At 45.6% G+C, this 54,352-nt stretch carries 51 protein-coding genes, 4 pseudogenes and 1 riboswitch; of the genes and pseudogenes, 5 read left to right on the top strand and 50 right to left on the bottom strand.

From position 1 onward, the window contains the following. Window positions 1-142: 142 nt before the first annotated feature. The 4 genes and pseudogenes from G5B11_RS11160 to G5B11_RS11145 form a co-directional block, all read right to left on the bottom strand. A pseudogene (locus G5B11_RS11160) lies at window positions 143-829 on the bottom strand (VirB6/TrbL-like conjugal transfer protein, CD1112 family); the annotation flags it as partial. A 20-nt stretch (window positions 830-849) separates the two neighbouring features. After that, window positions 850-933, bottom strand: a pseudogene (locus G5B11_RS11155) (Maff2 family mobile element protein); the annotation flags it as partial. Window positions 934-1,024: 91 nt separating this feature from the next. Beyond that, window positions 1,025-2,695, bottom strand: coding sequence for a recombinase family protein (locus tag G5B11_RS11150; protein WP_173728205.1), 1,671 nt, complete (start codon window positions 2,693-2,695; stop codon window positions 1,025-1,027). Continuing rightward, window positions 2,696-2,893: a hypothetical protein gene (locus G5B11_RS11145; protein WP_173728203.1), complete on the bottom strand. Its 198-nt coding sequence runs from the start codon at window positions 2,891-2,893 to the stop codon at window positions 2,696-2,698. On the opposite strand from G5B11_RS11145, the gene G5B11_RS19460 reads away from it, so the two are divergent. Continuing rightward, on the top strand, window positions 2,867-3,106 hold the full coding sequence (locus G5B11_RS19460; RefSeq protein WP_021682886.1) for a hypothetical protein: 240 nt from the start codon (window positions 2,867-2,869) through the stop codon (window positions 3,104-3,106). The genes G5B11_RS11145 and G5B11_RS19460 overlap by 27 nt on opposite strands. A gap of 28 nt (window positions 3,107-3,134) precedes the next feature. On the opposite strand, the gene G5B11_RS11140 is transcribed toward G5B11_RS19460, so the two are convergent. The 8 genes from G5B11_RS11140 to G5B11_RS11105 all read right to left on the bottom strand — a co-directional run bounded on the left by G5B11_RS11140 (window position 3,135) and on the right by G5B11_RS11105 (window position 8,579). Next, window positions 3,135-4,472: a virulence-associated E family protein gene (locus G5B11_RS11140; protein WP_173728220.1), complete on the bottom strand. Its 1,338-nt coding sequence runs from the start codon at window positions 4,470-4,472 to the stop codon at window positions 3,135-3,137. Further along, entirely contained in the window at window positions 4,441-5,085 is a 645-nt protein-coding gene (locus tag G5B11_RS11135; RefSeq protein WP_002595104.1) for a CHC2 zinc finger domain-containing protein, read from the bottom strand. The genes G5B11_RS11140 and G5B11_RS11135 overlap by 32 nt, the downstream gene beginning before the upstream one ends. 66 nt (window positions 5,086-5,151) lie before the next feature. Then, window positions 5,152-6,726, bottom strand: coding sequence for a MobQ family relaxase (gene mobQ / locus G5B11_RS11130; protein WP_002595105.1), 1,575 nt, complete (start codon window positions 6,724-6,726; stop codon window positions 5,152-5,154). A gap of 103 nt (window positions 6,727-6,829) precedes the next feature. After that, window positions 6,830-7,246: a hypothetical protein gene (locus G5B11_RS11125; protein ID WP_002595106.1), complete on the bottom strand. Its 417-nt coding sequence runs from the start codon at window positions 7,244-7,246 to the stop codon at window positions 6,830-6,832. A gap of 2 nt (window positions 7,247-7,248) precedes the next feature. Continuing rightward, window positions 7,249-7,446 (bottom strand): helix-turn-helix transcriptional regulator, encoded by a 198-nt coding sequence (locus G5B11_RS11120; RefSeq protein ID WP_002595107.1) that lies wholly within the window; start codon window positions 7,444-7,446, stop codon window positions 7,249-7,251. Between the two features lie 317 nt (window positions 7,447-7,763). Then, complete coding sequence (locus tag G5B11_RS11115) at window positions 7,764-8,060, bottom strand: DUF3847 domain-containing protein (protein WP_002592121.1); 297 nt, start codon at window positions 8,058-8,060, stop codon at window positions 7,764-7,766. Next, complete coding sequence (locus G5B11_RS11110) at window positions 8,053-8,394, bottom strand: hypothetical protein (protein WP_002595108.1); 342 nt, start codon at window positions 8,392-8,394, stop codon at window positions 8,053-8,055. The genes G5B11_RS11115 and G5B11_RS11110 overlap by 8 nt, the downstream gene beginning before the upstream one ends. Then, window positions 8,391-8,579 (bottom strand): hypothetical protein, encoded by a 189-nt coding sequence (locus tag G5B11_RS11105; RefSeq protein WP_002592123.1) that lies wholly within the window; start codon window positions 8,577-8,579, stop codon window positions 8,391-8,393. Before G5B11_RS11105 ends, G5B11_RS11110 begins: the two co-directional genes overlap by 4 nt. A gap of 482 nt (window positions 8,580-9,061) precedes the next feature. Here G5B11_RS11105 and G5B11_RS11100 point away from each other — a divergent pair, with 482 nt between their 5' ends. After that, complete coding sequence (locus tag G5B11_RS11100) at window positions 9,062-9,868, top strand: helix-turn-helix domain-containing protein (RefSeq protein ID WP_008372835.1); 807 nt, start codon at window positions 9,062-9,064, stop codon at window positions 9,866-9,868. A gap of 61 nt (window positions 9,869-9,929) precedes the next feature. Here G5B11_RS11100 and G5B11_RS11095 read toward each other — a convergent pair whose 3' ends face one another. From G5B11_RS11095 to G5B11_RS19595, 10 genes and pseudogenes are all read right to left on the bottom strand, one after another. After that, a complete protein-coding gene (locus tag G5B11_RS11095; protein ID WP_005601707.1) occupies window positions 9,930-10,892 on the bottom strand; it encodes a DUF3658 domain-containing protein in 963 nt (320 codons plus the stop codon). 29 nt (window positions 10,893-10,921) lie between these two features. Then, entirely contained in the window at window positions 10,922-11,299 is a 378-nt protein-coding gene (locus G5B11_RS11090; RefSeq protein WP_005335912.1) for a TnpV protein, read from the bottom strand. Further along, a complete protein-coding gene (locus G5B11_RS11085) occupies window positions 11,259-11,531 on the bottom strand; it encodes a helix-turn-helix domain-containing protein (protein WP_002593556.1) in 273 nt (90 codons plus the stop codon). Before G5B11_RS11085 ends, G5B11_RS11090 begins: the two co-directional genes overlap by 41 nt. A 155-nt stretch (window positions 11,532-11,686) precedes the next feature. Then, window positions 11,687-11,845, bottom strand: a complete 159-nt coding sequence (locus G5B11_RS11080; protein ID WP_118144607.1) for a Maff2 family mobile element protein — start codon at window positions 11,843-11,845, stop codon at window positions 11,687-11,689. Window positions 11,846-11,881: 36 nt separating this feature from the next. Beyond that, a pseudogene (locus tag G5B11_RS11075) lies at window positions 11,882-13,012 on the bottom strand (VirD4-like conjugal transfer protein, CD1115 family); the annotation flags it as partial. Window positions 13,013-13,125: 113 nt separating this feature from the next. Beyond that, complete coding sequence (ltrA, locus tag G5B11_RS11070) at window positions 13,126-14,790, bottom strand: group II intron reverse transcriptase/maturase (RefSeq protein WP_173728201.1); 1,665 nt, start codon at window positions 14,788-14,790, stop codon at window positions 13,126-13,128. Window positions 14,791-15,381: 591 nt separating this feature from the next. Continuing rightward, window positions 15,382-16,020 (bottom strand): annotated as a pseudogene (locus tag G5B11_RS11065) (type IV secretory system conjugative DNA transfer family protein); the annotation flags it as partial. Next, window positions 16,017-16,508 carry a PcfB family protein gene (locus G5B11_RS11060; protein WP_154238319.1) on the bottom strand — a complete coding sequence of 164 codons (492 nt, stop codon included), beginning with the start codon at window positions 16,506-16,508 and terminating at the stop codon, window positions 16,017-16,019. The gene G5B11_RS11060 and the pseudogene G5B11_RS11065, both read right to left, overlap by 4 nt. Then, window positions 16,509-17,396 (bottom strand): DUF6017 domain-containing protein, encoded by an 888-nt coding sequence (locus tag G5B11_RS11055; RefSeq protein ID WP_173728218.1) that lies wholly within the window; start codon window positions 17,394-17,396, stop codon window positions 16,509-16,511. It lies immediately after the preceding gene. A 171-nt stretch (window positions 17,397-17,567) separates the two neighbouring features. Further along, entirely contained in the window at window positions 17,568-18,089 is a 522-nt protein-coding gene (locus G5B11_RS19595) for a DUF5720 family protein (RefSeq protein WP_173728199.1), read from the bottom strand. 269 nt (window positions 18,090-18,358) lie between these two features. On the opposite strand from G5B11_RS19595, the gene G5B11_RS11045 reads away from it, so the two are divergent. Together G5B11_RS11045 and G5B11_RS11040 are read left to right on the top strand one after the other, a co-directional pair. Next, window positions 18,359-19,192 carry a DUF6786 family protein gene (locus G5B11_RS11045; RefSeq protein WP_173728197.1) on the top strand — a complete coding sequence of 278 codons (834 nt, stop codon included), beginning with the start codon at window positions 18,359-18,361 and terminating at the stop codon, window positions 19,190-19,192. A gap of 78 nt (window positions 19,193-19,270) precedes the next feature. Next, complete coding sequence (locus tag G5B11_RS11040; protein WP_244092987.1) at window positions 19,271-21,127, top strand: outer membrane protein assembly factor BamB family protein; 1,857 nt, start codon at window positions 19,271-19,273, stop codon at window positions 21,125-21,127. Between the two features lie 106 nt (window positions 21,128-21,233). Here the strand turns inward: G5B11_RS11040 and G5B11_RS11035 are convergent, their stop codons facing one another. The 27 genes from G5B11_RS11035 to G5B11_RS10905 form a co-directional block, all read right to left on the bottom strand. Further along, a complete protein-coding gene (locus G5B11_RS11035) occupies window positions 21,234-22,145 on the bottom strand; it encodes a cation diffusion facilitator family transporter (RefSeq protein WP_158420143.1) in 912 nt (303 codons plus the stop codon). 118 nt (window positions 22,146-22,263) lie between these two features. After that, window positions 22,264-22,361: riboswitch (NiCo riboswitch) on the bottom strand. 109 nt (window positions 22,362-22,470) lie between these two features. Next, on the bottom strand, window positions 22,471-23,877 hold the full coding sequence (locus tag G5B11_RS11030) for an MATE family efflux transporter (protein WP_244092986.1): 1,407 nt from the start codon (window positions 23,875-23,877) through the stop codon (window positions 22,471-22,473). Window positions 23,878-24,040: 163 nt separating this feature from the next. Beyond that, window positions 24,041-25,732, bottom strand: a complete 1,692-nt coding sequence (locus G5B11_RS11025) for a hypothetical protein (RefSeq protein WP_330603125.1) — start codon at window positions 25,730-25,732, stop codon at window positions 24,041-24,043. After that, a complete protein-coding gene (locus tag G5B11_RS19590) occupies window positions 25,722-27,395 on the bottom strand; it encodes a sensor histidine kinase (RefSeq protein WP_244092990.1) in 1,674 nt (557 codons plus the stop codon). The genes G5B11_RS11025 and G5B11_RS19590 overlap by 11 nt, the downstream gene beginning before the upstream one ends. A gap of 4 nt (window positions 27,396-27,399) precedes the next feature. Next, window positions 27,400-28,950 (bottom strand): response regulator transcription factor, encoded by a 1,551-nt coding sequence (locus G5B11_RS11015; RefSeq protein WP_173728195.1) that lies wholly within the window; start codon window positions 28,948-28,950, stop codon window positions 27,400-27,402. A gap of 206 nt (window positions 28,951-29,156) precedes the next feature. Beyond that, the gene (locus G5B11_RS11010; RefSeq protein ID WP_158420138.1) at window positions 29,157-30,017 is read right to left on the bottom strand and encodes a carbohydrate ABC transporter permease; all 861 of its coding nucleotides are present in this window, start codon (window positions 30,015-30,017) and stop codon (window positions 29,157-29,159) included. Further along, window positions 30,017-30,871: a carbohydrate ABC transporter permease gene (locus tag G5B11_RS11005; RefSeq protein ID WP_173728193.1), complete on the bottom strand. Its 855-nt coding sequence runs from the start codon at window positions 30,869-30,871 to the stop codon at window positions 30,017-30,019. Before G5B11_RS11005 ends, G5B11_RS11010 begins: the two co-directional genes overlap by 1 nt. Window positions 30,872-31,046: 175 nt before the next feature. Then, a complete protein-coding gene (locus tag G5B11_RS11000) occupies window positions 31,047-32,321 on the bottom strand; it encodes an ABC transporter substrate-binding protein (RefSeq protein ID WP_158420134.1) in 1,275 nt (424 codons plus the stop codon). 245 nt (window positions 32,322-32,566) lie between these two features. Beyond that, complete coding sequence (locus G5B11_RS10995; protein ID WP_173728191.1) at window positions 32,567-33,775, bottom strand: GNAT family N-acetyltransferase; 1,209 nt, start codon at window positions 33,773-33,775, stop codon at window positions 32,567-32,569. 77 nt (window positions 33,776-33,852) lie between these two features. After that, on the bottom strand, window positions 33,853-34,716 hold the full coding sequence (gene fba / locus G5B11_RS10990) for a class II fructose-1,6-bisphosphate aldolase (protein WP_173728189.1): 864 nt from the start codon (window positions 34,714-34,716) through the stop codon (window positions 33,853-33,855). A gap of 129 nt (window positions 34,717-34,845) precedes the next feature. After that, window positions 34,846-36,972 (bottom strand): glycoside hydrolase family 13 protein, encoded by a 2,127-nt coding sequence (locus G5B11_RS10985; protein ID WP_173728187.1) that lies wholly within the window; start codon window positions 36,970-36,972, stop codon window positions 34,846-34,848. A 238-nt stretch (window positions 36,973-37,210) separates the two neighbouring features. Next, a complete protein-coding gene (gene ftsH / locus G5B11_RS10980) occupies window positions 37,211-39,067 on the bottom strand; it encodes an ATP-dependent zinc metalloprotease FtsH (protein ID WP_158420128.1) in 1,857 nt (618 codons plus the stop codon). A gap of 33 nt (window positions 39,068-39,100) precedes the next feature. After that, window positions 39,101-39,628: a hypoxanthine phosphoribosyltransferase gene (hpt, locus tag G5B11_RS10975; RefSeq protein ID WP_173728185.1), complete on the bottom strand. Its 528-nt coding sequence runs from the start codon at window positions 39,626-39,628 to the stop codon at window positions 39,101-39,103. After that, window positions 39,621-41,036 (bottom strand): tRNA lysidine(34) synthetase TilS, encoded by a 1,416-nt coding sequence (gene tilS, locus G5B11_RS10970; protein WP_173728183.1) that lies wholly within the window; start codon window positions 41,034-41,036, stop codon window positions 39,621-39,623. Before tilS ends, hpt begins: the two co-directional genes overlap by 8 nt. A gap of 3 nt (window positions 41,037-41,039) precedes the next feature. Continuing rightward, complete coding sequence (locus G5B11_RS10965) at window positions 41,040-42,533, bottom strand: SpoIIE family protein phosphatase (RefSeq protein WP_158420122.1); 1,494 nt, start codon at window positions 42,531-42,533, stop codon at window positions 41,040-41,042. Between the two features lie 256 nt (window positions 42,534-42,789). Next, complete coding sequence (locus tag G5B11_RS10960; RefSeq protein WP_244092985.1) at window positions 42,790-43,104, bottom strand: FtsB family cell division protein; 315 nt, start codon at window positions 43,102-43,104, stop codon at window positions 42,790-42,792. Next, a complete protein-coding gene (gene yabQ / locus G5B11_RS10955) occupies window positions 43,058-43,570 on the bottom strand; it encodes a spore cortex biosynthesis protein YabQ (RefSeq protein ID WP_173728181.1) in 513 nt (170 codons plus the stop codon). The genes G5B11_RS10960 and yabQ overlap by 47 nt, the downstream gene beginning before the upstream one ends. A gap of 3 nt (window positions 43,571-43,573) precedes the next feature. After that, window positions 43,574-43,855: a sporulation protein YabP gene (gene yabP / locus G5B11_RS10950; protein WP_244092984.1), complete on the bottom strand. Its 282-nt coding sequence runs from the start codon at window positions 43,853-43,855 to the stop codon at window positions 43,574-43,576. A gap of 99 nt (window positions 43,856-43,954) precedes the next feature. Then, the gene (locus tag G5B11_RS10945; RefSeq protein ID WP_158420118.1) at window positions 43,955-44,194 is read right to left on the bottom strand and encodes an RNA-binding S4 domain-containing protein; all 240 of its coding nucleotides are present in this window, start codon (window positions 44,192-44,194) and stop codon (window positions 43,955-43,957) included. Window positions 44,195-44,199: 5 nt separating this feature from the next. Beyond that, window positions 44,200-44,475, bottom strand: a complete 276-nt coding sequence (locus G5B11_RS10940) for an HU family DNA-binding protein (protein ID WP_158420116.1) — start codon at window positions 44,473-44,475, stop codon at window positions 44,200-44,202. A 138-nt stretch (window positions 44,476-44,613) separates the two neighbouring features. Continuing rightward, window positions 44,614-45,582, bottom strand: coding sequence for a hypothetical protein (locus G5B11_RS10935; protein ID WP_173728179.1), 969 nt, complete (start codon window positions 45,580-45,582; stop codon window positions 44,614-44,616). 89 nt (window positions 45,583-45,671) lie between these two features. After that, the gene (locus G5B11_RS10930) at window positions 45,672-47,018 is read right to left on the bottom strand and encodes a CCA tRNA nucleotidyltransferase (protein WP_173728207.1); all 1,347 of its coding nucleotides are present in this window, start codon (window positions 47,016-47,018) and stop codon (window positions 45,672-45,674) included. Window positions 47,019-47,104: 86 nt separating this feature from the next. Beyond that, window positions 47,105-47,884: a bifunctional hydroxymethylpyrimidine kinase/phosphomethylpyrimidine kinase gene (gene thiD / locus G5B11_RS10925; protein ID WP_173728176.1), complete on the bottom strand. Its 780-nt coding sequence runs from the start codon at window positions 47,882-47,884 to the stop codon at window positions 47,105-47,107. Then, on the bottom strand, window positions 47,881-48,501 hold the full coding sequence (locus G5B11_RS10920; RefSeq protein ID WP_173728174.1) for an HAD family hydrolase: 621 nt from the start codon (window positions 48,499-48,501) through the stop codon (window positions 47,881-47,883). The genes thiD and G5B11_RS10920 overlap by 4 nt, the downstream gene beginning before the upstream one ends. A gap of 20 nt (window positions 48,502-48,521) precedes the next feature. Further along, window positions 48,522-49,163, bottom strand: a complete 642-nt coding sequence (gene thiE, locus G5B11_RS10915) for a thiamine phosphate synthase (protein WP_158420110.1) — start codon at window positions 49,161-49,163, stop codon at window positions 48,522-48,524. A gap of 25 nt (window positions 49,164-49,188) precedes the next feature. Continuing rightward, window positions 49,189-49,737 carry a DUF4430 domain-containing protein gene (locus G5B11_RS10910; protein ID WP_244092983.1) on the bottom strand — a complete coding sequence of 183 codons (549 nt, stop codon included), beginning with the start codon at window positions 49,735-49,737 and terminating at the stop codon, window positions 49,189-49,191. A gap of 16 nt (window positions 49,738-49,753) precedes the next feature. Then, window positions 49,754-50,719 carry a PD-(D/E)XK nuclease family transposase gene (locus G5B11_RS10905; RefSeq protein ID WP_158420108.1) on the bottom strand — a complete coding sequence of 322 codons (966 nt, stop codon included), beginning with the start codon at window positions 50,717-50,719 and terminating at the stop codon, window positions 49,754-49,756. Between the two features lie 316 nt (window positions 50,720-51,035). Between G5B11_RS10905 and G5B11_RS10900 the strand changes: the two genes are divergently transcribed. Then, entirely contained in the window at window positions 51,036-52,466 is a 1,431-nt protein-coding gene (locus G5B11_RS10900) for a hypothetical protein (RefSeq protein WP_158420107.1), read from the top strand. A gap of 8 nt (window positions 52,467-52,474) precedes the next feature. Here G5B11_RS10900 and proS read toward each other — a convergent pair whose 3' ends face one another. Beyond that, complete coding sequence (gene proS / locus G5B11_RS10895; RefSeq protein ID WP_158420106.1) at window positions 52,475-53,914, bottom strand: proline--tRNA ligase; 1,440 nt, start codon at window positions 53,912-53,914, stop codon at window positions 52,475-52,477. Between the last annotated feature and the right edge of the window lie 438 nt (window positions 53,915-54,352).

Here is a 54,352-nt window from a genome sequence, read left to right as displayed (position 1 = left end):
AAATGTAAAACGAATAGTAAGATTAGAAGAGCTGGCTATGGAGTAAGCCATAGCTTTTTTGTGCTTTTTCTAAAAAAAAATTGAAAAAATATAAAAGAAAAACTTCCACTTAAGAAAAAATGGAAGTTTTTCAGTGCCCTTATGCAAACAGGGATTTCAAGTAGTTCTGTCCTGTATGGCTCCAATCCCGGTTTGTCATAGTGGCAAGCGGAATCGGTCCAACGGAAGTTGTCAAATACACCTCGATCATGCGGCCGTAGATGACAAGCATGATACAGATGGAAAGGGCGTTCATGGTAAGTCCCACAAAAAGGGCCTGGAACCACAGCCCGAACAGTTCTCCCGTGCCCAGGGCTTCAAGCTGCGCCTCCATATCCGTGATGACGCTGCTGATATCAATGGAGGTATTTCCGATGATGACGCCTGCGCTGCTGTTCACAACGCTTTGCCCCACATCGAAGATACCCATGACGATATTCCATGTGTTCGTCACAATGAGAACGGCACAGAATGTCTTGAAAATCCACTTGAAGAACATCCAGGTATCTACATCGTGCAGATTGTTTTTCTCTGTCACAAGCTGGATCAGCTCATAACACATTACGAATGTCAGGATAACCCCGGCGATTGGAACGATCACCGTTTCAGAGAGGTTTCGGATCATAGAAAAGACGCCGCTGTTCCATGCCAGCGGCGTCTGTCCCACTTCACCGGCGATCTCGCCTACTTTGGTATTGACCGTATCGAACATGCCCGACAGGTTTCCCGTGATCCCCTCGATGAGCAGCCCTCGGAGCCATTCATCGAGTTTGTCGAGTATGCCGCCCATAAGCGATCACCGCCGGACGATCAACCGAACAGGCCGGAGAGCAGAGGTACAAGGGTGATGCCGATGAGGGCGACACCGCCGCCGGCCATCAACTGTTTTATCCCCAATTAGGTGTAAAACTCTGCTCGATGGCGGGCGGCGGCGTACAAAAAATCTATATGGTATTTTTTAAGAGAACCGTCCCGGCGGGACAGGTCAGGCAGTGACCTGTTCCACCTCCGGGATGGGTTTGAGATTAAAATGAATTTCGATAGAAATGTGTCTTGTTTTATCTTCGTCAATGCGCTCATGCACGACGATTTCTTTGATTAAGCGGTTGAGGGTGGCTGCGTCCAGCTCTGTGATGTTGGCGTATTCCTGAATGGCTTCCACCCATTGTTTTGCGTCATTGGCAAGCTGGACTTCATCGGACAGCCGCTTTCTGCCCTCGGACACTTTTGTTTTAAGCTCCGTCTGCTCGGTCTGTGTCTTTTCCAGCATGGTGTTGAAATTCTGCTCACTGATACGCCCTGCAATCATATCCTCATAAAGCCGCATGACCATTTTGTCCAGAACCTCAATCCGTTCCTCGTCCCTTGTAAGGGAGCGTTCCATTGCTTCCCGCTGTTCCCGCTGCTCGGCTTCACAGGTATTGGTCAGGCGGTCAGCAACCGCTTCCCCGTCCATCAGGGCAGCTCTGGCACATTCCCGGATTTTCCGCAGCACATGGCTGTAAAGGGTGTCATAGTCAATCCGGTGCTGGGTGCAGTGGTTCTTTCCAAAGGCATTGTAGGTCTTGCAGGAGTAAATCCGCTGGGGATGTTTTGCGTTTGTGTAGCGTATCGTCAGCGACTTCCCACACTCGCCGCATTTTATCAGTCCGGCAAACAGGCTGATTTCATTGGTCTGCCCCGGACGCTGGCGGGATTTCAGCTTGTTCTGCACAATATCAAAGCTCATGCGGTCAATCAGCGGTTCGTGCTGTCCCTCAACCACAACCCAGTCCTCCGGTTTCTTTTCCCCAATCGTGCCGATTTTGAAGCGGTAGTCTTTTTTCTGGGAAGCAATCGCCCCGGTGTAGACGGGATTCATCAAAAGGTCTTTGATAACGGAGAAGTCCCACATATACCGCCCGTTTTCCGGGTCTTTCTTTTCCCATTTGGTGCGGGTATTGCGAAGCCCCCGTTCCCGGTTCCACCATGTGGGGCAGGGGATTTTTTCTTCCTCCAGCCGTCTGCGGATATAGTTCGGACCATGACCGTTTAGGGCATATCCGAAAATCAGCCGCACAATCGGGGCGGTTTCCTCGTCAATGAGCAGATGGTTTTTGTCCTCCGGGTCTTTCCGATACCCAAACGGGGCAAGACACCCGGTAAACTGTCCTTTCTGCGCTTTCAGAAGATAAGAGGAATGGACTTTCTTGGAAATATCCTTGCTGTACATCTCGTTCAGGATATTCTTGAACGGGGCAATATCGTTGTTATCCCGCAGGGTGTCGATACCGTCATTCATGGCGATATAGCGGACACCGTTTCTTGGGAAAAAGTCCTCAATCAAATGCCCGGTTTGCAGATAGTTACGCCCCAGTCGGCTGAGGTCTTTCGTGATGACAAGGTTGATCTGCCTGCGCTCAATGGCTCTCAACATTCTCTGTAAATCAGGACGCTCCATGTTAAGACCTGTGAAGCCATCATCCTGATAGACTGCCACAACCTCCCATCCCTGCTTTTCGCAGTATTTTTCCAGCATATCACGCTGGTTTGCGATACTGGCACTTTCGCCTTGCAGGTCATCGTCCTTTGACAGCCTGCAATAGACCGCCGCACGATAGCCCCCGGCAAGTGCCTTTCCGATTGTTCTGTATTCCATTTCGTTCATCATAGCCATTTACCCACACAATCCAGACGGTATCTGGCTCTTTTGAACCTCATCTTCATTATACTTCATATCTTTCTTTTTAGCAAGATATTCTTTTGAATTTGTCCTTCCATATTTCTGGGAAATCAGGCTGACGAACACATCGGTTGCGTCAAGCTCCCCGTCAAACACAGTAGTCACATGAATCTCTGTTTTGTTTTTTGCCATAGGCAGTTATCCTCCATACATGAAAATAGCCAGACAGAGGGTGTCGGCAACGAAGTCCGGCAACGGGCTTCAAAAGACCTTGCAAACAATCTCAATCTGGCGATGGTTACTATTTATACTTTTCTTTTATTTTTCTGTTGTTTTGGTTGTTATAAGGGAGAAAAGCCCGGAAATAAGGGGTTTTCCCCGGCAACCGGCTCGGCAACGGGATAGCAACAGGGGGTGCAACGGGCGGTCATTTTCAGAATGGAAGCTCCATCTGTTCTGTGACCTCCACAAAACCATCCATCGTTTTTTCAGACGGGTTGCCGGAGTCCGTTGCCGGGTTTTCACGCTCCCAGCCCTTTTGTCTGCCATATTCCGCAAACATTCTTGGATTGGAAAAGTAGTTCCACCCGGTAATGCACTGGTTCATTATCTCGTTGATTTCCCGGATTTCCCATTGCTTCGGCTCGTCAAAGGTGTGATTTAAGGCTTCCTTGTAGAGCTGCTTGGAACAGACCGTTTCCCCGGTGTACTTATCAAGGTAAGCCTGTATCATCCCGGCTTTGGTGTCCTCCGGCATAAAATCCCGCTGGTGTTCTTTGAGATACCGCTGCATGGCTGGGCTGAATGACAGCTTGTACCTGCCGCTTCGGTAAATCTCCATTGCTTCCGCCCACATCTGGCTGATATAGGCTCTGGAAGCGGCTTCGTCCTCCAAAATGTGAACCTCGGCTTGCTCCGGGTACACCATGACCGGGATAAATCGGCGGTTGCCGGAACGGTCAAGGGGGAGAAAGTCAAGGGCGTTGGAAGTACCGCCGAACACGCACTGACGGGGACGGTCTGCCGGGTGGGTTTCATAGGGTATCTTATAAACCTCTTTCTGTCGGCTTAGAAAAGACTTGATTTCCTCAATGCTCTTGGCATTGGCGGTTGCCATCATTTCCGACATTTCAATTATCCAGTGACCTTGCAGCTTGCGGTACACGTTATCATCGTCCAGCTTCCGCAAATCATCGGAAAACCACTCGTCCCGGACTGCCAGCAGACGGAAGAAGGTGGACTTGCCAGCCCCCTGACCGCCTACCAGACACAGCATGATTTCAAACTTGCTTCCGGGCTTAAATGCCCTTGTAATCGCCCCCAAAAGAAACAGCTTTAGGGCTTCATAGGTGTAATCGTCCACATCCGCCCCCAGAAAGTGCCGCAGACAGAAGCGGATGCGCTCCGTCCCGTCCCATGCAAGGCTGTTCAGAAAATCCCGGATGGGGTGGTACTTATTCTCATTCGCCACAATCCCGATGGCGGTTTCAATCTTTTTCTCACTGGTCAGCCCGTAGGTTTCCTCCAGATAGAGAAGCAGATACTTCATGTCTGTATCGGTCAGGGCTGTGCTTTCTCTGTGAAAACCGATGGGCTTTATGATGTCCTTTCGGTCGGTCAGGATGTTATAGGCGATTGCCCCGGCAAGCACCGGGTCACGCTGGAATACGGTCAGGCAGTTCCGTATGCTCTGGCGGACACCGCCTTTCTCGGTGGTTTCCAGAGTTGCCTTTACTTCCTCAACGCTCTGGGGCGGCTGCATGGCGTTCATGGTGTTTTTTAGTTCTTGCTGCGTCTGCGGCGGCAAGCTCTGCCATTCGCTGTTCAAGCTGTATCACATCCTTTCCATGTTCCGTAATCAGTGAAGCGATTTCCTCCGTATCCCCAAACAGCAGCACATCCAGCAGATATTCCACATGGGCTTGCTTCTGCAAGGCTTCCACGAACCGGGGATGAAACGCTTCCTCCGGGGAGTGCGGGGCATAGTCGGTTTTCCATACCCGTAAGAGGTGTAGATAATCGGCAAGGACACGGAAGCAATGTGCCTTTGCTTCCCGGAACTGTTCTTCCGGGGATTTCTGCCGGGGCTTGGGCTTCCTTGCCCTGCCCGGTGGCTTCCAGTCCTCATAGGCAAGCCCGAAGTCACTCGCCAACTGTGCGGCGGCTTCCTTTTTCCCCAGCCCGTACAGGGCAGCTACAAAATCAATCACATCCCCATCTGCACCACATCCGAAGCAGTGGAAACGCTTGTCCAGCTTCATGCTGGGGGTCTTATCGTTGTGGAACGGGCAGCAAGCCATCCCGTTTCTGTTTACCCGGATTCCGTAATGCTCCGCAGCCTGTCTTGTCGTAACGGACTGCTTCACAGCTTCAAATACATTCAAATCAATTCCTCCTTGTAAAAAAGAAAAGGCACTTATCATTCTCAATCTGAAAATGGCAAGTGCCTGTTAAAGTTCCATATCCTGTTGTTTGTGTTTCGTCTGCGCCGGGGCGTTTTTCTGTGCTCTCTTCTCGTCAGCCTTATCCTGCAAGACTTCTTTGAGGGGCTGCTTCTTGGGCGGCTCTTTGCTTTCCTCTGTGCCGGGTGTGGCTTTCCGTACCCAGTAGCGGATGTCCCACAGCTTCTTCAAATCTTCCTGCACCTCGGTCAACGGTACTTTCAAGTCTGCGATTTCGTCCACAAGCTTCGCCTGTTCCTGCAAAAGCTCCTTTTTCGTGCTGTCCTTATCGTCCGGGTGCTTGGCAAGGTAGGCACTGGCTTTCTCAAACCGGGCAACCTCCGGGTGTTCCAGCTTGAATTTTTCCTTAGTTTTCTTGAAAAATATCTTCTGGTATTTCTCATAAACGGGCTTACATTCCTTACAGTCCGTCCGGGCGGCAAGGATAGCGTCAATCACGTTGCTGCGGGTTTCCTTTGGCTTCATCTGCTTTCGGTAGTCGGCGGCAGATTTCCCGGACGTTTCTATAAAGTTTTCCAAATCCTCCACGGTGGAAAGTCCCTTTCTCTGGAGATAGGACAGGGCTTCGCTGACTGCCTTTAAGTCTTTGGAAGTCCCCCGGCTTTGTCCCGCCCGTGTCCAGCTGCTCCGTTCTGCCTTTCGTATCTCCATATACTTCATCAGCAGATTGGGAAGAAAGACCGCTTCCTCCGCAGCTTTTTGGGCAAGCAGTTCATTCCGCTTTTCGCTAAGCTCCGCAATCCAGCCTTTGAGATTTTTAATAAGCTGCCGGATGGACTTCATCAAACTATTGGCGGCTTTGATTTCTCGGTTCAGGTTGCCGATGTTCGTCTGAATCCCACGCTTTTCCATCTGCCGGACAGCAGCCCCTTCATGGACGGTAGGGATAATATCAAGCCCCTGTCTTTCGTAAGAACGGAGATCTACTCGTTCCGGGCGGTTGTTGGCTTCCAGATAGCGGTTTTGGATGACCTCCCATTCATGCCGCCAGATTTCGCCATATTTGCGGTCGTTCCAGTCAACCGTATCTTCCTTGTGGCTTTTCCACCTGCCGGACGGGAGCTTGATTCGTTCCCCGTTCTTATCAAGTTCATAGACCTTGCGGCTCTTGGGAAGCCATTTCCCACGCTCATCCATTGCCCGCATGGTCAGCATGACATGGGCGTGTGGGTTTCCGTCCCCTTTGTCATGGATGGCAAAATCCACGCACATTCCTTTGGAAACAAACTGCTGGCGGCAGAAATCCCGTACAAGGGCGGCGTACTGGTCGGGCGGTATCTCTCTGGGAATGGAAAGCACCCACCGCCTTGCAAGCTGGGAGTTCCATTGCTTCTCAACAGCTTCGGCAGCGTTCCAGAGGGTGTTGCGGTCTGTGTACTCCAGGGGAGCGTTTGCCGGGAGCAGGATTTCATTGTGGACGATACCACGCTTTTCCGGGTAGTGTTTTACTTCCTGGTCATATTCACAGAACAGCTTTTCGCCGCTCTGGTAAGCAGCGGCGGCAACCGCAGACTGGCGGTGGCTGCGCTGCACAATAGAGATTTCGTTGTGTGGACAGGGCATTTTGTGTTCCTCCTTTCCGTTTTTGGACATAGAAAAAGCAGGATACCTTTTCAGATTTCCTGCTTGTTGTGCCGCTGGGGGCGGCGGGTATTTAGTAATACATTTACATAGTTTTGTGCAAGTACCAAAGTCGCACAATAAATACAATTTGTCCAATAGCATAAGCCCCAATAATAGTGAAACATGGGACTACTGTCATATATCCGGTGAAAATCAAAGCAAAAATAGAAACAGCAATCGTAACATTCATTACCTTGAAGCCACTTGCCATAGCAGCATTACTAAGCGAAATATTTCTCTCGTCATTTTCCTCTATTTCCATTTCTTTGGTTTTCTTAACGAACAAGTCGCACACACCAGATACAATCAGCAAAATTCCAATGAGAGATGTACCTACTACTATTAAGTCGGGACGTGGCACAGGTATTATTTCATGTACTCCCAAACCGTATGTTAGCAATCCTCCCAGTAGAATAATCATTCCTGTAACTGTCATTAAAATCAACAACCTTTTTTTCATAATCAATCCTCCTCGTAAATAAAAATTTCTTCAATACTCATGTTGAAATATCTGGCAATCTTAAATGCCAACTGAATAGATGGGTTATAGCGTCCGTTTTCCAAAGAGCCGATGGTCTGTCGTGATACTTCCAATGCATTTGCTAAATCTTCTTGCTTTATGCCTCGTTGCTTTCGTAATTCTTCCAGGCGATTTTTCATGTCATCCTCCTCTCTTATGGAAAGTTAACTTTCCATGCTTCCATTATATCACATAGTTCTTTTATGTCAAGTTAGCTTTCCATTTGCATTATATTTTATGAAACTTATCGGCTGGGAACAGCTTGCAACGCAAGGTGTCCCCAGATGGCAAGTCCACAAAAGGGTAGCTGGCGGCAGCCAGCGCAGGGGAAGCGTAGCGTCCCCTGTATGATTTGGAGCAGACCTTGACTGCGGAAAATCACAGCCCTCCGGCAAGGAGCCTTCGGAGAACGCAATGCACCAACCTCTGGGTGGTGTATAATTGCGCCCTTAGTAAACTAAGGGGTTTCCGGCTTCTCCCGTTCCAGCAGTTTTTTCAATAGTTCCTGCGTGTCCTGCCTGTGAAAAATGAGTTTCAACAACAGCATGACATCATCATCTGTCAGGCGTTCCGGCTCTTGCAGAAAACTTTCCAGCATACCGCCACGGGTACAGAGCCGGTGCGTTCGTTCCTTTCGGGTAAGCTGCTTTAACTGGTACTGCAATGCCTTTTCATCATTGATGGCTTTCCGCAGTTTCTTTTCGCTTTTCTCCAGCTCCCAGTTGAGTTTTTCCAGCTTTGAGGTCTCAGGCAAGGGCAGCGTCCTCCTTTCCCGGTATCAGCACATAAATCCGGTTTGGTTCTCCCACGCCCTGACGCACCCGCATGATAAGCCCAGCGGTTTCCAGTTCATTCAGAGAACGCTTGACCGTCATGGAGTTGCGGGACAGGACTGTAGCAATGGCTGTGACAGGGAAGCAGACAAACAGGATTCCGTTTTCGTCCTCCTGCCCTTTGGATAGCATAGCGTCCAGCATCCGGCAGTACATGACCTTTGCGGTGCTGCTGACTGGAAATCCTGTCAACGCTATGGGAAATGGCATACACGGCGGCAATGGTGTGTCTATCGTCATAAATTCAAAATTCATTCGGTGTGTTCCTCCTTTTTCTTTGCTCGTTTGGATAAATAACGGGGGCAGTCAACCACAACCGCCCGGAAGCTCTGCCTGCACCCATGCTGGCATTTCCGGCATAATTCGTTGTAAGTGACACGCCCCCGGTCATTGAGGTAAAAGGAAAGCTCATGCTTCCTCTTTTTGCTCATTCTCGGCATATTGCGCTTCCTCCCATTTTTGTGTATGGTTTCGGGGCGATTTTCGGCAAAATTACGGTCATAGAGCCGCTTAAAATCTCCCGAAGTATCAGCGATAGGGTAGACTATCCCCCTATCAGATTGTCGTGTTTCGGTATCATTTCGGTGTCAGTTCGCCAGTTCTCCCCGGTGTCGTTCCTCCCCTGAATCTCACAGCGGCGTATCGCTCCCTTTGGTACGCTCGTTTCGGTCAGGGTTCCTCCATATCCCTGCCAAAAGTCATGGCGCTACATCGCCGGGGAAGCATATCCCACACAGGCTGGTCATTCGATTGGAATAATCCATCGATGAACTACCTGTATCATAGAACATTTTTGTGCCCTGTGCCGTATATCCACAAAGTAGGAATCAGGGGGAAAATCAGAAATTTCCACGATTGCGGAAAGTGTGATATAATCCAGTTAAACGGCAGAAATAAAACCACCGGAAAGGAGCGTGCGCCCATGAAAGTTGCAACAAGCATACAGGAACGCCTTTGGGAACTCCGCAAAGACAAAGGCTTAAATCTGGAAGAACTATCAAAGCTGACGGGCATTTCTAAATCAGCCCTTGGCAGTTATGAAAAAGAGGATTATAAGGAAATCAATCATGGCAACCTTATCACGCTGGCAGACTTCTATGGGGTTTCCGTCGATTATCTGCTGTGCCGGACAGAGAACAGGGAGCAGATCAACACGCCACTGACGGAGCTGCATTTGAACGATGAGATGGTGGCACTGCTGAAAAGCGGTCGGATTAACAACCGTCTGCTCTGCGAACTTGCCACCCATAAGGACTTTATCAAGTTTCTTGCGGACATTGAGATTTATGTGGACGGGATTGCCACCATGCAAATCCAAAATCTCAACTCCCTTGTTGATACCGTCCGGCATGAAATTATTGAACGGTATCGCCCCGGCGAAGATGACCCGCATTTGAAGGTGCTGCAAGCCGCACATATCAGTGATGATGAGTATTTCAGTCACATGGTTCTGGATGACCTCAACCTGATTATCCGGGATATTCGGGAATTCCACAAAAAGGACAGCGAGAGTGCGCCCCAAACTACCGTTGCCGATGAACTGAAAGAAAATCTGGAAGCGGTCGAAAATTTCAAGGGCAGTCGAGATGAAAAACTGGTTATCCTTTACTGCAAGCAGCTTGGTATCAACTATAAAAACCTGTCAGAAGAAGAATTTCGCTGGTTCATTCGTATTCTCAAAAAATCAAAGAAAATGGGAACGCCTATCAGCCAGAGGAAAAAACGGTAAAGGAAAACCGCTGTTGCATGGTTTGTTGGATTCCATGTAGCAGCGGTTTGTGCTGTGGTTATTATTTCATTCGTTTTCTTAATATTCGGCGATAATTTGTTTCTCCCTTTGGTGCGTCCTGTATAATTTCCAACACACCATCTTCAAGCATTTTATCAATGCGATTGGAAATCCATACATCACTAATTCCAAGTTGATATTTTCCTAAAACATTACCTATGACAATAGCCATTTTGAATTGCTCTGGCTGTTCCGCAATTTCACGAAGAATGAAACTATCATATATATCTTCTGAAACGCTTTGCAATTTACCATTTAACATTGCACGCAAAGGTGCATTTTCATTTTGAAGTTGATTCCATTTCATAGTACAAGCTGAAAGAAATACAGGATTAGCTTTCTCTTGTAGAGTTATATAGTTTCCCCATTCGCCAGGAGACACCTCGCCCCATGCTATTTTGGATGTCATAGTATTTTCTTTTCCATATTCCCATGTAGGTAACTTAACCAAATAAATTGTTGTCTGGCAGTTTAATGGTTGAAGTTGTTTCATAAGCCAATACATACCACAAAGCTCATCTGGATTATAGCTATACCAAATGCGAATTTCTTCCCCAGCTACATATCGTTCAATCACTGAGGTCAATGTAGTTTTAATTTTCTGTATTTTTTCTTCAACCTGATAATCTAAATCCTCTACAAAGCAGACAGACAGCATTTTCTTGAAAATATTTTTCCGCTGTTCGCCAATTCCATTATCAGAAATATCTCCCACACTAAGAACCATATCAAAACAATAAACATCACTGCTCTTGCCTCCCAATGGAATAGCATTCTCCCAAGCAATGCGTTCTTGTTCCTGTGCTTGAAGCTGTGCCTTTTTCATTTCATCTGAAGATGGAACACTCCCGTCTTCGTGCCTCATAAATATTGAAACAGCACTTCCTCTATACTTTCCCTTGCCGTAAGTTTGGGCAATTTTCAAACTTCCACAGGCACTTTCACCAAATACAATTTCAATCATCTTATATACCTCCGATTTAATTGCTCCCGTTATGAATAAATCATCTCATACAAAACAATTTCTTCTGCCCTGTTGTGAATGTTATTGCAACGCTGCACCCATTCCATTTGTCGGGTACACTTCAATTCCTCTGTCACGCCCTCGGTAGCTTTCATCTGCTCCATGATAGTGTCTAACCGTTTTTGTGCCTGTTCATTCAGGTCTGCAAGATATGTCAACAATTCTCCGGTCAGTATCAATGTATTCAATCTGGCTGGGTGGACTTCTCTTAAATATTCCCGGTGCATTCGTCCGTACTTTCCGATAGGGCGGTGTTCCTCCGGCAGTTTCAAGCCTGGAATGTAGTAATCTCCGACAAGGATATAATCAATTCCGTTTTCCGTTATTCTTGGTTTCAATTCGCTCATGTTCCTTACCTCCTGTGGAAGCAGGCTCGTCTGGTACTAACTCAATCACATCAGTAATCTCACAATTCAGAGTTTCACAGATACGGGCTAATGTATCCATGCTGATGTGCTTTCCCTCTTTGCTCATGTTGGCAATCATATTTGTTGTCATACCAGCAGCAAGCCTTAAATCCTCTTTTCTCATATCACGCTCTAACAGTGTGTGCCAGAGTGGTTTATAGCTGATGTGCATATTGTTTTCCTGCCTTTCTATCCATACCACCGGGGCGGTTGCCCCGGCAGGAACTTTTCTCTTATTATAACACCAATCTTGTGAAATCACAATTTATTCTTGTAGCCTGCCGCTGATACCGTCTGGATTGTGCATTCCCTTTCTTTTTGTTCCCTTTAATTAGCCATGAACTGTTTCATACCCTGGCTTTTGGAAGCAGGGTTGTCCTGGCCGTAACCTTCCAGAAGGTTGATAACGCCCCAGATACCAAGACCTGCGCCCAGGGCCACTACGAGAGTCTGCAAAACACCAACTGCACTGTTGAAAAATTCCATAAAATAATCCTCCTAAAAAATGTTTTTGATTTTGGGTTAAATTGTTGCGTCAATCTCGTACACATCGAAGGTGTCCGTGGGTTTTACCACGGCACGCTGCTTCTTCATGTACCGTTCCATGTCAAAGACATTTTTAGGGTCGGCGTCGGCCGTGTATCTGTAATTCGGATGCCGGGTGAGGTCGTACTTGTCCGAAAGAAACGGGCGCACGCCCCGCAGCATGAAGATACACTTGCCGCCGTCCATCACTGCCAATTCGTCCTGGGTCATCAACTCCTTTCCTAATTTCTGATAACTGAGGCCATGGGAAACCTGGCTGCCCCGGTTTTCAGACTGGTTATAGAGATCAATGGTCTCTTTCCCCAGCAGCTCCGAAATTTCCTTGAGGGTGGATTTCTCCTTGCCTCCCAAAAACAAGGTGCTGTCACAGTTACCGACGATGGTATCTGCCGCGTCCTTGTAGATGGTCTTTAACTGGCTCTGCGACTGCAAAATAATAGAAGCCGATATTTCACGGCTTCGGATGGTGGCGATCAGCTTATCGAAGTTCGGTATCTGGCCGATGTTGGCAAACTCGTCCAGAATCAGACGGACATGGACGGGCAGCCGCCCACCGTAGAAGTCATCCGCCTTGTCGCAGAGCAGATTGAAAAGCTGACTATACATGAGGGCGGCCACGAAATTGAAAGTGCTGTCCGTATCTGACAGGATCACAAACAGCGCCGTCTTTTGGTCGCCCAGGGTATCCAGTTCCAGCTCGTCATATTCCATCAGGTCCCGCAGCTCCTTGATATCGAAGGGAGCAAGCCGGGCACCGCAGGAAATGAGGATGGATTTTAAGGTTTTGCCCGCCGCCATCTTGAATTTGCGGTACTGCTTGACGGCAAAGTGGTCCGGCTCCCGTTCCTCCAACTGAGAAAAGAGCAGGTCCACCGGGCTTTGATAAGTTTCGTCATCCTCTCTGGCTTCACTGGCATTGATAAGGTCCAGAAGTGTGATGAAGTTCTTTTCTTCCTCCGTGGCCTCATACCAGATGTAGCCGATCAGTGCGGAATAATAGAGGCGTTCTGCTTTGACCCAGAAATCTTCCGAAGATTTTTCGCCTTCGCCCTTCGTGTTCATAATCAGGGCGTTCACCAGCTTTAAGATATCTTTCTCTGATCGGATGTCGGGTAAGAGACTGGCATTACTGCCAGTCCCTCCCCTAAGAACCGTACGTGACAGTTTCCCGTCATACGGCTCAAGCCTATCGTAAGGCCTCGTGTAAAACGAAACCCGGCTCAAATCAAGTAGTCTGGCTCATGCAGATTTCGATGACACCAGGGATGTACCATAATAGCAGGCCACTTCCTGTTGTTTTCGGTGTTAAAATGCGTCTTGAATCCTGTTTCGAATGTAATTCTTTCTCCACATACAGGGCAGCACCGTTTCTGGTTGTTCCAGATTTTAACGAGTTTTTCCCGTCCTTTGGTACTGTTCAGCATTCTTTCTCCGTCACGTTCCTCATAATATCCCGTCCACTTTTCATCGAACGGATTGGCTTCTGCGGCGATTTTCCTGAATCGGATGATTTTGGTATTTGCCGCGTATTCCAGCTTAAGGTATTTTTCATCGAAATCCTTACCGCGAAAGGCAGGTTCTGCCGCAAATGTCCACGTCCGGTTGTCAATGTGGTGCCAGTATTTATTAGCAATCCATCTCTTGCCTTTTCGTTTGTGTCTGCGGCAAGCCCACCTCCATAGGCACTCGAAAATCCTGTGGTCAACCAATCCAAAAATATCCGCAGAAACTACATAGCGATGGTAGTTGACCCAACCGCGAATGACAGGATTTAGCTTGCAAATGAGCAAGTCCTGTGTAGCGGTTTTGTTCTCCTTAACGATAGTGCGCACTTTTTTGAGGAAGGATTTTATCGCATTCTTTGATGGCTTGATGAGCAATTTTCCGTTGTATTTCCGAACGTTCTGCCCAAGAAAATCAAAGCCGTCACTGATGTGCGTAATCACCGTTTTTTCCTCGGAGAGTTGCAGGCCGCGTTCCACCAGAAAGTCCTTGATGAGCGGCATAACCTCGTTACGTAGAGTTTCCGGGCTTTTTCCGGTAACGATAAAGTCGTCGGCATATCGCACGAAGTTAATCTGGTCGTAAACAGTTTTACCTGCCACCATCCGTCTCATTGGGAATCTCTCTTTCAGAATGCGCTCTAGTCCGTCTAAGGTCATGTTCATCAAAACTGGCGATATTGTGCCGCCCTGTGGAGTTCCTTCCTCTGTTGGAAAGAGCTTTTGGGTCTCCACAAAACCGCATTTCAGCCATTTCCCGAGCATTTCCTTATCCATTGGAATGTTTTCCAACAGCCAGTTATGGCTGATGTGGTCGAAGCACCCTTTAATATCTCCTTCCAAAATCCATTGTGGAGAACCGGCTCTGCATAAATCGTTGAAGCATTGCCCGATGGCATCGTGTGTGCTTCTTCCAATTCTAAAGCCGTAGGAGTTTGGGTCTGCCAGAGTTTCCGCCAATGGTTCCAATGCAGACTTATATAACGTCTGCATGGCACGGTCTGTCATCGTTGGAATACTCAGGGGACGCATTTTCCCGTTTTTCTTCGGGATATACACCCGTCTGAGAGGTTGAGGCTTATAGCCCCGGCGCTTGAGTTTATCAATCGCCTCGAATTTGCCTTTTGGCGTTTTCCATAATTCATGGTCTACACCAGCGGTATTTTTGCCTTTATTACTTGTCACACGCTTCACTGCCAATGCTTTGGCATAGAAAGAATGTGTCAACAGCCATTGCAGGGATTTCACCTTGTTATAATGACCGTCTTTTTGAGCCTTTACGATACGCATTTGCAGCTTTTTAACATAGGCCTCCGCTTTCTTCCAATCAATGGATTCCCAGCTTTGTGCCTTGTCAGCAGGCGCACACAGTTTTCTGTTCATTTGCGATTCCTCCTTTCAAAAGTTCTGTAAATTCTCTCGTAAAGATAGACCTGCTGGAAGTTGGCCCGCTTTCGCGTGAGATACTATTTCAATCCCTATCCGTCCTCATTACAAGGTCGGCATTCGCTTTTTCCAGCGTTCCTTACCCGCGTTTCTATCGGCTTTCCTTGCGGTCAGCTTTCCGAGTATACGGAGAGAGCGCGGGCTTACCACGTTTCACGTAATCAACCGTGTAGGTTAGGTGCCGCCTATCCGCCGGCAGTCCTGTTTGTCCATGTGTTCCCAGCTTACAGGGGAACATCCGACTGCACACCTTTTGGTTCAGGCTTATCAGCAACTTTAGCCTGGTTCCCACTAACGACGTTTAACAGCGATTCACTTACATTCACCATACTACACAAGCCAAGCTCCCCAGCCGGATGTTGCTTCCAGCTTTTCGCCTCTGCCTCGCGGTTTCGGCTTGACCCTTTCGGGAGGGCTACCTTTTCTCGTCATGCTGCCTCACGACCGTTGCCAGCCGCTTCGGTAACGATAGGCTACTGCTAATGGAATAACAGGTTCGGTCAGTGCCGAACAGTTTAATTACGCGACCTCGTGTCGCGCATAAGCCAGCGGATTGTATTTCATGGATTTTCGGAAGTTTATCAGGTTGAGGCACTTGATACGGTATTTCTTCCGTTCCAGGAAAGCGCCGATCTCCGGCAGCAAGGTTCCTTTCGGATCAGTGCAGACATAGGACGAATGAGCTTGCAGCAGCGACGGCTTACAGAAGAACCGCGTCTTGCCGCTGCCGGAACCGCCGATCACCAGAATGTTTTTATTTCTGGCATATTTCGGCTGCTTTGGGCGGCTCGCCATCGTGATTCGCTCCGTCTGCGTCATGGGGATGTTCTGGAAAAAGTCCTTGTCCATGTAGGGAGCGATATCTGCCGCCGTACCCCAACGAGCAGAACCATACTCGATTCCGTGGCGGTATTTCTTAGCGTTTTTGCCTTTCAGGTAGACCGCCATGCGAAGGACCACCGCACCGGCTATGCCGATCAGCAGGTCCGTGGGATGGAAACTGAGCCACGGTGAGGAAAATGCTGCCGTGAAGCCGTCCCCGATAGAAAGCAGCTTGCCGGAGAGGTTAGCACCGGGCGCAAGCCGGAAAGCCTGTGCCAGCTTATCGAAGGGATACACGAACAGAAGATACGGAAGGTTCAGCAAAATCAGTTTTTTCATATTCATCTCTGCACGCTCCGATCTTTGACCTTTACTTTCTCCCGGTCAATGGTGCGGTGTTCCGTTTTCTCCGCCGCCTGTTCCTTCGCCTGGGTCAGCCGCTCCCGGATGGATGGCTTTTCCTCACGGCTCATTTTCCGGCTGGCAAACTCCTGAAACGCCGCTGTGATGGCGTCTGCGTCCCGGCTTTTGAAAAAGACCAGGTAACGGGGCTGCTCTGCGGAGGTGTCTTTCTTCAAGGCAAAATCCACATGGTATTTCTTCGCTACACGGGAGAAAGCCTTGATATTCTTGTCACTGATCTCGATATTGGCAAGACCGGCGTTCTGGCTGGCAAGCTGTTTAAGGCTCTGCCTGCCGCGGTAGATTTTGGGCTTCTGGCTTTTCTGGATTTCCTCCAGGAATTTTTTGACGGCCTTTTCAAAGACCTGCTCGCTTAGCTTGGCTCCGTCAACAATGAGCGTTACAGCGCCCCGCGTTACTTCCTCCTGCATTTAGCCTCGCCCCCTTTGCCCGTCCCCGTACATATCGTGCTGCACCAGGGAAGAATAGTAGCTGTTGATGGTGGTCGGGGCGTTATACAGCGCCGCCAGAAGGTATTTCTTGATATTGCGGACATAGGTGGTGTTGTCCTTCATACAGTCCATGACATACTGAACATGGGAGCTGTCCAGCTTCATAAACCGGGACTTTACCACCTCCGCCGGATAATCGTCTCCGGCAATGCGGATGACTTTGCGGGCAGAACATACGGTATCCACGATCAGTTCCGTGATCTCGTCCAGCATCTCATGGTCAACGCGGTCGCTGTTCTTCCAGAAGTCGTACTCGATATTCTCCAAAATCAGTTCCCGATAGCTTTCTCTGGCTCCCATCCGATCCATTCCCATCCTTGCCCCTGCGGGGGTAGGGGGATTTGATTGGATAGGATTTGATATCTCCGTACTTGATAAATCAGTTCTTGATGGATCGTTACTTGATCTATCTTTATTTAATTGGGCGGGTTCTTCCTGAACAGGCGTGACCAATGTTGGGTTTGCCTGTACGGGATTTTCCCGTATAGGTTTTTCCTGTGCAGGTGTTGGCTCTTTAGGCTGCTCCAGAATGGTGTACTCGATCGAACCAAGCTGACCGTTTGCGCCTCTCACGCGCTCACGGATCAGATAGCCGTGTTCCTCCAACTCTCGGATGCCGCCGCTGATACTGTCGATGCCGTCCTTGCAGATACGGGCAAGCCCCTTCATGGTGTAGTCCCAGTTCTCTGGCAGGGACAGCATGAGGGATAGAAGTCCCTTTGCTTTCAGCGACAGGGACATATCCCGCAGATGGTGGTTTGACATGACCGTGTAATCACGGGTCTTTTCGATACGGAAAACTGCCATGCCTGATACCTCCTTCCTCATGGTTTGAAAAGTGTTGATTTTCGGTGTTTCCTCCGTCTGTATCTCTCCCATACCCTTCACATGGGAAAACATCCATGCCCCTTTCGGTTCGTGGCACAGAGGGGAAGGAACAGCGGATTTTCCACCTTTTTTGATACAGTTTTCAGTTCCCTACAATTCACGGTCTTTGTGGTCATAGCGGAGGTTGCCAGCTATGACCTTCGCATGGTTCTTTATTTTGATAAATCCCTTGTCCTGGTTCTCCAGGGCCTTTCCGTATCCGGCTTCGGTCAGGAACAGGCGCATTTTATCACCCTTGTATCCCATGGGGGACTCATGGGAGAGGACGTCAAAGACGATCATGTGGCGGGTATCGGGATCGAACCGCTCCAGGGCCATGATATCGTGACCGGTCATCTTCTGGGCACCGGATTGCTGCCTGGCCTCCGCCAACATTGCCCCGATAGTCCTTGCCTTGCCGGGCAGACGGTAATTCTTCTGAACATCCCGGATCACATCCATGCACTCCTTATCGGAGAGAGGACGGAGCTTTTTCAAAAGGCCTTCCGCCGTGTCCTTCATGGCCTTGTCAGGTGCATAGCGCCAGGTCATGTAAATCTCATTCAGAGCGGCCCCCTGGCTGGTGCCCTCGACCTGATAGATCATCCTTTTTTCAGCTTCACTTAAATTCATTTATCCGGCTCCTTCCTAAAATGGGCAATAAAAAAGCCACAGGTTTTTTATGCCTGCGGCTTGTGCCATGCTTCGCTTATGTGGGAGCGGAAGACAACAGAAAAGGGATACCATTCGTGAAAATAGTATCCCTGCTCTGTAAACTTATTCAATTTTTGATGGTTGCATTGTCTGTCACTGTCCACAAAGCCTTGATTTTACTTGTTTTTCTCAACCATCCTTATCAAAGCCTTGCATTTGATGACTTTTTCAATGCAGGAAACTGGGATATGGGCGGTGACAGAATCTGGATTGCCCCGGAATTTCCTTTTTTCACCAAATCCAGGGAACACTTTAAGGAATCTTATACTGTACAACCCGGTATTGACCCTGCAGACTATCATATTTCCAGTGAGGCACCAGGGCTGATAGAACTTAGTTCTCTGCTCCAGGCAGATTTATATGAATCCAGTTGGAAACATAAGCGTTTTCATATCCGCCGCCAGATCCGTCCGCTCTCAAATCCTCTTTCGGCATCCTGCGTTTTTTCCGATCTGGTCACAAAGGTTTCCTATTGTGGTTTTCAGGAGCATATCTATCTGGAAGATTTTACACCAGACGCTCCCATGCCTCTGGAAATCTGGAATCTTTTCCAGGTACGTCCAGGCGGAACCTTTCTTATCCCTTATCGCGGAAAAACTCTGGACTATGTGGACTACTATGCCCCTTCTTCAGGAAATGTACTGTCCTTTGAAAATGGGCTTGCCAAAGTAAAGGTTCATTCCCATGAAGAACATAAAATAGGCTTTAAGGCTTATCAGACTCATGGAAGGGTGGGATATCTGTTAAAGCTTTCCGAAAATCAATGGACACTGCTGATACGAAACTATTACAACAATCCTTCTGATCCGTATATCAAGGAGCCTTCTGATACCCCCGGACAAACCGGCTGTTCTCTTTTTATCTATATGAACGATACCAGAGACGATGGTTTCGCAGAACTTGAAACAACCAGCACTACTTTCGGATACCCAGACAGCGGTAACGGATATATGGATCTGGATTTCTGGTTTTTCACCGGGACTTCAGAAAATATACAGCAGATTATTGACCTGCTACTTTAACCAGTTCTTGTCCTTCCTTTTTCCTGATGGTATAATGTATTTTATCAGGTTATTTATAGGGAAAAGGAAAAATATAAAATGAAAACACAAAAAAAAGCCTCTCCAGGCAACGGTAAAAACAGCAAGGCTAAAAACCAAAGAAAACAATCCGGGCATTCCGGCAGATTTGCAAAATCCCTGCTGCTTACGGAGGGTCTTCTGATCGTTCTGGCAGTTATGGTTTTAATGGGCATTCAGCTTTGGCAGAAAAGTAATCCTGCTTCTGCAGCTTCCGCTGTGCTTAAGGATCAGGCAGATGGTCTGAACCTTGTTCATGCATCGGATCCCTCAGCCAGATCTGCAAAAGCTGCTCAGAAAAATAGCAAGGACAGCTCTGGAGATACTCCCAAAGGGCTGCAGCCGGAAGCTTTTGCTCCCCACTGCACTGAGTCTACTGCGCCCTCCAATTACATACAGACTACAGAGATCAATATTGATGGGACTACACTGACCGATCCGTTAAGCTATAAGCCAGATCAGGAGATTTGGTTTGGAAAAGGCAGCGAATATACAGATGTAGATGGCATTGTTACCTTTCGGGGCAATAATTTCCGTGATAACCCTGTTTATGGAACTGCTGATATGAAGAAGAATAAGCTTACCAGCCTTTGGTCTTCCAAAACCAGTTCCATTACTTATAATGGTGCCACCTGGTCTGGCAGCGGTTGGACCGGACAGCCGTTAATGATGAAATGGCCTAAGAAAGTGAAAAAGGCCATGAATATGTATGACTGGGCAAAAGAAAAGGATGATCTTGTGGAAGTCATCTATGCTTGTATGGATGGGTATGTATATTTCCTGGATCTGGAAACCGGAGAAGCAACCCGTGACACACTGAATCTTGGTTTCACATTTAAAGGTTCCGGTGCACTTGATCCCAGAGGATATCCGATTCTGTATGTTGGCGCCGGTTATGACAGCAATCAGGGTACAGCCCGCGTCTTTGTGGTAAACCTTCTTGATTGTTCCGTAATGTACACCTTCGGGAACAATGATCCATTTTCCCTGCGGGGAGCCTTAAGCTATTTTGACTCTTCTCCACTTGTAGATGCAGACACGGATACACTGATCTATCCTGGCGAAAACGGGATTCTTTATCTGATCCGTCTGAACACACAATACGACCAGGAATCCGGTACTCTGTCCATCAATCCGGATCATATAGTAAAATGGCATTATTATGGGAACCGTACCAGCGTTGCGTCCTACTGGCTTGGCATGGAGGACAGTGCCGCTGTATATGGCGGATATCTTTTTGTCACAGACAATGGGGGCAATCTGATGTGTCTGAATCTGAATACTCTTCAGCTTGTCTGGGCTCAGGATACACTGGATGACTCCAACTCCACTCCTGTGTTATCCATAGAAGATGACCATTTGTACCTTTATGTAAGCACTTCTTTCCGTTTAGGCTGGAGAAGCAGCAGCTCTGCTGAAGTACCGATCTGGAAGATTGATGCAAAGAACGGCCATATCATATGGAAGACTTCCTATGAATGTTACTCTGATGATGGTGTATCCGGTGGTGTGCAGTCAACCATTGCTTTAGGAAAAAAGAAGCTGTCTGACTATATTTATGTAACCGTAGCCAAAACCGGTGCTCAGTATGATGGTGTACTGGCTTGTCTTGATAAAAAGACCGGTGAAGTCAAGTGGGAACATAAAGCATATTATGCCTGGTCTTCTCCTGTATGTGTATACAATTCTGATGGTTCCGGTAAGGTGCTTTATTGCAGTTGTGGTGGAAAGGCTTATCTTCTGGATGGAAATTCCGGAAAGCTTCTGGATGAGAATGAAATTTCCAGTGGAGCGATCGAAGCATCACCAGCTATATACAATGATTATATGGTTGTGGGAACCCGGGACTGCAGGATCTGCGGCCTGAAATTAGAATAAAATCAGAATAAGAGAATGAAATGAAATAACCATTGAACAAAGTGTAGTTAAACTGAACATTATCAGTTCTGCAGCTTTTTCAATGGTTATTTTGGTTATTTGTTATTTATTTACCTGTATATGGGTTTACGTGTACCATACAGTGTTTTACATCCTGGAAGGTATTCTCGATCATGTGATGTACTCTTTCTGCAATGGCATGGGCATCATTCAGGCTCTGCTGCCCATCTGCAGAGATCTCCAGATCCACATATATTTTGGATCCAAAGAGCCTGGTCTGAAGAACATCTACCCCCTTTACCCCTGGTACTTCCAGAACAGCCTGACGCATCTTGTCTTCTGTTTCCTCATCACAGGAATGATCTACCATCCTGTCTATGGCATCCTTAAAAATATCAATTGCTGCTTTCAAAATGAAAATACAGATCACCACGCTGGCGATAGGATCCATAATAGGACAGCCAAGCCTTGCGCCTAAAATACCAACAAAAGATCCAACAGAGGACAGGGCATCGGAACGATGATGCCATGCATCAGCCATCAGTGCACCGGAACTTATCTTTTTCGCCGCTGCTCTGGTATACCAAAACATCCACTCCTTCGTCACTATGGAAACAACTGCAGCTATCAGGGCAAGAAGTCCCGGCTCCATTATCTTCTGCCCTTTGGAGCCAGCAAGAATGCTCTTTATCCCACTCATGCCGATCCCCACACCTGTGGCAAAAAGCAGTCCTGCCAGAATAATCGCAGACACACATTCCAGCCTTTCATGGCCGTACTGATGCTCTGCATCTGACTTCTTGCCGGAAAGCTTCACTCCAATGATCACCACGATCGTACTGATCACATCAGATGCAGAATGTACTGCATCTGAAAGCATAGCTCCTGAATGAGCCAGAATACCTGCAAGAAGTTTAAACAAGGATAAAACCAGGTTCACTGTAATACTTACTCCGGAAACTCTCATAGCAATCTTCTGTTGAGTTTGGCTTCCATTTTCTTTGTTTTCCTGTTCCATAATAAGACCTCCTAAGCAATACAAAATGGTCTCTCGTTATGGCACATACATTAAACCACGCAGCGCATCCACAGATCTGTCATTCCTTTTAAAATAAAAAACACACCTGCGGAACATACACTGTCCCACAGATGTGCAATAAGTCTCACATCCGCTGCCGCTTTATGCAGCCCGGCCCCATGCCAGAATCGGCATCGCCTGCTCAGTTTGTACTGTTGATCTCGCATTCTGTTTCTCAATAAGAATGTAATGCAGTGCAAAGAGATTTAAATAATATTACATCAAGCATATTCTTCTGTCAAGAAAAAAAATTCAAGAATGCCTGTTATGAAACAATATTCTGCAGCCAGACTCCTTTTTTCACAAGTGCATATCCTACTACGCACTTCAGCAGATCTGCTGTCTGCACTGCTGCAAAAATCCCGATGATGGGCAGCTGGGTATACCGGCTGAGCACATAAGCGATAGGAACGCTGATGCACCATACGAATACACTATCAAAAAAGAAAGTGATGATGGTCTTGCCACCGGAACGCAACGTAAAATAGGCTGCATGCAAAAAGGCGTTGGCTGGCATAAATACAGCCATTACCATAATAAACTGTACAGCCAGTCCCCTTGCTTCCTGATTTGTATTATAAAGCCTTGGAAAAAATGGTGCCAGCACCAACATTAAAAGGGCAACCCCAGTACAGCAGAATACTGAAAAAGCGATCATCTTGTTGTCTGTATCCCTGGCTTTTTTCATATCCCCGGCTCCCAGAAGCTGTCCTACTACAATGGCAACTGAATCTCCCAGAGCAATAAATACAATGTTAAATACATTATTTATGGTATTGGAGATATTCTGCGCAGCCACCACATTCAATCCTCGCAAAGAATAACATTGCGCCAGCATAGCCATTGCACCGGCCCACAAGGTTTCATTCAGAAGAAGCGGTGTTCCCTTGACCAGGATCTTCTTAGTAAGAACAGCAGGCACCTTCAGTGTACTGTACAGACCTTTTGCAAAAGGTGCTCTCTCTTGATGTGTATGGGTCCATCCGATCACAATGGCAACCTCCACATATCTGGAAAGTACGGTAGCAATGGCTGCTCCCTCTACTCCCAGTTTTGGGAAGAAAAATTTACCATAGATCAGAAAATAATTAAATACAAGATTTACAACGACTGCAGTTACACCGGCTTTCATAGGCAGCACTGTCTCACCACATTCACGAAGGGTACTGGAATATATCTGTACCATCATAAAAGCAGGAAGTCCGAACAGCATGATTCTAAGATAATCAAGGCCATATCCCTTGGTTGCTGCCAGCGCCTGGGCTGTCCCCTCTCCATTCAGGTACATACCGATCAGAGAACTGCCGCAGGTGATAAAAAGGCAAAATGTAATCACAGTCAATCCAATTGCCAGCCACAGCTTATACCGGAATGTCTGCCGTACACCCTCATGGTCTTTCTGTCCAAAATACTGAGCCGTAAATATACCGGCCCCGGAAACACCGCCAAAAATGCACAAATTATAAACAAAGAGCAGCTGATTCACAATCGCTGCCCCTGACATCGGCTCCGTCCCTACCCGGCCGATCATAATATTATCCAGCATACTCACAAAATTCGTGATCCCATTCTGGATCATAATAGGCACCGCTACAGCCAAAACCATTTTATAAAAGGCTTTATCACCGATAAACTTCTGTCGAAAGCTCATCCTCATCCTGGTTCCTTCCATTTTATTTCCTCCTTGCACATAGTATCTGCTATACTACATGATACCAGTAACAATTGCAAGCATTTTCGCACATAAATAAAAAGATACAGTAAAATAATCATTAGCAAATCTATCATAATTTGCCAAATATTATTTTACTGTACCCAAATTGATCCAGCACCGATTATTTGTTGTTTTGCTGCTGGATTTTCCGGGACAATTCCCGTCCTCCCTGCTCCAGCCACTCTTCCACAAAGGTTTCAAAATAATCCATAGGCTTATTCCCCATAACCATCTGGATAAAGGCATTTTTTTCCAGATTCTGCAGGATCTGGGGTGCTTCTCCATCTGACTCTGCAAGATACTGGATCGTAGGCGGCTCATATCCATGATCTACCAAAAGGCCGATAGCTGAGATCCTGGATTTGTATGCAGCCCAGTCCTCTGCATTTACTGCTTCCCCTTTCATGTAGTTGGTAAGATAATTAGTACATGCCGTGTAATAAGACTCCTCCAGTGCGGAAAGCTTGTCCTCTGAGATCTCACGATTCATCGCTTTACGGATATCCTTAGTAGCCATATAAGTGGCATCATAATAATCCACATTGATCACAAGAGGCCTTGCGGTAGGATCTACATTCAATGCAAAATATCCATTCACTTCATCTGCATCATCTGCATCATATCTGCTATAATCAAACAGTACGCTGACGATCTTCATAACGATCTCCGGATGCTCATATCCTTTTCTGACCACCACATACTTATTGTCACTGAAAGAATTATAAAAATCTGTTCCATAATCCTTATCCCGCTGCACCAGATAATATGGTTCCCAGTCAGAATCCGGATTGTTCATCACTTCATCCATTAAGGGATTATTAGGAGTCCACCACAATCCAAAGAAAGCGCCGCATTTTCCTTCTAATACCAGATCCCTCAGATTATTCTGCTCTCTTAATGCAAAATTCTTATCAATGATTCCTCTTTCATACAGATCATGAATATAGGCAATGGCTTTCTTGGTGGATGCAGTAAGAGATCCATATACAATCTCCCCATCACTACAAATCTGCCACTTTCTGGGATGGGCTCCAAACAAATCAAAAATAGGATCTATGGAATAATTGGCACTGGTGGAGCCTACAAGAGCATTGTCACAGATCAGACCAATAGGCTCTTCCCCTTCGTCCGTTCCCATCCTGTTCTTTACAAAAGCTTCAATAATATCAAATGCATCATCCAGATTTTCAGGCTCCTCAAGCCCTAGCTGATTGATCCAGTCTCTTCTGAGCCACAAGAAGCAAGGGCCATGATCGATCACAGTTTCAGGCAATGCCATCAGCTTTCCGTCATAAGTACCGGATGCAAGAAGTGCCGGACCATAACTGTCATACATTTCCTTGATTCTGTCGGAGGCACAGGACTCGTATACTTTGGAAAGATCTTCGATCATATCATTTTCTACCAGAAGATTCAGTGTTTCCCGATCATTTACTACCATGATATCCGGAATATTACGATCCTGGACCAGTACATTGATTCCTTCATTGTACCGATCCTCTCTCTCCATGTATACATTCTCGTTCTGAATGTTCAACATTTTTTTCAGATACCTGGTATATTCATTGTCCTCATAAGTATCCCCTGAAGGCAGATTGGAATTACTGGCACCGTTTATCTGAGCCAGCGTATACGTAACCAGTTCCGGATACTTCCCATAAGATGTAGTTGCAGCTTTTTTCCATTCTTCTTCTGTGTCTGCCGCCGACTTTTTGGGCTCTTCTTTAACTTCAGGACTGCCGGTACAGCCTGAAAATGCCAAAACTGCACACGAAGCAACAATGGCAGCACAGATTTTCTTACTAATTCTCACTTTGTAAAACTCCCTTCGGAATCCGCATTTCCACCCGGGTTCCTTCGCCTTTCTTACTATAAATACGGATCTTATGATCCTCTCCATACAAGAGACAGATACGGTCATTTACATTTTTCAAACCATATCCTACAGCCTGATATGTAACCAGGGTCTCCGCTTCTGCCTGATCCATACCTGCTCCATTATCTTCTACCATCAGAAGAACATCATTTCCATCCTGTACAAAGGAAAGCTTCAGGATCTTTTCCCCTTCTTCCTTTACATCTAGACCATGCTCCAGTGCATTCTCTACTACAGGCTGAAGCAGCAGCTTGGGAACGATCTCCCCCTTTACATCAGGATCGATCTTCCATTCTATTTTAAAATCATTGTCGTGCATAACCAGCTGAATTTCCAGATATGCTTCAATATTCTGGATACAGCTTTCAACTGTAACCATATCTTTGCCTTTGCTAAGAGCGGTACGATAAAAGGTGGACAAAGCCAGTGTTACCCTGCTGATCTCAGTCTGGTCACTGCGGATCGCCATCCAGTTGATAATAGAAAGGGAATTATACAGGAAGTGAGGATTGATCTGTGCAGTAAGTGCTTTCAGCTCAAACTCCTTCAAAGCGATCTTACTTTCATAAACCTCCTTAAACAGTCGGTTGATCTCATCCATCATGCTCTGGAAGCCTCGGATCAACAGTCCTACTTCGTCTTCAGAGTCGCTGTATACTGTAACCTCACGCACCCCCTGGCTTACCTGGTTCATATTCTCTGTAAGTTCTTCGATCTTCCGGGTAAAGAGCCTTGAAAAAGAAAGTCCCAGTGCCAGGATCAATCCTGCACAGATACAGATCAGCGGAATCTCACTGATCAGGATCTGAGATACAGTACTGTCTATCACGGACTGCGGCTTGTACAAGAAAAAATGCCAGCCGCTTTCCTCACTAAGGCTGTTTACAGAAGCATATTTCTTGTCAAGGGCAGCAACAATCTGAGCACTGTTCTTTGCTTTCTCCAGAATTTCATCCTCAAAATTCTCTTTTCGATAAATAATATTTCCATCACTGTCCAGAATCATGCCGCCGCATTTCTCATTAATGATATTTTCAAAGGGTTGAAACAACTTATCATAATCCAAGGTCACACAAAGCACTGCTTCTACGTTCGCTCCACGGCAGATCTTACGCACAGCTGCGATTTGAGACAGTGAGCGTTCTACCAGCCACTGGATCTTCATATCATCTGAAAGCCTGTCGTTCCACCACTCCTTATCAATCTGTGCCAGAGGCACCAAGGTGTACTCATGGCGCACCTTAATACTCTCCGCAAATAACTGGATCTGAAGAATGGCATCATGATAAGACTTTGGAACTGAAAGAAGCGGATCAGCGATCTCTGTATATTTCTGGTATGCAATATAATTATCAATATCCTTTTCATTGATGATCTCTTCAATATCCGGTGAGTAGGTCAGGTAATTCAGAAGACTGGAGTATACTTCGATCTGGCTGTCAATCCCTTCCCGGGTCTGCTCCAGCATAGAATTCATATCCTCCACTGCATTTCTCCGGCTCATACTGCTGATCCGTATATGACTGTACCATGCCAGGATCACCATAGGAACCAGACTGGCTACTACCAGAAGGATCGTCAGCTTATGACGATATTTCATATTTTTAAATTTTCTTATCAACCCTGTCTGAAATCTCTTCATCCTCTCCGGTTCCTTTCCTGTAAGATTCCGGACTGCTTCCATAATATTCACGGAAGCTTCTGCAAAAATAAGATACATTGGTAAATCCGGTTTTTTCACTGACCTGTGCCACCTTCATGTTGGTGGTACACAAAAGCTCCTTTGCCTTTTCCATTCGCACCACACGGATATACCGATTCAGATTCATACCTGTTTCTTTTTTGAAAATAAAGCTAAGATATCCAGAGGAAAGATATACTTTCTCAGCCAATGTTTCCAGACTAAGATCCTCTGCATAATGCTGATGGATATAATTCTTAACAGCACCAACCTCATCTCTGGAGCCTTCCATGGAATTTTTCAGAAATTTCTCATATTCCTGAATATTCTCCTTGGTGATCTTAAGGATCTGTCCTATATTATTGCATCGGTACAGGCGGTCCACCTCCTGTTCCAGCCGTCTTTCTTCGGAAAACTGATTCTCCTGAAACAGTTCCTGGATCACATTGGAAAACACAAACTTCACATACATGGCTGAAAATTGAGTATTTTTCTGGTATTTCTCAGTAAGGCATCCAAAATGCCTCCATAAGGCCTCAATATCTTTACGACTGACATCTTCTGAGATTTTCTGCATCAGCTGAGAATCCTGGCGTTGTGCATTGCACATTTTCTCTTCATCTTCGTCAAAAGTAAAAATATGAACATCCGGATGATAGAACTTCTCTTCCATTAGCTGTTCCAGCTGTTCCAATACTTCTGGAAGTTTTCGACAGCCATCAAACTTACGGCTCACTGCCAGATGGAAATGAAGAGAGGTTCTTTGCTTTAAAATCTGATAAATCTGCTCCGCAACCAGGCGGTACTCACAATATTTGTCTCTGAACAAAAACAATGACTGCCTGGCATTCAGATTCAGATAAAAGTACTTTCTTCCTACCTCATTTTGCAATCCTTCTGCTGCAAAATCATCTGCAGTGTCAAAATAATCCTGATCCGTTTCCGCAAGAATCCCGCAATGCCACTGCTCCCAATTATTCAGATCTATAATTTCTCCTGCTTGCTCCAGAACCTCTGCCTTTCCGGAATACAGATAGCTTAGAAGAAAATACTGCTGAAGATAATTCTTTTCTTTTTGCTTCTGTGCATTCTGCTGATGCCTGTGAACTATCTTCTCCTGGGCTTTGGCAAGCACCTGGTGAAACCTTTCCGGATCCACAGGCTTTAGTACATAATCCAGCACTCCATATTGGATGGCTTCCTGTGCAAAAGAAAAATCACTGTATCCGCTGAAGATCACGATCTGAAGATCACTATATTCCTCTCTTGCCTTACGGCTTAACTCCAGACCATCCATATGAGGCATACGGATATCTGTCATCAAAAGATCCACCTTCTTGCTGTGCAGCACATCCAATGCCTGCTTCCCATTGGACGCCTCGCAGATTTCATAGTCTCCCTTTTCTCTCCCGATCAGGTATTTGATACCTTCTCGCTCAATCCTTTCATCATCTACAATTAAAATCCTGTACATTCAAGCACCCCGTCTATGATCATAAAATCCTGTAACTGTTCAGTATCTTTACAGTTACAAAAACTTTCGGTTAGTCAAATAAAGATAGTTCCCCGCATAAATGCATGGAACTATCTCTATTTTATCATTCAATGAACATCTTGAAAAGATTAAATTTGATTGAATAATACCAGTTTTATAATTCTATAGAACGGGCTGCTAATAAATCAGCCTTTTACTGCTCCTGCAACTACACCTTCAATGATATATTTCTGGCAAACCAGATACATTACAATGATAGGAATAATGTCGATCATAATACTTGCCATCATCGGTCCCATCTGTACATGTCCGTAGCTTCCACGGAAATACTGGATTGCCATAGGGATGGTACGGTACTTCTTAATATCCAGCACCAGTGTAGGCAGAAGATAATCATTCCATACCCACATCATTTCCAGAATTGCAGTGGAAATAATGGTCGGTTTCAGGATCGGAACCAGGATCTTGAAGAAAACCTGCAGTGGGCTGCAGCCGTCAATCATAGCTGCTTCCTCAATCTCCAGAGGACTTCCTTTTACGAAACCGGTAAACATAAATACTGCCAAACCAGCACCAAATCCAAGGTAGATGATGCAGATGAAATACGGATTGTTCAGACGAAGTGTATCTGCTGTCTTTGCCAGGGTGAACATAACCATCTGGAAAGGTACAACCATACTGAATACACAAAGGTAATACAAAATCTTAGAAAGTGCACCGTTTACACGGACAATGTACCATGCACACATGGAGCAGCACAGCAGGATCAGTGCTACAGACATCACTGAGATTACAAGGCTGTACCAGAAAGATGCAAGGAAATCCATCTGTGTAACACTGGCAACAAAGTTCTTAATGCCATTCCAGGTCTCTTCTGTAGGAAACTTAAATACCCCGGATGTAGTGATTGCTGATTCAATCTTCAGAGAATTGAGCAGGATCATTACGATCGGATAGATCCAGGCCACAGAGATAATGGAAAGGATAATCGTAGGCACAATACTTTTTTTCTTTGGTTTATCTGCAATAACTTTATTCTTTGCCATTATGCCTGCACCTCCTTAGATGATGTTGCGCGAAGCTGTACCAAAGCAATAACAATTACAAGTACAAAGAATACAACTGCTTTGGCCTGGCCGATGCCTTTCCACTGTGGGCCGCTTCGCCCATAGAATGTATCGTAAATGTTCAATGCCAGCAACTGGGACTGCTTGCCCGGATCACCACCTGTCAGGGACAAGTTCTGGTCAAACATCTTGAATCCATTAGTAAGGGTAAGGAATGTACAAATAGTTACAGACGGCATGATCATCGGGATCTTGATCTTAAACAGGATCTGTCTGGAAGTAGCTCCATCAATCTTGGCTGCTTCGATAAGATCCGGAGATACGTTGTTAAGACCAGCAACATAAATGATCATCATATATCCGATCTGCTGCCATAAAAGCAGTATGATCATTCCAATAAATCCGTTTCTGGCAGATAACTTCAGCAGCGGCTGTCCCCACATGGACAGAAGACCATTGATCAAAGTCTGCCAAATATAACCAAGCACAATACCACCAATCAGGTTCGGCATAAAGAATACTGTACGGAACACATTAGTTCCTTTGTAACCTTTTGTCAGTGCAAGTGCAACGGAAAAAGCAAGTACATTAATAAGAATACTTGAAACAAATGCAAAAACAACCGTCAGCCAGAATGCATAACTGAAGTCTCCGCCGATTAAAATCTTCTGATAGTTGGCAAGGCCAACGAAAGTCACATCTTTAACTGTAGTAAATTTACAAAATGAAAGATAAATACCCCAGATGAAAGGCCATAAAAAACCAATGATAAACGCTGCAAGTGTTGGTAACACAAAGACAGGCCACCACTTTTTAAGAGATTTTCCTACCATCTCTGCTCCTCCTACTTCATTTAATTCCTGTGTGCCTGCAGTTTCTGCACTCCAGGCCCTCTTTTCGTAAGACTACGTCTTTCATGTGGAAAGGGGAGGCCATACTTACTGCCTCCCCCTTCTCTTTACACCAACATCCAAATCCTTGAAAGGTTTTGGATATACTTTACACAAATTACTCAGTCAGAGCTTTCTCTGTTGCCCATCCGTCAACGAATGCAGATACAACATCATCCCAGGAACCACCAGCTGCATAAGAAGTAAGAGCTGTACCAACACCGTTCTTCCACTCTTCAGAAGGCATTGTTGTAAAGTTCCATGATACAGGTGTCAGACCAGCTTCTGTGTATTCCTGATCCTGTTTAACAAATACGTTTGTAGATTCTGCAGCTGTTTTGAAAGGAATTGTGAAGCCCATATCCTCATTCATAGCCTTTGTACCTGTCTCAGAAGTTACACACCAGTTCATGAAATCCAGTGTTGCCTGAATATCTTCTTCAGATGCTTCTTTGTTTACACACCAGTAGTTCTCTGTACCTGTTGCAAGTCCTTCGTTCTCATCATCTACACCAAAGTAGATCGGGATCATAGCCAGCTCGTCATCGCTGAATGTTTTAGACAGCTCTGCATACTCCCATGTACCATTCTGATAGAATACTGCTTCGCTATTGATGAACTCATTACGGGAATCATCAGCTGTCTTAGCGGAAAGATCAGCACCGTCACATGTAGAATCTGTGATGTACAGATCAAATACATTCTTGTAGTTGTCAAGATATGTACCTTCGATTGTGTCTGCATCATCTACGCCTTTATCTTTGTACTCATAGTAGAGTGGAAGGTTTGCAAGATGTGTCTTGAATCTCCAGTCGGAGGATCCGTCCATACCTGCACATGTGAATGCACCTTTGATACCAAGCTCATCTTTTCTTGCCTGGATATCATCAGCAACTTTCTTCAGATCATCAAAACTCTTGATGTCGTCCAGTGTGTATCCAGCTTTCTCAAGAAGAGTTTTGTTTACGATCAGGCCATAAGTCTCGATAACATATGCAATACCATCAACAGCGTCACCGTCTTTAACAGTGTAAGTATCGGAAGTAAGCTGTGAATAGATATCGGAATCTTTCAGATCATAGCAGTAATCTTTCCAGCTTTTCAGTCCAACCGGTCCGTTTACCTGGAACAGAGTAGGAGCATCGCTCTTAGCCATCTCAGACTGAAGAGTTGTCTCATACTGTCCGGAAGCTGCTGTAACAACCTGTACATCTACACCAGTCTCCTCTGTGTAAGCTTTTGCAAGGTTCTGCCAAGCTTCATCAGCTTCTGGTTTAAAGTTCAGATAATATACCTTTCCTGTAGCATCGTCTGCCATTGCCGGTACAGCCGGAATCATGGATGCTGCCATAACTGCTGCAAGTCCCATTGCCATTGATTTTCTCATCTTCATTTTTTGTCTCTCCTTTTCATGAGAATCATTTTTGGTCGGATCCTTAACAGATCCGCTGCGTCTTATACGCTGAATCCGGGATGTTCAACCACCCCCGTTCACGTTGATTATATTTTATAGCTTTCAACCCAAATGCACTATATTAAAATTTCAAGAAATATGTTCTTTTTTCATTTTTTATAAACAACGTATGTTTTTTTTTACATGTTTATGTAATTTTTGTCAAATACATACAGGAAAATATATCAAAAATAATCGGATATATAAGGAGTCTGCTGTTCAATGGCATCTTCCAGCATGTCAATAATATGCTCACCAGCCTTTAGCCGCCCAATCCTGGCCAGATAATCCGGGCGCTTATATCCCATCAGCATGGTGGTCATTGTCTGGATACTGATCTGATCCTGGCAGGGCTGACTGATCCGCTCTGCCCATCCTTTACCTTCTCTGGAGATTTTTAACAGGAAAGCCCCCTGATTACACTCCATTACAGGATCTGTCAAAGTAAAGCGCCATTCTCTTTCAGTAATGTCCGGTTTAAAAGGATACTCTGCCACAAAAGCTGCAAAATCCACGATTCTTCCCATATAATATGGGGAAATCACTTCTTTGATCTCCGCATCTTCCAGAAGAAACGCCAACGGTTCATCTGTGTAGGTATCTCCTTCTACCTGATTGATCATAGAAAAATGAGCCGATACAAAATTCCATAGACCGGTTCTGGCTTCTTCATTGTTAAAAATCATATCTTTGATATGAAAAACCTCATTCTCAATCCAATAGATCACATAACCATCCGGCTCATCCTGTGCATTGTAATAGATAGCTGCCATAATATCATCCCGATCCCACAGCCAGTATTCATTCCAGGCAAGGGAATCACGGATAATGGCTCCATGGGTATGAGCTGCATATCGGTCATATGTATCCTTCAGTTCTTTGCTGTCAGTGTCAACTCTGCGTACATCACCTGATACCCATTTCTTCTTAGGCAGCTGGTAATCCTTAATCTCATAAGAAATCTTGTCTGAGATCAGCTCCCAGCCTTTTCGTCTGTAATAGGGAATGGAATAAGGATAAAGATAGCAGATATACTGTTTCTTTTTCCGCATATTTTCCAGAGCCTGCTCCAGAAGCCTGTGCATCAGCCCCATATTTGTGTATTCCGGATAAGTGCCCACTCCTGTCAGTCCGCCCATGGAATAGGTCTTTCCAAAAATCTGAACCTTCATCGGGTAAACGGCCACCTGAGAAACCAATGTGCCATCATCAAACCAGCCAATCACATCAGCCCGTTTCATGGTAGGGAATTTTGCCCTGATGATCTCCTTTTCTTTCCATCCTACAGAATTCAGTTCCTGGTCTGTAACCTGAAATACATAGCGAAGCAGTGCATTGTACTGTTCCATGTATTCAGGTCCTACCGGTCCCATTTTCAGATTTTTCTTATTCATAATAATTTTCTCTCCTCGTATTGCAATATAGAAGGGGACACTGCATTGCAGCATCCCCTTGTATATTACATGGATTCTCAGGCTTTTCCAACGGAACCGAAGATTTCCATTTTTTCTTTAACTGTTGCTTTAATTGCTTCATATCCAGGAGCAAGAAGCTTTCTTGGGTCAAATCCTTTACCCTGCAGATCTTTGCCTTCCTCGATATACTTACGTGTAGCTGCTGCAAATGAAAGCTGACACTCTGTATTTACATTGATCTTAGAAACACCAAGATCGATAGCTTTCTTGATCATATCTGTAGGAATACCTGTACCACCATGAAGTACTAACGGCATGTCGCCTGTAAGCTTCTGGATAGCATCCAGAGTCTCAAAGCTTAAGCCCTGCCAGTTTGCAGGATATTTACCATGGATGTTACCGATACCTGCGGCCAGGAAATCAATGCCAAGATCTGCAACCATCTTGCACTCGTTAGGATCTGCACACTCACCCATACCAATAACGCCGTCTTCCTCGCCACCGATAGAGCCAACCTCTGCCTCAAGGGACATGCCATGCTCTCTTGTGATCTTAACAAGCTCTTTTGTCTTTTCTACGTTCTCCTCGATTGGATAATGAGATCCATCGAACATAATGGATGAAAATCCTGCCTCTACACATTTCAAGCATCCGTCATAAGTACCATGGTCAAGATGAAGGGCAACCGGAACTGTGATATTAAGTTCCTCCATCATACCGTTCACCATTCCCACAACGGTCTTAAATCCTGTCATATATTTACCAGCACCCTCGGAAACTCCCAGGATAACCGGGGAATTCAGCTCCTGTGCGGTAAGAAGAATGGCCTTTGTCCACTCAAGATTGTTGATATTGAACTGTCCGACTGCATAATGGCCGGCCTTTGCTTTCTGAAGCATCTCTGTAGCACTTACTAACATGATAAATTCCTCCTATCTTTCTGGGTACAGTCTTTGCACCCGTCTAAGATGTATTTTAGCAGATTTTACAGCTTTCGTCTATATTTTTACAAAAAATATTATAATTGCACTGTATCGCTATTTCGCCGTTTATTTCTCTGACACAGTATCATCACATTTATGATACAGGATCATCGCTCCAAAAGCCGGCATTGGCACATGTATCACACCTGCATTGGCAATATAGCTGTATTCCTCTGTTGTAAACCCATCCCTGTAGGTCAGAAGGATTCTTTTAAGGGTTGCTTCCTCCAGACGGCTGATACCTGTCTGCCATACCTCGATCTCCACATCCCGGTCATAATCCCGGTTATTCAGAATCACGATCATCTGTTCATCATTGGAGAAACGGCCATAGCACAAGCCTTGATAATCATTCCAGAGGAACTTCAGGGAGCCTTCCCGAAGGAATCCGTATTCTTTATGGATCCGGATCATCACCTTGTGGAAATCAATCAAGCTTTGATCTTCCCTTCCCCATGGATAAGTACGACGGTTGTCCGGATCTGTAAAGCCGCAGACTCCTGCCTCATCGCCATAATATACGGTAGGCGCTCCAGGCCATGTCATCTGAACGGCCACTGCTTCTCTCATAATTGCAGGATTGATCCCTGAAGATGCAGCTTCTGCTCCTGCATATGAGATCCTGCCCACCCTGTGGTTGGTCCTTGTAAGGAACCTGGAATGATCATGATTGGAAAGCTCATTCATAGCAGTGTAAAAAGCAGACATATGAAGGGAACGCATATGATTCTTCATTGCACCAATAAATGCATCACTGTTGCCATACAGATCCTGCCTGTACTCATCACTGTGCTTTTCCATACCTGTCAGGAACCAGGTTAAAGGCTCCATAAATGCGTCATAATTCATAACTGTATCCCACTCGTCACCCATAAGCCAGCTTTCAGGATTGCCATAATGCTCTGCCAGGATGATTGCTTCAGGATTAGCTTCTTTTACTGCCTTGCGAAAATCCTTCCAGAACTGATGGTTAAACTCATTGCTGTGTCCCAGGTCGGCAGCCACATCCAGACGCCAGCCATCTACATTGTAAGGAGGTGAAACCCATTTTTTGCCGATCTCAAGTACATAATCGTATAATTCCCTGGAGCCTTCATAATTCAGCTTGGGAAGTGTATCATGTGCCCACCATCCATCATAAGAAGGATTGTAAGGCCAGCGGTTCTGATCATAAAAACTGAAGAAATTGCGGTAAGGACTGTCAGCCGAAATATAAGCTCCCTTAGGATAGCCTTCCTGATTCTCATAGATCCGCTCTCTGTCCATCCATTTATTAAAGGAACCGCAGTGATTAAATACTCCGTCCAGGATGATCTTCATGCCACGCTTATGAATCTCCTCTGTTAGCTGTGCAAACAGTTGGTTGCTGGCTTCCAGATTTCTTTTGTCTGTTACACGGCGGATATATTTCCACGCATGTGAATTGTCCCTATCCCCGTTCTGTAGAATTCCCTCGTCTGTGTCCTCTACAATCTTTCCATAATGAGGATCAATATAATCATAATCCTGAATATCATACTTATGGTTGCTTGGGGAAACAAATACAGGATTCAGATACAGAACTTCCACCCCAAGATCCTGAAGATAATCCAGCTTATCCAAGATACCCTGAAGATCACCACCATAAAATTCCCGGACGCCCATTACTGCCGGAACCTTTCCCCAGTCATCTACGTGCACGCTTACATCCCCAATATAAGAGTATTCTCCGGTTGCCACGTCATTGGATGGATCCCCATTATAAAACCGATCAACAAAGATCTGATACATCACTGCACCTTTGGCCCATGCAGGCGTATGATAACCTGGGTATATTTCAAACTCTGTCCGTTCTTCCGAGTTGACTGATACTCCTTGATAGGTGTAATAACATGTAACCCATCCATATACAACTTCAAAATGATATCTGAATATATCTTCTCCCATCTTGATCTGTGTTTCATAATAATCAAAGCCATTGAAGGAAGACCATATCTCCATCTCCTGCCTCACATCACCATAAACCAGATACACTGCATCCACATTATTTTTCTGGGTACGAAACCGTATCTTTACAGTGTCACCCGGCATTGGTTCTGACGGACATCTGTAATACTCAGACCCATCGCTGAACAGCGCATCCTTATTCAAGACAGGCCGCATATTTAATACGTATTGCATATTTTTCATTACATCCGCTTTTTCCCTTTTCATTACTCAACCTCTTTTCCGTTGTAGTTACCGGGTCAAGTGTCTGCTCTTTGCAGTTTTCCAAGATGTCCGGTACAAAGTAAAAAAGACAGCGGGATAAGCTGTCTTTTTTGGAGAAGGTATTTCTTCTTATGGGGTGTAGCAAAAACTATATAATGTATTGGGGGGTTTTTACGGTTATTATAGTACCACGGTTCCCCAGAAAAGTCTGCACAAACTTCACAAAAATGGAGTTTGTTTTTTATGCATTCTGTATATTAGTTTTTTTATCCCCGTTTTTTTCCATTGTAAAAAGTGACTCAAATTCATCTCTGTGGACTTTTTCCTTCTGAAGAAGCAGTTCTGCACAGCTGTGAAGCACCTGGATATGCTGGGAAATAATCTCCCTTGCCTGGTCATGGCACTGACGGATGATCCTCTGAATCTCCTCGTCGATTTCTTTTGCCTTTTCTTCACTGTATCCTCTTGTATGTGCAAGATCCCTTCCAATGAAGACTTCGTCCTCATCATCCCCATAGGCTATCAGCCCCAGCTTCTCTGACATGCCATATTTGGTCACCATTGCTCTTGCTTCACTGGTAGCTCTCTTAATATCATTGGAAGCGCCAGTAGTAATATCTCCAAAGATGATCTCCTCAGCCACACGCCCTCCCAGCAGGGTGGTGATATCCTGAAGCATCTTTCCTCTGGTATTAAACATCTCATCATTCTCCGGCAAAGGCATGGTATAACCGGCAGCCCCCATACCGGTAGGTATGATGGATATGGTGTAAACCGGCTCCATATCTGGAAGTACGTGAAACAGGATCGCATGACCTGCTTCGTGATAAGCTGTGATCTTTTTCTCTTTGTCAGAAATCACCTTGCTTCTCTTTTCTGCGCCAATGCCTACTTTAATAAAGGAATCCTTAATATCCTGTTGACGGATAAATACTCTGCCTGCCTTGGCAGCTGCAATGGCAGCCTCATTCAGAAGATTCTCCAGATCTGCCCCTGTAAAACCTGCAGTAGTCTGTGCGATCTGCTTCAGATTTACGTCTTCTCCAAGAGGCTTCTCCTTTGCATGCACCAGGAGAATCTCTTCCCTGCCTTTCACATCCGGCCTGCCTACAGCCACTTTACGGTCAAAACGGCCAGGACGCAAGATAGCGGGATCCAGAATATCTACCCGGTTGGTAGCTGCCATCACAATGATGCCTTCATTCACACCAAAGCCGTCCATTTCCACAAGAAGCTGGTTCAGAGTCTGCTCACGCTCATCGTGGCCGCCACCCATACCAGTGCCTCTCTGCCTTGCCACAGCATCGATCTCATCAATAAAGATAATACATGGTGCATGACGCTTGCCCTCTGCAAAAAGATCTCTTACACGGGAAGCACCTACACCTACGAACATCTCAACAAAATCAGAGCCTGAGATAGAGAAGAAAGGCACTCCAGCCTCTCCTGCCACTGCTTTTGCCAAAAGAGTCTTACCTGTACCGGGAGGACCTACAAGAAGAACACCTTTAGGGATCCTGGCTCCTACTTTTGTATACTTCTGAGGTGCTTTCAGGAAATCCACCACTTCCACCAGATCTTCTTTTTCTTCCTGAAGACCTGCCACATTGGAAAAGGTGATCTTCCTGTCATCCGGTGTCATCATCCTGGCACGGCTTTTGCCGAAATCCATCATCCTGGCATTGCCTCCGCCTCCGCCGGACACCTGCCGGTTCATCATCACCATAAAAAGGAGCACTATCCCGCATGTCAGAAAAACAGGAAGTATACTGGATAAGAAAACACTGGTCCTTTGTACATCCTCCATCACAGGATCCAGTCCATATCCTCTCAAAAGCGTATCCGCCTCATTTACGTCTGTCACATATACCCGCTTCTGTCCCACATCTGTAATATCTGCTGTGATATAGCCTGTGGGAACCTCGCTGTTCTGGTGAATCTTTGCATCTGCAACCTCACCGTTCTTCAATGCTTTTTCCAGCTGGCCCATCGTATAATTGCTCTGGGTTGCCACCTGATTGTTCAGATAGAAATACCCGGCAATCAATGCGACAATCAATACCAGATACAGGCCGATTCTGCTTGATTGCTTGTTCACTTAACTAGTTCTCCTTTCATGGTCACTTCTGTCTTATTCAAATTCTACCACTCCGATATACGGAAGGTTTCTGTATCTCTGGGCATAATCCAGTCCATAACCTACTACAAATTCATCGGGAATCTCAAAGCAGCAATGGTCAACCTGAACATCCTGTACCACCCTCCTGTCCGGCTTGTCCAGAAGTGTACACAAATGGATACTGTTAGGCTTTCTTGCCTTTAACACCTTCATCAAATAGCTTAAAGTCCTGCCTGAATCGATAATATCCTCTACAACCAGCACGTCCTTGCCTTCCAGGGGCTGATCCAGATCCTTGACAATCTTTACCACACCACTGGATTTGGTGTCATCCCCATAGCTGGATACAGACATAAAATCAAGAGTTACAGGCACAGTGATCCGCTTTGCCAGCTCACACATAAAGAATACTCCGCCTTTCAGCACGCAGATCATATGGATCTCCCTGCCTTCATACTCCTTGCTGATCTTGGCTGCAATCTCACGGATACGTGCATCAACCTTTTCTTCATTAATTAATACTCTGATCTTCTCACTCATGGATGGTTCCTCCTTGGTATTGTAATTCTATTACCCTGACAGTAGTCTGGGTAATCTTATGTTTTTCACTGATCCTTCCGCCTATGATCCACAGGATTTCCTCACCGGCTGCGATCAGGGGAAGCTGTTCCCGTTTCTCCCTGGGTATCTTATCGTCAATAAAACAGCGGTTCAGTTTTTTCCTGTTTCCTTTCTGATCGATCACCAGGTAATCCCCCGGACTCCTGGTGCGCACAGACAGACTACTATATATTGTATCATAATCCAGCCATTTCGTATACTTATTTTCTTCAATCTTCTGACCTTCATAAGAAAAAACTCTGGCAGAAACCATTCCCAGCGGACACTTTACACTGCCGGGTATGGGGATAACCCAACCCTTCCTATATTCTTCCAGCTGTTCTTCCGTCTGTTTCCCATCCTCATGCTGTGAGCCAGGTAAAAGAGAAATCCCTTGATAAGTACGTACTGCCCGCATGCCATAGGGAAGCTGTACCTGACGGCCTACCTGTCTGCTGACCAGCTTCTGTATATCCTTCACATGTAAAGATGTAAAATCCTGTTGTCTGCCGCTCACCTGGTAAAAAGCAGTTAAAAGCCCATAGGGAACCAATGCACTTTCCTGTCGAAAAAAGTCTTCCTGCAGATAATATGCCCCTTCTTTGAAGCTGGCATACTGTTTCAGCAAACATTCTCCCTGTGCAAACAGATAATCTCCTGCTGCAGCCAGAAGCTGTGCTGTTTCTGCCATATGGGCAGAAGCCTTCGGATTGATCTGCTCCTGTAAAAGAGGAAGGATCCTGTGACGGATCCGGTTCCTTGTATATTCTTCAGACAAGTTGGTACTGTCCTGCCCATAAAGAATCCCAGCCCCCTTAAGATATTCCAGGATCTGCTGCTTCTTAAGACACAGTACAGGTCGGATGATCGGATCCGATACCGGACGCATGGCCGATAGTCCCCTGATTCCTGTACCTCTGCACAGATTGTGAACAACAGTCTCTGCAAGATCGTCCTGATTGTGTGCCAGTGCGATCCTGACTCTGGCGGTACATCCCTTTGAAGCCAGTGTAAAAGCCTCCTGTCGCACCCTTCGTCCGGCCTCTTCCGTACCCACTTTCCATCCTTTCGCAAGATCCGGTACATCATAGCGGAGGATCTGGCAGGGAATCTGCCAGTCACTGCACACCTGCTTTACAAGAGCAGCATCCCTGTCTGCCTCCTCTCCCCGGATCCCGTGATGCACGTGTACCACTTTCAGGGAAAAATCCATCTCTTCCCGGTACTGCCTCAAACAGGACAACATAGCCATGGAATCCCCTCCTCCGGAAACTCCTGCGATCACCTGATCCCCTTCACGGATCATCTCAAATTCTTCTATGTAAGCCTTTACTTTTCTGTAGTACATAATTTATTTTCTCCACATTCCTGCTACCAGGACTGTCATATCATCTTTTGCACAATAATCACTGTATCCCAACACACGCTCTAGGATTCCTCTGCTGATATCCTTAGGTGCCTCCTCATGCACATCCATGATAATCTCCTTCATAGTCTCCTCTTCCCGCTCCACAGGAAGCGCATCCAGAACCCCGTCTGTCATCATGATCACATAATCCCCATGATATAGCTTTCGTGAAGATGTTTCAAAATCCGGCTGCTGCATCAGACCTGCTGCCAGACTCTCAGAAGAAATAGCCTCTACCCAGTGATCCCGTTTGATAAAGGTAGCTGCTGCTCCTGCTTTCAGGAAATCACAGATCCCTGTATAAAGATCCACCGCACAAATATCCACTGTAGAAAACATACCTTCCTGCCCCTTCAGAACAAGAGCTGTATTCACCATCCTAGCTGCTGTCTCCTGGGAAAAGCCGGATTCCAGAAACTGTTCCAATAGTTCCACTACGATCTCGCTTTCCCTGCAGGCCTCTGCCCCGGAGCCCATGCCATCAGAAAGACACATCACAAATCTGCCCTCTTCCTCCTGCCGGCATGCATAATTATCCCCGGAAACCTTTTCCTGTTCCTTGGTCAGCCGTGCCACCCCATAAAGCATCTGATAGCTTACATCCTCCGTAAAGCGGACTGTATGAAATTCTCCGTTCAACACCCGCCTTCCATCACCTGCAGCCGTCATAGGCGTGCCATACTCTCCGGAGAGGATCTGGGAAACCTCTGATACGGAGATGCATTGTCCGCTCCTTGCACGCATAGTGAGAAAGATCTGCCTTCTGCCTTCTGCTTTGTCCATTACCCAAGCTGTTTTCAGAACAATGTGTCTTTTCTTAAGGCTGCGTGTCAGACTCTCAAGAAAATCAGGATCCGGCTGGCTGATATCATACAAATCTCTGGCTACCATCTCCATAAGCCTTGAAATCTCAGCAAGCTGCTGTGCAACTGCCAGCCGCCCTTCGATCATCTGGTTGTCCCAGATCAAGCGCTGCTTCTCTCGCTGAAAATTCTCCAAAAGCCGGTCATAATACTGGGTAAAACGTCCGCACACACTCATCCACTGAGTCTTTGCAGACTGAAGCTTCTGAGGATCTCCTTCTTCCACAGCACGGATCAGTTCCCCGGCCCAGGTACACATCTGCTGCTGGTTCTCCCTCCAGCAAAGCTCCTGCTGATAACATCTGGTACACACATTCTCTCCTGTGTCCTTCAGAATCTGCTCTACCTGCCCAGAGCTTAAATAATCCTTCCTGTATGGCATCCCGTAAAAGGTGTCTGCCAGCTTCTGAAAGGATTCTGCATATTTCTCTACTTTTTCTTTCTGAGGATGGCTTTCGTACAGGGGAAATGCTTCCTCCATACGCCTCCCTTTCCCTGACAAGATAGTTTTTGCCATGTCCCGGACAATCAGCATAATGCTGAGTGCGAGCATGGCAATCATCCATTCCTGCATATTCTCCCCTCCCCTTACAACAACGCTCCTGCCTGTGCGGGTCATCCGCACTGTTCACAGTCTGATATTATAAGGGATGAACAGGGAAATATCTGTCAAACACAGGCATATGCCTGTAAAAAGTTTTCGTCAGGATTTCCTCTTTTGCGATTTTTTTGCGATCTTTTTTGCGATCTTTCATAACTATTATGTAACTTCACAGTTATGGTCTCTCTTTAAAATGTTCCCGATAAAATACTGTTATCTTGCTGAAATACTATTTTTCTTCTTCAAAAATGATCTCATTGTCCTTTACCAGACCAAGCCGCTCTCTGGCAACCTGCTCGGCATACTCGTCAGTCTTCATATATGCCTTGTACTTATCGATCTCCTCAGTACGGCTCTTCTGCTCTTCCAGATCCTGCTCAAGTGCTGCAGCCCTTGCATCATAGACAGCAATCTTATCGCTGATATCCCGGCTCTGCATCATGAGAATCCCCAAAAGCATCAGAACAGTCACTGCAATGGTCAGCATTCCGAGACGGTTATATCCTGTTTTCTTTTTTCGTTTCTTTTTGCCTGACCCTGCCAAACTGCCAACTCCTTTTTGCGTTTTTCTTCGCATGGGTGTGAAATTCCTTCCGAAAGGGACACTTTCCCCACCTGCTTGCAAACTCGCATACTGAAATTTTACATCTTTCAGCCCAAAATAGCAACCTCTTTATCAGGATTTTTACAATTTTCAACGGATATTCCAAAATCTTTACAGTAAGGCTTATAAAAACAGGTTCTATCAGCTTTTTTGCAGCAAAAGCCCCCAAAAGAAGCCCTGCAGCCAGAAAAAGCCTAAGTATTCCCTGGTTTTTATCATACAGCCTGACAGACAGGAAGCATCCTGCAAAAAGCCAGTAGATCAGGTCTTCTGCCATTACCCCCAGCCTGGAATGAGGAAGCAGTCTGCGAAGGATCAATAGACAGCTGTAGCACAAAAGAAGGGCAGCCCCGGTATACACTGACTGGATCAGAAGGAGGAATTCATAATGGATATAGCTTTCCACAGATCAGCGAAACATCCTTTTTAATAACGGTTCTTCTTTTTTCAGACTGTTTCCTGACTGGTATACCGCTTCCTCCAGCTTTCCTTCCACTTCCACTTCTCCCTGTTTCAGATCCAGCCTTTTCACATGCATCTGTTCCCCTTTTAATTTCAGCTTTCCCTGGGTTGTAAGAAAAATGATCTCCTTTTCGTCAAAAGACGTCACATCCCTGACTCCTGTTATAGTTCCGGAGGTTCTGTTTTCAAAGGTCAGTTTGTGAGGCATGTTTTCGTTTTTTCCTTCCAAAAATGCCCTCCTGAAAGTATCCTTTATGTCAGTGTATGCTTTTTCAGAAAAAAATAGACCCGGCCGGTTCTTCCCGGTCGGGTGCGATATAAATGTCTGTTAAAGGTATCTGTACAGATTCTCCACATCTTCTTTTTTAACGGTTTCTTTTACGTCCAGCACTTCTACCTTCACATTACGACTGCCGAACTGGATCTCTATAATATCTCCCGCTTTCACCTGTGCGGATGCTTTGGCAGGCTTGTCATTCACCATTACACGCCCTGCATCACAGGCTTCATTAGCCACAGTGCGACGCTTGATCAGACGGGAAACCTTCAAAAATTTATCAAGACGCATATTCTTTACTCGTTGATCATATCCTTCAGGGCTTTTCCAGCTTTAAACTTAGGAGCCTTGGAAGCCTCAATCTTCATTGTCTCACCAGTCTGAGGATTTCTTCCCTCTCTAGCAGCTCTCTCGCTTACTTCAAAAGTACCAAAGCCCACTAACTGAACTTTCTCTCCTTTTTTCAGCTCGCCAGATACAACGTCAACAAAAGATTTCAGAACAGCCTCAACGTCTTTCTTTGATAAATTTGTCTCTTTCGCCATAGCTGCTACTAATTCTGTTTTATTCATGGTGTTTCCTCCTCTAAATGATCTCTTTCTAGTTCGTGGCAACTGCCGATGGCGACAGCGCTCTATCCTCTATATATATACCTTTTACTGGGCATTGTCAAGAATTTTCGCCTTTTAGCGGGCTGTTTTTAATGCTTCCTAAAAAGCCTTTTTGGTGAAGTCTGCCCAAATCTCTTTCTGCTCAATGATCTTCCGTTGTTTTTCCACATTTTTCTCCGAAATCCATGCTTTATTGTGGGAGAAATAGTAATTTGCCAGCTTCCAGTACTTCTCCGGATAAAGAAAACGGATCTTCAGATTCTCCCTTTCTGCAGGCGAAATCCGCCGTACAGCATCGTATTCTTTCAGCATGTCCTTGCCAAGCTGTGGATCCCAGTTATATTTTTCCAATATTTTCCTCATAAAACGGTACAAATCTGCCATCTGGACATCAAACCTGAAATGACCAAAATTGGTCACTGCTGTTCCCTTTTTCAGTATTAACACATTATGCTGATTATATTCCCCATGACAGATCCAGCCTGCTTCCTTTGTCTGCTGTCGGAGTGCTTCGTAATCGGAGTCCTGCAGCTTTCCAAGCGCTACCTCTGCTCTTTCCAGAAACCACTGGACATTAGCCAGATATTCCTTTTCAAAAGCACTACCTGCCCCATTCTTCCGAATAAACTTCCGGATTTTACGCAGCTCCTGGTTATGACGTAAATACTCATCCTTAAGAGATTTTTCCTGATAAATCCCCTCTGCCGGAAGACACATATGAGTATGTAATACTGCCAGGATACGTACACTCTCCAAAATATCTGCTTTGGACTTTGTATCACATTCTCTGCCCTCATACCAGTATTGTAAGGTAAATGGAATGTCGTCTTTATTCTTTGTTATCAGCTGCCCTTCCTGGTTTTCCAGGTAAAGATCCACACTGTATCCTGCCTCTGACAGCTTTTTTAAAAGCCGTTGCTGCATGGCCAGTTTTTTTTCCGATCCCCAGTATTCCCTTAGAAGAAATAGCCCCTTCTGTGTTCTGCAAAGAACAGCTCCACGGGTCCTGCTGGTTCCTTCAGCTGTAAGACCATACTTTTCCAAAGTGCCGATTCCATAATCATACAATCTGTTATCCCCCTCATCATACTTGCTTTCCCACGATACTTTCTATACTTATGAGGGGAATATATTATTTATGTCCTTTGTAATTCCTATTAAGCTTCACTGTTCTGAACAGCCAACTGTTCTGCCTGGGCAAGAAGATACTCCCTGTTATTTTTCCCAGGATCTTCCAGCACCTGGTCTAAAAGAATCTCCAGGATCCTTCCTATAGATGGTCCTGCTTTTAATCCTGCCTGGATCAGATCCCTGCCGCTGATGTCCAGACCCTTCAGGGAAACGCAGTCACCCCGTTCACAGATCCTGTGATAGATCTGCTCCACAGCATCCAGTCTTTCTTCCTTCTGCTCTCGCCTGTACAGACTTTGTGCCAGCATATCCGCCCGCTGCACCTCCAAATATAAAGGAAACAAATCCTCACCAATACTGTTCACTGCACGTCGCACCTGGGTTTCTTCAGCCTTCGGCCGCAGATCATGCCACCGGATCAGACGGCATACCTTCCGGATGGTATCATTGTCAAATTTCAGCCTCCGCAAGATCTCACCAGCCAGCTTCTCACCCACAGGACCGTGTCCCTTAAAATGATCTCTACCATTCTCATCGGTTGTCCGACATACAGGCTTTCCAATATCATGAAGCAACATAGTGAGCCGCAGCACACGGTCAGGCCGGATATTTACCAAGCTGTGCAGGATGTGCTCCCCAACGGAATACATATGATAAGGTGTATTCTGCTGAGTTTCCATACATGTATCAAATTCAGGAAGAAATATCTTTGTAACCCCTGCCCGCCAGGCTGTACGAAGATAGTCCGGATGATCAGATATCAGCAGCTTTACAAGTTCCACCTGGATCCGCTCTGCACTTACCTTTTCCAGATTAGGGGCAAGCAAAGAAAGGGCATTTTCCGTTGCAGGGTCAATGGAAAATCCCAGTTTTGCAGAAAAACGCACTGCCCGCAGAATCCTGAGAGCATCCTCGCTAAAGCGCTCCTTAGGATCTCCTACACACCGGATCACCTTTTTTTCCAAATCACCAAGGCCTCCAAAAGGATCCACCAGCCCTTGCTTCGGATTGTATGCCATTGCATTGATCGTAAAATCTCTTCGCTTCAGATCTTCTTCCAGGCTTGCCGTAAAGGTTACATCCTTAGGGTGCCTGCCGTCCTCGTATACTCCGTCTACACGATAAGTGGTCACTTCAAACCCTTCTTTGTCAAGAAGTACCGTAACTGTACCATGCTGCAGGCCTGTATCTATGGTTCTGTGAAAAAGGCTTTTTACCTGCTCCGGCTTGGCAGAAGTGGTAATGTCCCAGTCATCCGGGGTGTCCGAAAGAACCCGATCCCTGACACAGCCACCTACTGCATATGCCTCAAACCCTGCCTTTTCCAACGTTTTTAATATTCTGTCAACTTTTGGAGGAATCTCTATAAACATATGTTTCTCCATTTTTCTTTCCAGTCCTCCTTCATGTTATGATGCCAGAGGCTAAGGTCTCTTTTACCCATGGTATCATTTTATATTTACAGGGCATATACATGGTTTAAAGGTCCGCTGCCTGCTCCCAGATCCAGCATAGCCTCTAACGCACCTGTAAGATAGGCTTTCGCATTTGCCACACTATCTTCCACTGAAAACCCAAGAGCCAGATTGCAGGCAATAGCTGAAGAAAGGGTACAGCCTGTGCCATGAGTATTAGGATTTGCCACCCTCTTTCCACGGAACCATTGAAGCTTTCCATCCTGGTACAACAGATCTGTAGCATCGTTTACCAGATGACCTCCTTTAATCAGGATAGCGCCTTTATATTTTTCTGCCAGTTTTCCGGCAGCTTTGATCATATCTTCTTCTGTATGTATCTCAAATCCGTAGAGCACCTGGGTCTCAGGAATATTGGGTGTGATCACATCTCCCATAGGAAGAAGTATATCCGTCACCGCATCCATGGCTTCCTCACACATCAGACGGTGTCCGCTGGTGGAAACCATCACCGGATCCACTACAATATTCTTTGCACCATATTTCAAAAGCTTGTCAGCGATCACACGGATGATCCGGCTGCTTAATACCATACCGATCTTCACGCTATCTGGATAAATATCTGTAAAAACTGCATCCAGCTGATCTGCCACAAACTCTGGCTCTGCCTCCATAATGCTTTTTACTCCGGTTGTATTCTGGGCTGTCAGTGCTGTGATCACACTCATCCCATATAATTTATGGGCAGTAATGGTTTTCAGGTCAGCCTGGATCCCTGCCCCGCCGCTGCAGTCAGAGCCTGCAATGGTCAGTACTTTTTTCATTGTATTAATGCCTCCATTTCAGAAAAATCCTTTGTATATCGGTAAACCATTGCCTGAAGCTTAACTGTTTCCGGCTCCCAGGCATCATACACTCCCACTACCTTAAAGCCTGCATCCCTGGCTGTCCTGGCTGCATGAATGGCATCTTCAAACACCAGTACCTCTTCCTTAGCAAGGTCAAGATATGTAAGTGCAGCTTCATAAATATGAGGTGTAGATTTATCATAACCTACACCGGCACAGGTATAGATCCCTTTAAAATATTTCCAGATCCCGGTTCGCTTCAAGGCTTCTTTTGCAAGATACTCATCTGTAGCCGTCGCCACACACATCTGTATATGATTGTGATGCAGCATTTTCAAAAACGGAACCACTCCTTTTTTCGGCTGAACCCGTAAACTGTAATTCTCAGACATCAGCTTTCCTATCCCCTCCATGATCGCCTCCGGGCTCTCCTGGATCTGATAGGTTTCTTTTATGTAAATGGCTCCCTGGTGCACAGTCATGCGAAGAAGGGTATCATTCAGCCCCTCTTCGGCCTGGATACCCTTTTCTGCAAGATATTGTTCTGCAAGGTGCCTCCAGTACCCCATAGAATCCAGCAAGGTACCGTCCATATCAAAAATCGCTCCCCGGATCATCCTTCTACCATCTCACTGGAAAGCCTGTGCAGTTCCCTGCATTCCTTTCTGATATCTTCGGCAGCAAATACGGCAGACACCAGCGCCACTCCGCATACACCGCTTCCCTTTAGCTGCAGAAGATTCTCTTTGCTGATTCCACCGATCGCTACCACCGGAATGGAAACAGACTGACAGATCTGCTTCAGGGTTTGAAAGTCCACTGCATGGGCATCCTTCTTGGTAGAAGTATGAAATACAGCTCCAACCCCCAGGTAATCCGCTCCATCTGCCTGTGCTTTCTGAGCCTGTTCTACAGTCCGGGCCGAGATTCCAAGGATCTTGTCCGGTCCAAGAAGTGCTCTGGCCTTTGCTCCATCCATATCGGACTGGCCGATATGAACTCCGTCTGCACCTGTTTTTACAGCCACCTCCACATCATCATTCACAATAAAAGGAATCTGCTTCTCCTTACATAATGCACCAATCTCTTTTGCTTCCTGAAGGAACTTATCCTCAGACATATTCTTCTCTCTTAACTGAAGACAGGTGATGCCCCCTTCAATGGCCTGCTGCACCTGTTCATACAAAGACAGCTTCCCTGTCCAGGTCTGATCTGTCACCGCATATAATAATAAATCCTTTTTTCCTATAGTCATGTCTTTATCTCCTGATCATCTATAATTATTCCTGATAACTGTTGCCTACATCTGAGCCCAGATCGCAGGTATATTTCCACTCGATCTTATCTCCATCCTCCACTGTATACTCGGAGCATCCGTAATTAGGAAACCATCCGTTCACACTGAACATCCATCCTGAATTGGCACCGCAGTCAAATTCATAAAGCTGGTTGATCCCTTCAATATAATAGCTTCCGTACAATGGGGTATATCTGGAAGACATCTGGATCCCGGCCTGATTACATGCATTTTTCAGCACATCAAAAGCTGTATCACCGGATTTAAAGGATACTTCTTCAGGTTCCAGGATCCAGCCATCGGAAGGCACAAATTCCGCCTTTTCAGCCTTCAGATCATCCCGGTTGTCAAGGATGGAAGAGCAATCTATGGAAATGGTACAGGTATGGCTTTCCTTGACCTGGTCGCTGCCGCCACAGCCTGCTGCCAGCAAACAGCACAGAAGCAGGCCAAATAACAGCCTGCCTGTCTGAAACCTTTGTAATGTATGTTGTTTTTTCACGATTTTCTGTTTTTTCCTCCGCTTCTTCATGGCATCCTCTGTACTTCTATACAAGCATCTCTGCATTTTCTATAATATCTTTGATCTGTTTTTCCTCCATCTCTGCTATGTCTGCAATCTGAGCAGCCGTATAACCTTTGTTGTGCATCTTTATGATCATTTCCCGTTTGCCCATTTCAGTGCCTGTCTTAATTCCAATTTCAATTCCTGTCTCCTTGATTTTCTGGCTCAAATTACACATAATGCTTATATCCTCCCTGAATTTCTTTTCTACTGGAATCGCATATTCATTTCCAATAATGTCTATTTTTTCGCTTACCGATAAATCTTGAGACAACAGTGTCCCCAGTAATCTATGTAATTCATATTTTTCTTCACGTTGTGGAAGTTCTTCTGAAAGTCCGATCATTACGATATTAACCAGATCCATTTCCCCTTTCCATTCATGCGAATTTATGATACTTTCTTTTACCAGATGAATGTGTTCCAAACTGTTTTCCGACATATTCATGCAGATCCAGATAGAATAAACCCGCTTGATATCATTGTAATTTGAATTTACAAAATCCCTTTCCTTTTGTGAGGAAATCATACGGCTTACATAAAAGATCGCCCGATTCAAAATATCATATCCATCCGGTTCATCCTTTTGGGCTTCTACATTAATGATCATCTGTGACAGCCCATCCTTCATCCTCACATAAAAAACAATGTCAAACCGAATCAAGCCCTCATGTAACTCCTGGTTTTCAGAATTAAGCCCTGTAACCCGTGTTCCGTTTCTCTCCGATTCTGTATTGGTAAGTCCCGGATCCACAGGAACCGTATTAATAAATGGATCTCCCTCTATATATGGAATTACGTCCATAGGATCCATTCCTCCAAATTCCTCCACGGTTTTCACCAGTATATGTGCCAGAATACCTTTCTGGCCAAGTAATCTTTTCGCACTTTCATCATACTGTGCGTCTTTATCTGTCGTAAGAATTGAATTTCTAATCTCTGTATTCAATTACCTTATTCCCTTTCTACAGTATATTTGAAATCATTCTCCGGCTGTCTATTATTATACTCGAAGTCCGCATTTGTAACAACATTCAATTTGATTTCTGTCCAATTTGATTTCCCGGTTTCAATTTCCCGGACAGGTCATCTCTCCGTATACTGTTCCACGGAAGAAGAAGGGCTTTTGACATATTCCAGGCTTTTACGCTTCAAAAATGCCCTCTCTCCAATCTCCCTTTACAAGCCGATTATTTATATTGATCCTAAGTCTTTTTTTATCCAATAAAGCATGATACAATTTACACAAAAAAAGGAGGGAATCCATGAAAAAATCAGCTTTATTTCCAATACTTCTATGTTTTGGCACACTGTTTTCCTGTAATCTGTGTATGGCACAGACAGAAGCATCGTCTCATACACAGGGGATCATTTATGGTCAGAATATTTTTATCCAGGACGATGTGATCATGATCCCCTATGAAAATCACCTGATCACAGGACTTCTTGATGAAAAAGGCGATGTATACAACCTTATACAGGAACTGTCCCTGGATCAGAACATCTATACCGTTGCCCAGGATGGCCAGTATTTATATCTTGGAACCACTTCCCAACTGAACCGGGTGGATATTGCCCAGAAGGATCAGGGTACCCAGGTTTCACAGCTGATCTGCGATGATGGTGCAGATGATGGCTTCCAGATCTATGATGGCTTTATTTATTATCCTTATGGTTCATCTGTTTATCGGGTTTCAAAGGATGGGGGTGAAGAAGATCTTGTTGTAGAAAATGTGGAAGATTATGAACTGACTACAGACGGGATTTATTATCTTACCAGCCAGGGACGTTTTTGCTTTTCTAGCCTGGACGGTACTTTGACTCAAACATTGGGAGATTCTTTTTCCGATGGAAAAATGACGCTTTTGGGCTCCAGGATGTATATTACAACCGATCAGATCTTTGTTTATGATCTGGACACACAGACTCTTGAACAGCTGCCTGTTTCCCATTCAGTTAATGAATATGACGATATTGTTCCTATGAATGATTATCTGCTTTTTACTGACGATGATTTCAGTACCTATAAATACGAATTTTCCACAGGCCTGGAAACAGAGATCCACAGCACTTCCCTTCCTGATAAGGAGAGCCGTGTGATCAAAAATAATCAGATGTATTATTCCTATGCCACTGGGAAGCTTTTCATCTTAAATATGGCCGATTATCAGCAGAATATCCTGGAACTTGATGCACTGACAGGCCAAAATACAGGCAATTCTGGTAACACCCAGGTAGAGCCTTCTACCATGGAGACAGGCAGCTTCAATATCGCCGATGGACTATATGCTAATGCCAGCGCAGGGGGTGCTTTTATGGGCACTGACTATTTCTGTCTTTATTTTAATACTGAAGCCTATCTGAATGGGGAGTGGGCATGGGAAGTAATTGATGATTCCGCTATTCGTTTTTACTATCCCCAGGCAGCAGAAAGCGGCTACGGTGGTCACATTATGACGATCCGAGCCTATGACTGGGGTGACAACAGCTATTCAGAACTGCCTTCTTATCAGATCGCAGGGCTAAGTTCTGACAAAAAATATGTTGCTATTTTCCCTACAGACGTGCAATACGATCCAAATGACAGTATACAATGCTCAGAATATCCTGCCCTTCTTGAATACGCAAAAAGGGTTGATCAGGATAATCCTGACAACCCTTTCTCTGTAACAAGCATGCCTGATAATGTGCCCTGAAGCACGAATTAATAAGCTCTGCCCCAATATACCATTTTCTTCGCCGGTTTACCGCAGCATACACAGGTATCGGAAAGATGCTCCTGCTCAAATGGGATGCATCTTGAAGTTGCCTGAACATCTTCTTTGATCTTATCCTCACATTCACGACAGCCACACCACATAGCTTTTACAAAGCCTGGTTTATTCACGATGGTATCTTTGAACTCATCATAAGTGGTTGCTGTGTATGTGTGTGCATCTCTGTGTGCTCTAGCACGCTCCAGCATATCCTTCTGCATAGTTTCAAGGATCTCATTAACTTTCTGTGTAAGCTCCTCAAATCTAACTGTGTATTTCTCTCTTGTATCTCTGCGGCAGACTACAGCCTGTCCGTTTTCAATATCCTTTGGTCCACACTCAATACGTACCGGGATTCCTCTCATTTCCTGCTCTGCAAATTTGAATCCAGGACTCTTATCTGTCACATCTGCTTTTGCACGGATGCCGGCAGCCTTTAATGCAGCCAGAAGCTCATCTGCTTTTTCAAGGACTCCTTCTTTTCTCTGCTGGATCGGGATGATCACAGCCTGAACCGGTGCGATCCTTGGGGGAAGTACAAGTCCGCTGTTATCTCCGTGAACCATGATAAGCGCACCGATCATACGTGTTGTCATTCCCCAGGATGTCTGATGTACATACTGAAGCTGATTATTTTTATCTGTATACTGAATGCCGAATGCCCGTGCAAAGCCATCACCAAAGTTATGGCTTGTACCGGACTGAAGGGCTTTTCCATCATGCATCAGTGACTCAATGGTATAAGTAGCTTCAGCTCCTGCAAATTTCTCTTTATCTGTTTTGCGGCCTTTGATAACCGGAATAGCCAGAACCTCTTCGCAGAAGTCTGCATACAGGTTCAGCATCTGGATGGTTCTTGCTTCTGCTTCTTCTGCAGTAGCGTGTGCTGTATGGCCTTCCTGCCATAAAAACTCACGGGAACGGAGGAAAGGACGGGTTGTCTTTTCCCAGCGCACTACAGAACACCACTGGTTATATACCTTTGGCAGATCTCTGTGGGACTGGATCTCTTTCTGGTAGAAATCACAGAACAGGGTCTCAGAAGTAGGGCGCACGCAAAGACGCTCCTGCAGCGGATCCAGACCACCGTGTGTTACCCATGCAACCTCAGGTGCAAAACCTTCTACATGGTCTTTTTCTTTGTCAAGAAGAGACTCCGGGATAAACATTGGCATGTATACATTCTCTACGCCTGTCTCTTTGAACCTGCGGTCAAGCTCCTTCTGGATATTCTCCCAGATCGCATATCCTGCCGGTTTGATGGCCATGCAGCCTTTTACACTTGTATAGCCACAAAGCTCTGCTTTTTTCACCACATCTGTATACCACTGGGCGAAATCTTCCTCCATAGATGTGATGGCTTCTACTAATTTCTTTTCTTTTGCCATTTTGCATTCTCCTTTTTAAATAAAAAAAGAACCTTCCAATCCCATATCATAGGGACCGAAAAGCTCGGCGGTACCACCCTGATTAGCATCTCACATATAAAGATGCTCTCTCATCTTCCCTTTATCGCTGGAAATGCGCTGTGCTTCAGTTGCACAGTGACTCCAAGGCCGGTTCCATGACTTGTGCACAGGCTCCTCACACCTTTGCAGAAACTGTATCCTTCTCTGCTCAAAAGCCCTCTCTGGGATTACTCCTCATGTACTATTCTCTTCATCGTCATATTGCATATATAGGCGCTGTATCTATATCAACACCTGTTTCCTGTTTATTTTATGCAAAATACCGCCATCTGTCAAGACCGATGATAGGATTATTCCTAATGCCTAAAATGAAACTTTAAATTCCACCGCCCGCTTATGCGGTGGAATTTACTCTAA

The sequence above is a fragment of the Blautia glucerasea genome (assembly GCF_013304385.1).
Taxonomy (GTDB): Bacteria; Bacillota; Clostridia; order Lachnospirales; family Lachnospiraceae; genus Blautia_A; species Blautia_A ammoniilytica.
The sequence above is the reverse complement of the archived record's forward strand: the minus strand, read 5'-3'. Positions and strand labels throughout refer to the sequence as shown.

Excerpts from the sequence above, each read along its gene's own strand:
- G5B11_RS11010 (WP_158420138.1), bottom strand. The coding sequence starts at position 30,017 with ATGGCAAAGAATAAAGTTATTGCAGATAAACCAAAGAAAAAAAGTATT.
- G5B11_RS10995 (WP_173728191.1), bottom strand. The coding sequence starts at position 33,775 with ATGAATAAGAAAAATCTGAAAATGGGACCGGTAGGACCTGAATACATG.
- fba (WP_173728189.1), bottom strand. The coding sequence starts at position 34,716 with ATGTTAGTAAGTGCTACAGAGATGCTTCAGAAAGCAAAGGCCGGCCAT.
- G5B11_RS11095 (WP_005601707.1), bottom strand. The coding sequence starts at position 10,892 with ATGATTGAAATTGTATTTGGTGAAAGTGCCTGTGGAAGTTTGAAAATT.
- G5B11_RS11005 (WP_173728193.1), bottom strand. The coding sequence starts at position 30,871 with ATGGTAGGAAAATCTCTTAAAAAGTGGTGGCCTGTCTTTGTGTTACCA.
- G5B11_RS10965 (WP_158420122.1), bottom strand. The coding sequence starts at position 42,533 with ATGCAGGAATGGATGATTGCCATGCTCGCACTCAGCATTATGCTGATT.
- G5B11_RS11100 (WP_008372835.1), top strand. The coding sequence starts at position 9,062 with ATGAAAGTTGCAACAAGCATACAGGAACGCCTTTGGGAACTCCGCAAA.
- G5B11_RS11140 (WP_173728220.1), bottom strand. The coding sequence starts at position 4,472 with ATGAACGCCATGCAGCCGCCCCAGAGCGTTGAGGAAGTAAAGGCAACT.
- thiD (WP_173728176.1), bottom strand. The coding sequence starts at position 47,884 with ATGAAAAAAGTACTGACCATTGCAGGCTCTGACTGCAGCGGCGGGGCA.
- G5B11_RS11035 (WP_158420143.1), bottom strand. The coding sequence starts at position 22,145 with ATGGAACAGGAAAACAAAGAAAATGGAAGCCAAACTCAACAGAAGATT.
- G5B11_RS11060 (WP_154238319.1), bottom strand. The coding sequence starts at position 16,508 with ATGCAGGAGGAAGTAACGCGGGGCGCTGTAACGCTCATTGTTGACGGA.
- G5B11_RS10945 (WP_158420118.1), bottom strand. The coding sequence starts at position 44,194 with ATGCGTCTTGATAAATTTTTGAAGGTTTCCCGTCTGATCAAGCGTCGC.
- G5B11_RS11110 (WP_002595108.1), bottom strand. The coding sequence starts at position 8,394 with ATGAATTTTGAATTTATGACGATAGACACACCATTGCCGCCGTGTATG.
- G5B11_RS11045 (WP_173728197.1), top strand. The coding sequence starts at position 18,359 with ATGGGCGGTGACAGAATCTGGATTGCCCCGGAATTTCCTTTTTTCACC.
- G5B11_RS11015 (WP_173728195.1), bottom strand. The coding sequence starts at position 28,950 with ATGTACAGGATTTTAATTGTAGATGATGAAAGGATTGAGCGAGAAGGT.
- ltrA (WP_173728201.1), bottom strand. The coding sequence starts at position 14,790 with ATGAACAGAAAACTGTGTGCGCCTGCTGACAAGGCACAAAGCTGGGAA.
- tilS (WP_173728183.1), bottom strand. The coding sequence starts at position 41,036 with ATGTACTACAGAAAAGTAAAGGCTTACATAGAAGAATTTGAGATGATC.
- G5B11_RS11125 (WP_002595106.1), bottom strand. The coding sequence starts at position 7,246 with ATGAAAAAAAGGTTGTTGATTTTAATGACAGTTACAGGAATGATTATT.
- G5B11_RS11030 (WP_244092986.1), bottom strand. The coding sequence starts at position 23,877 with ATGGAAGGAACCAGGATGAGGATGAGCTTTCGACAGAAGTTTATCGGT.
- G5B11_RS10985 (WP_173728187.1), bottom strand. The coding sequence starts at position 36,972 with ATGAAAAGGGAAAAAGCGGATGTAATGAAAAATATGCAATACGTATTA.
- G5B11_RS19595 (WP_173728199.1), bottom strand. The coding sequence starts at position 18,089 with ATGAATTTAAGTGAAGCTGAAAAAAGGATGATCTATCAGGTCGAGGGC.
- G5B11_RS11120 (WP_002595107.1), bottom strand. The coding sequence starts at position 7,446 with ATGAAAAATCGCCTGGAAGAATTACGAAAGCAACGAGGCATAAAGCAA.
- G5B11_RS10940 (WP_158420116.1), bottom strand. The coding sequence starts at position 44,475 with ATGAATAAAACAGAATTAGTAGCAGCTATGGCGAAAGAGACAAATTTA.
- G5B11_RS10910 (WP_244092983.1), bottom strand. The coding sequence starts at position 49,737 with ATGAAGAAGCGGAGGAAAAAACAGAAAATCGTGAAAAAACAACATACA.
- G5B11_RS11145 (WP_173728203.1), bottom strand. The coding sequence starts at position 2,893 with ATGGCAAAAAACAAAACAGAGATTCATGTGACTACTGTGTTTGACGGG.
- G5B11_RS11085 (WP_002593556.1), bottom strand. The coding sequence starts at position 11,531 with ATGCACATCAGCTATAAACCACTCTGGCACACACTGTTAGAGCGTGAT.
- G5B11_RS19460 (WP_021682886.1), top strand. The coding sequence starts at position 2,867 with ATGAATCTCTGTTTTGTTTTTTGCCATAGGCAGTTATCCTCCATACAT.
- G5B11_RS10900 (WP_158420107.1), top strand. The coding sequence starts at position 51,036 with ATGAAAAAATCAGCTTTATTTCCAATACTTCTATGTTTTGGCACACTG.
- G5B11_RS10920 (WP_173728174.1), bottom strand. The coding sequence starts at position 48,501 with ATGGACGGTACCTTGCTGGATTCTATGGGGTACTGGAGGCACCTTGCA.
- hpt (WP_173728185.1), bottom strand. The coding sequence starts at position 39,628 with ATGAGTGAGAAGATCAGAGTATTAATTAATGAAGAAAAGGTTGATGCA.
- thiE (WP_158420110.1), bottom strand. The coding sequence starts at position 49,163 with ATGACTATAGGAAAAAAGGATTTATTATTATATGCGGTGACAGATCAG.
- G5B11_RS11040 (WP_244092987.1), top strand. The coding sequence starts at position 19,271 with ATGAAAACACAAAAAAAAGCCTCTCCAGGCAACGGTAAAAACAGCAAG.
- G5B11_RS11000 (WP_158420134.1), bottom strand. The coding sequence starts at position 32,321 with ATGAAGATGAGAAAATCAATGGCAATGGGACTTGCAGCAGTTATGGCA.
- G5B11_RS11080 (WP_118144607.1), bottom strand. The coding sequence starts at position 11,845 with ATGGAATTTTTCAACAGTGCAGTTGGTGTTTTGCAGACTCTCGTAGTG.
- G5B11_RS10930 (WP_173728207.1), bottom strand. The coding sequence starts at position 47,018 with ATGTTTATAGAGATTCCTCCAAAAGTTGACAGAATATTAAAAACGTTG.
- G5B11_RS11090 (WP_005335912.1), bottom strand. The coding sequence starts at position 11,299 with ATGAGCGAATTGAAACCAAGAATAACGGAAAACGGAATTGATTATATC.
- G5B11_RS19590 (WP_244092990.1), bottom strand. The coding sequence starts at position 27,395 with ATGAAATATCGTCATAAGCTGACGATCCTTCTGGTAGTAGCCAGTCTG.
- mobQ (WP_002595105.1), bottom strand. The coding sequence starts at position 6,726 with ATGCCCTGTCCACACAACGAAATCTCTATTGTGCAGCGCAGCCACCGC.
- G5B11_RS11105 (WP_002592123.1), bottom strand. The coding sequence starts at position 8,579 with ATGCCGAGAATGAGCAAAAAGAGGAAGCATGAGCTTTCCTTTTACCTC.
- proS (WP_158420106.1), bottom strand. The coding sequence starts at position 53,914 with ATGGCAAAAGAAAAGAAATTAGTAGAAGCCATCACATCTATGGAGGAA.
- G5B11_RS11055 (WP_173728218.1), bottom strand. The coding sequence starts at position 17,396 with ATGGCAGTTTTCCGTATCGAAAAGACCCGTGATTACACGGTCATGTCA.
- G5B11_RS11150 (WP_173728205.1), bottom strand. The coding sequence starts at position 2,695 with ATGGCTATGATGAACGAAATGGAATACAGAACAATCGGAAAGGCACTT.